This is a genomic window from Sphingobacterium sp. UBA7625, assembly GCF_002484085.1.
GTDB classification, from domain to species: domain Bacteria; phylum Bacteroidota; class Bacteroidia; order Sphingobacteriales; family Sphingobacteriaceae; genus Sphingobacterium; species Sphingobacterium athyrii.
On record NZ_DLJD01000044.1, the window covers coordinates 1 to 57671 of the forward strand.

The following is a 57671-nucleotide window of genomic DNA, read 5'->3' on the forward strand; positions in this document are numbered from 1 at the left end:
TTTAGGTCATATCTCCTTTCCAGAAGATTCTAAAGATCAATGGCGCCGCCACAAAGCCACACAGGGATAAGTCTTCGAACTTGTACTATAAAATACGGTTCTGCCGGATACTGATCTAAAGTACTGTACTATTATGTTTTTTATATATTTCCCAAAGATTGATATAGTGGCGCCGCCAAGACGAAAATGACAGAAGAATGGACGATGGTATAGTGCTTTGTTCCTGAGTAATAATCTATTTGTGGTTTTTATTGAGTAACTTTGCGGCGCAATGGGTACATTATTGGATAACGGAATTAAGCCGTATAATCATTACGGCGCTTATTTAAAGCAAAAATATAACGGACAGAAAGTATTTAAAGTGATTGTCGATGGCAATTTTACTTGTCCAAATAGGGATGGCAGCAAAGGCTATGGTGGGTGTACTTACTGTAATGTAGATTCTTTTACGCCCGATACTGCGCGAAAAATTCCTTCTATACGTGAGCAGGTGGAGTCAGGAATTGAACGCGCTCGTAACAGCTATGGCGCAGAAAAATTTATTATTTATTTCCAACCCAATACCAATACGTACGCACCAACACATCTGCTGAAAATGATGTACGATGAGGCTTTAAGCGTAGATCCCGACAATACACTAGGTCTTTCTGTGGGTACACGTCCAGATTGTTTGGACTTTGAAAAAATTACTTTGTTGGAATCTTATACCGATCGTTATGATGTAGATTTGGAAATGGGGATGGAATCGATTTATAATGACACCTTGGAAAGGATCAACAGAGGTTGCTCACACGATGAATTCATTAAGGCTATGGATATGTTAAAGGATACACCTTTGGAGCTTTGTGTGCATACTATTTTCGGATTTCCATGGGAGACGGAGGAGATGATGTTAAAATACGCTGATGAGATTAATCGGTTTCCACAAATTAAGTTCGTGAAACTGCATCATTTACATATTGTCGAAGGTTCAATTATGGGCGTAAAATATAAGCGTGAACCTTTTGAATTGTTCTCTATAGAAGGTTATACAGACTTCCTTTCAAAATTTATTCCACGTTTGCGTTCTGATTTGATTATCCAACGCGTTTTTGGTATCGCAGACAAAGAGCTATTGATAGCGCCAAATTGGGGATTACCCAAATCGGGTATTCAGACTTATATTGATAAAGGTCTGGAAGCTCGGAAAGTCCTGCAGGGTAGTCTCTGTTAACTTTATGAATAGGACTTCAGATTGAAAAAGATTGTTCATTTCTACAATTCTATAAGACTAATAGAATTGATATAGTATAAATAAATACGGCTTCCTTTTGGAAGCCGTATTTATTTTATGTTGTACTGTAGGTCAAATTATCCTTCGACAATGGTCTTTAGATCTGCTGGAGAATAATTAATCGACTTGAGTGTTTTATTGTCAGCTGTTCTAAAGACTAAAAATTTTCCGTCAACTTCTTTGTAGTGTGATTCTACTCCTTTAAGTTTGTAATGCGCTTGCGTAGCGATAGCTTCTGCTTCGTCTTTACATGCTTTACTCATATTGGAGCGTTGTACTTCATCAAAAAGCGCTGAAAATTTATCTTTTAAACCAAATTCAAGAACAGCTCCAGCGAGGACGTACTGAATGTCACATAAGGCGTCGGCAATTTCCACAAGATCTTTATCCTGGATAGCTTCCTCTAGTTCTTTTAATTCCTCAGCTATCAAAGAAACCCGCAGGGCACATCTTTGTTCAGAAGGAATCGTTGGTGTATCCAAGATCGGATGTTGGAATGTTTTATGGAATTCCGCTACGGATGAAAGTGTTTTTGGATCAGTCATATTCTTTTAATTTTTTGTACTCTCTTTTTATCAGGTGCAAATATAAAAAATAAAGGACGGTTAACTGAATGACCGTCCTTTATTTTATTTTTCAAATGAGATTTGATTAGATCAAGTGTTTCAATTGAACAATCTCTCTTTCTTCTAAATATCTCCAGCGTCCGCGTGGTAAATCTTTTTTCGTCAGGTTAGCATAAACCACACGATCCAACTTCACAATTTCATAACCAAGAGATTCAAAAATACGGCGTACAATACGATTTTTACCGGAGTGGATCTGAATACCTATTTCTCTTTTGGAACCTCCTTGTACATAGCTTAAATCATCAGGTTTGATAACACCATCTTCCAATTCAATACCAAAATTAATTTTGTTAAAATCTCCTTGAGTAAGGCTTTTGTTAAGCTCTACATTGTATATTTTGCTGATGCTGTTACGTGGATGGGAGAGTTTCTCAGCAAGGTTACCATCGTTTGTCATCAAAAGGAGTCCGGTTGTATTTCTATCGAGACGACCAACTGGATAAATTCGTTCTTTAGTAGCTTTAGAGACAAGTTCCATTACTGTATGACGCTCTTGGGGATCATCCGTAGTGGTAATATAATCTTTCGGTTTATTGAGTAAAACATAAACCATTTTCTCACGTTTTAAACGTTCGTTGTTGTAACGGATTTCGTCCGTTGCTGGATCAACTTTAGTCCCTAATTCAGAAACCGGTTCACCGTTTACCCAAATTACTCCTGCAGCGATCAATTCGTCCGCTTTACGTCTCGAACAGATACCGGCATTGGCGATATAACGGTTTAAGCGAATCAAGCCATCATCTTCTGTTGAAGTTTCGGCTTTCTTTTTTGGACGTTTAATATATTGTTTCTCGTCGAAATTTTTGTTTTCATCAAAGTTTCTGCTTCTATCCCCATCGAATTTTCTGTTAGATGGTTTATCAAAGCTTCTGCTGCGATTGTTTGATGAACGGTCATCCTTATCGAAACGCTTGAATGAATCTCTTTTCTCAAAAGAGCCTTCTTTTCTGTCAAAAGATCTTGATGAATCATTTTTGTCGGAGCGTTTGAAACTATCTCTTTTATCAAATGAACCTTCTTTTCTGTCGAAAGATCTTGATGAATCATTTCTGTCAGAGCGTTTTAAACTATCTCTTTTATCAAATGAACCTTCTTTTCTGTCGAAAGATCTTGATGAATCATTTCTGTCAGCACGTTTGAAACTATCTCTTTTATCAAATGAACCTTCTTTTCTGTCGAAAGATCTCGAAGAATCATTTCTATCGGAACGCTTGAAGCTATCTCTTTTATCAAATGAACCCTCTCTTCTGTCAAATGATCTTGATGAATCATTTCTGTCGGAGCGTTTGAAATTGTCTTTCTTGTCAAAAGAACGTTCAGATTTATCAAATTTGTTGAAGGAATCTCTTTTGTCGAAAGATCTTGACGAATCATTTTTATCAAATGAGCGGGCTCCTTTGCTGAAAGGTTTGTCTGAATTATCTTTTGAACGGAAGGAATTACTTTCTCCTCTATAGGAAGGTTTGTCTGCGTATTTATTAGATCCGAATGATCTGTTTTCACGGTTATCATCTTTTCTGAAAGAACCTCTTTCAGATTGATCCTTTGAACCAAAGGACGATTTTTTACCGAAACTATTGTTTTTGTCGCCTCTAGATTTGAAGCTATCTGAGTTGCCCCGTGACTTTCTGGAGTTGTCATCACGACTGTTCCTTTTATTGCTGAATGGCATTGTGTTTTGCTAAAATGTGAACTGCAAAGTTAGGTATAATTTTGGGTTTTGCGAAAAAATCCTTATCTTTTTGTCTTTTCTTGCATTCAGGTGATTTGGACGCGAAAAAATACTCTTTAAAATAGTCAAAACGTAACTATTTGTTTTTTAAATAAATACTCTTTACCTTTGTACCCTTGAATTTGGACCAAGCTATTTTTTGATCGATTTGATTCGTGGATAGGATAGCATTAAGGGAGTGAATGATAAGAAAGAAAGTATTATGTAGTAGTTTGATTTTGTTTGCATTATTGCTGTCAAAATTATACTCAACCCCACACAACAACACTTCTGGCGGCGATAAGATCGTTGCAACGAAGTTAGTCGATACTCCAGCTCATCTTGGAGGCGACGAAGAGAAAAAAGAGAAAAACAATTCTTTTGAATCTTACCTGAGTTCATTGACGTTTGCCGAAGATTCATTACCGATGGATCGTCCATTAGTGGAAAGCAAATTACGCAAGTTCTTCAGTAGATTTTCATTTAAAAAAACAGGGTCCTACGGTATGCACAAAAAGGCAGAAATCTATTTGCCTAAAATTGCTAAGATCCTGAAATCACATGGCATTCCAGAAGATTTTAAGTACATCCCATTGGTTGAAAGTGGCCTAAGTAAGGCTGTCGTTTCATCGAAAGGGGCTGGTGGTTATTGGCAATTTATGCCAGCAACGGCGCGCTTATATGGCCTGCGGGTCAATGGTGCAGTGGATGATCGAAAAGATCTTGTGAAATCCACACATGCAGCAGCACGTTACTTAAAATATCTTTACGCTCAATTCGGTAACTGGACTTTGGTGGCAGCGGCTTACAATGTCGGTGACGGTAGTTTAAAAGGTTCGATGAGAAGGCAAAAGAAGGATGATTACTTTGCTTTGAAATTGAACAATGAGACTGGATCTTATGTGTATAAATTGGTATCCATGAAGGAAATTATTGAACATCCGCAGAAACATGGGTATTCACGTTATGCGGACAAAGAAACCGAAACGTTGGATAGAGAACCCAATATGTTCTAGACAAAAAACAAAAAAAAGGATTTCCCATTGAGAAATCCTTTTTTTGTTAGTCTTATTTGACCGGAGAGTTGATCCATCCTACGGCAGACTTTATCCTTATCTTAGGTCGACAATGTCAAATCCACTGTAATGGCTTTTATTAAAAGTAAAAAAGCTGGATGCAATGGCCTTGTTTCCCTCCTGTGAGTTCAACGTGTAGGTATACCGATTGCCACTCTTATCAAAAATAGTTGTATCGTAGATCAAATTATTCGCTTTATTGATCCGTAATTTGATTTTGGAATAGTTTTTTTTACTATCAATAGGCTTCAGTTCCACAACACTCAAGCTTATTCCTTTTACTTTTTCTGTATTAGCTAAAGTATAGTTAAAGCCTGAGGTATAGAATGTAAAAATATTGGTTGGGTTGATCTCATTTGTTGAGTTGCTCGCCTCCGATATCTCCACTTCTTTCTCTGCTTTCATGATATTCCATTGTGTTTGGGAATCTGAGATTAGAATTTGATTTTTAGTATTGACATGGTATTTGTTATTTGCCTTGTCAAGATATAAAGTGCCTGCATCACTGTGTGAACTTCCGTTTGCTTGTCTGATGTCTAAAGAGAAGCCAGCCTGTATGGTCTTGTATCCATTATATTTTTGACTGACTTTGTTAAGTAACGCCTTTGCGTTATTTTGTGCATAGCTGTATTGACTTGCTATAAGTAGCAAAAAACTGAGCACGAATCCGATTTGTTTTTTCATGTTAATTGTTTCTTAGCGTCTCCAAATACTGTTCTAATGAATATTCATCTGGATAAAGTACTTCACGTGCTTTACTCCCTTCAAATGGGCCGACAATTCCGGCGGCTTCCAATTGATCGATGATTCGTCCAGCTCTATTATAACCCAGTTTCAATTTACGCTGGATTAAAGATGTAGAACCTTGTTGATGCATAACAATCAAACGAGCAGCGTCTTCAAACAATTGATCGCGATCTTTTGGATCAAAATCTACGCTACCTGAACCCTCTCCGTTTTCATCTACATATTCTGGAAGCATAAATGCCGATGGATAACCACGTTGTGCTCCGATATAATCGGAGATCTGTTCAACTTCCGGTGTATCGACAAATGCACACTGAATACGTATCAAATCACTTCCAGTAGCCAGAAGCATATCCCCGCGACCAATTAACTGATCTGCTCCGCCTGTATCTAAGATTGTTCGCGAATCTACCTTTGATAACACACGGAAGGCAAGACGTGCCGGGAAGTTGGCTTTGATTGTACCTGTAATGATATTGACTGAAGGACGTTGGGTCGCAATGACCAGGTGAATTCCTACAGCACGGGCCAGTTGGGCCAACCGCGCAATGGGGGTTTCTACTTCTTTTCCGGCAGTCATCATCAAATCGGCAAACTCATCAACAATAAGAACGATATATGGTAAGAATCGATGACCCTCCTCAGGGTTTAATCTGCGATTGATAAATTTTGCATTATATTCCTTTAAATTACGAACCTGTGCATTTTTTAACAGGTCATAACGCTGATCCATCTCTATACAAAGTGAGTTTAAGGTATTGATTACCTTTTTCGTGTCGGTAATGATTGCTTCTTCTTCGTCGGGTAATTTGGCCAAGAAATGACGTTCAACCTTTTTGAATAGGGAAAGTTCAACTTTTTTAGGATCGACAAGCACAAATTTGAGCTCTGCAGGGTGCTTTTTATATAATAAGGATGTTAAAATCGCATTGATACCAACGGATTTACCCTGACCTGTGGCACCCGCAACCAGAAGGTGGGGCATCTTCGCCAAATCAGCGATATAAACTTCATTAGAAATGGTTTTTCCCAATGCGATGGGTAGATCCATATCTGTTTTTTGGAACTTTTCGGTGGCCAGAACAGATCGCATGGATACCATTTCTGGACTTGAGTTCGGTACTTCAATACCGATAGTTCCTTTACCCGGCATTGGTGCGATAATCCGGATTCCGAGTGCCGCGAGACTTAAGGCAATGTCGTCTTCCAGATTTTTGATTTTTGATATCCGTACGCCGGGTTTCGGTATAATCTCATATAGGGTTACCGTAGGACCGATTGTTGCTTTTATACTTTCAATCTCAATGCTATAATTCCGAAGTGTATCAACAATTTTGTTCTTGTTTGCTTCAAGTTCATGCTGATTGATGGTAATTTTACCACTTCCATAATCTCGTAATAGGTCGAGCGTGGGATGTTGATAGCCCGATAAGTCTAATTTAGGATCATATTGACCAAACTGGGCAACGAGATCACTTGCTGTTATTTCTTTTTCCTCTTTGATGTCTTCGACAACCAATCCTGGGATTACAGCAACTTCAAGTGGAGGTTCTGGCTCCGCTTGTGGAGCAATTGTGATGGTTGGACTTTGGTTTTCCTGTATGCTTGGACGCATTTGTTCTGATTCATCTTCATCCGGTTGATCAATAGTAAAACTAATTGAGGGCGTACTTTCCGTATGCTCTAAGGGGCTATCATCGAAGGTGAGCACAACCTTGTCCTTTGGATCGATATGTACCTCCGGTATGGGATGATGTGTAAATGAAGGACGTTCAAGTTCTTGCTGTAAATCTTTTTCCCGACTGGATTGAAACCTTTCATTTATGGAGGTTGGTCGTTGGAAAGATTCCCTAACGGATTGAATGGAATCGTCCTCTACGTGAACCTTAGTCCTCAAACTATTTGCTGAGTAGGAAGCTTCGTCGTCTTCATCTTCCAGATCCTCCGATAAAGATTTGGATTTTCGATTGTTAAACAATACAAATTTAAAATCTAAGTTGTACAGTAATATCAATGTTGTCAGGTATGCAAAGGCTAAAATACAACCAACGCCGACAACCCCAACTTGTGCCTCCAGTAATTTATTGGTCCAAAAACCAAATTTACCTTCCAGCATGTGCGGTGCATCCGCCATAAAACCATGCAGGAATCCCAATGTGACTGAAATAAAAACAATAGCTACAAAAGAGTAAACTACCGTGCGGTATAATGGGAGCAGTGATTTTTTGAATAATAGCCGATAGCCCAAAATGAACAATACCGGGATAAAGAGGAAAGCGGCAACTCCAAACCATTCATACATAAATTGGTTGGCCAGTAATGCACCAAATTTTCCTAATTTATTGTCAACGACAGGTAGTTCGACAGTCTCATCGTGAATTTCTTCGGAAGAGCTAAAAAGGGTTCCCCAGCCGCCATTTGTTTTGGCGATATAACTTTGGTCATCTTCCCATGTGAAAAGATAGGAAACAAAAGCAGTGGCAAAGGCCAACGAAAGTACAATCAATAAAATCCCTAGAATTTTGACAGTCTTTTGCTGTGCATCTGAATACTCTCCGGGGAAGTTGGTTTTTTGACTTTTTTCTTTTTTAAATGTTGCCGATTCTTTTGATGGGGCACGCTTGCCAGAAACTGAATTTCCTGCCTGCCTAAATGTATTTCCTTTGTTTGACATTGAAAAGTTCACAATTATACTGCTTACAAACTTAGTTATTTTGATAGTATTTTGAAGATCATGAAGACTATTATTTTAAGTTTGTATTTTTTTCATAAACGAATAATTCCAGATAGGCTATTAAATGAATAATAGCAATGTATAACTAGCAAATACTATGCCCTGAGAAGAGATTTGCAATAAAGATTGGAGTAAATCGGAAAGAAGAGGCTGGTTTGTCTGTCTTTTACAGTTAAAGTAAATTATGTAGTTTTACTGATCAAATTAAGGCATTATGAATAAGTTTCAGATACGGAAAGCGGAACAGGCAGATAAAGGAAGGATTTGGGAAATTATACAACAGGCAATAGCACTGCGCAAGGAGCAGGGCAGCAGGCAGTGGCAAGATGGTTATCCGAATGAAGATGTAGTACAGTCGGATATCGATAAAGGATATGGGCATGTGGTGGAGGCTGATGGTAAAATTATCGGTTATGTCGCTATAATTTTCGATATCGAACCTGCTTACAATGCTATCGATGGCAAATGGCTTAGTGATGGCGAATATGTGGGCATTCACCGTTTGGCCTCAGCTCAGGATCCACACGTAAAAGGTCTAGGTACAGCCATTATGCAGGGGGTGGAGGAGATCGCTGTTCTTAAGGGCGTATATAGCATTAAAGTGGATACGAACTTTGACAACGGGGGGATGTTGCATGTATTTGACAAGTTGGGGTATCAATATTGTGGAGAAGTACATTTTCGAGGGGCTTCCCGTCGTGCTTTTGAAAAGCTATTAAAATAAGTGATTATAGTGCCAAGATCATGCAGAAATCAGGTCGTTTTTGGTACCTGTTCAATAAAAAAATCCTTCTGACGGTACCAGAAGGATTTTTTTATTGAATAAAGCCACCTTTAAGCAATAATCAAATAGTAGTTTTTCTTGCCTCTTTGCGCAATGATGTATTTATTATTCACTAAGCTGCTTTCAGTGATCACTTGTTCGATATCCGTTGCTTTTTCACGGTTGATGGATACACCACCGCCCTGAAGCATTTTACGCGCCTCGCCTTTTGAAGGGAAAACTTGTGTACTTACAGCCAAGAGATCGAGGATATTGATTCCCGCTTTTAGATCTTCTCTTGTTATCTGAAATTGCGGAATACCTTCAAACACATCCAATACGGCTTCGTGATCTAAGTTGTTTAAAAATTCCAATGTACCATTGCCAAAGAGAAACTCAGAGGTTTTGATTGCTGTCTCGTAAGCTTCTTCGGAGTGTGTGCGGATGGTGATGTCTTTCGCTAATGCTTTTTGGACAATGCGTAAATGTGGTGCGGCATCATGTTCGGTGATGATCGCCTCGATTTCCGCCTGTGGTTTAAGTGTAAAGATCTTAATCCAGTTTTTGGCATCGTCATCCGAGGTGTTTAACCAAAATTGGTAATATTTATAGGGTGAAGTCTTCTTTGGATCTAACCATACAGCTCCAGATTCTGTTTTTCCGAATTTTTGACCATCTGCTTTTTTAATCAATTGCGTGGTAATGGCGTAAGCAGTTCCCTGATCTTGACGACGGATCATTTCACTTCCAGTGACAATATTCCCCCATTGATCAGATCCGCCCATTTGTATTTTACAATTATGGTGCTTCCACAGGTAGTAAAAGTCATAACCTTGAATCAATTGATAGGTGAATTCCGTAAATGATAGACCATTATCTCCTTCTAAACGTTTTTTTACCGAATCTTTTGCCATCATATAGTTGACAGTAATCATTTTACCGATATCACGAATAAAGTCTAAAAATTTGAAATCTTTGAACCAATCGTAATTATTAACCATCTGGGCATCATTTTCGCCTTCTCCAAATTCAAGAAATTTGCCTAACTGTTTTTTTAGACAAGCAACATTATGCTGTAGAGTTGCTTCGTCAAGTAAGTTACGCTCTGCAGATTTGAAAGAAGGGTCCCCAATCATTCCGGTTGCACCGCCAACCAATGCGACCGGTTTATGCCCCGCATTTTGGAAGTGGATCAATGTCATGATTTGAGTTAAGTGTCCTACGTGTAGAGAGTCTCCTGTGGGATCAAAGCCAATATAGCCAGCGACTTTTTCTTTATTCAGTAAGTCTTCAGTTCCAGGCATAATATCTTGCAACATGCCTCTCCAACGTAATTCTTCTACAAAGCTCATTGTTAAATGGATTTAATTTTTTAATTTACAAGATGCAAAGATAGGAGATTAAGCGTATATTGAGCGAATAATTCCATATAAAAGCACACGCTAATAAGCTAATATGAATTTTTTGTCACATTTTTATTTTGAGCGGTTTGCAACCAATCCCGAGCGAATTGTCGGTGGATTGTTGCCCGATTTATTAAAAAATGCAGATAAAACTTTTGTGCTCAAACCCAGGCAATATGAAAATGAACTGCTGGACAATCCCTTGCTGGAACAACTTTATATCGGTTGGAACCGTCATATAGAAGTTGATCGTCTTTTTCATAATTCAACGTATTTTTTTCATCATACCCATCAGTTAAAGTTGCAGATACAGTCAAGCTTGCAAGGGTTACCTATTCGACCTTCCTTTATGGCGCATATTGCTTTGGAGCTCTTATTGGATCATATTCTGACACAGCAAAGGGCTGTTTCTATTGATAAATTGTATGGTGCAATGTCTCAAGTGAACGAAGATGCTGTGCGAAAATTTCTGAAAATAAATCAATTAAGTGATATTCCTAAATTCGATAGATTTTACCATCAATTTATTGAGTGGAAATATCTCTATGATTATGCGCATATGGAGAAGATTGCAGGTGCACTTTTCAATATCTGTAAACGATTGTGGCAATTTGAAGTTCAAGAGAATCAGCGGCAGTTGTTGACAGAACAATTGGTTTCCTATTTACATCATCATATGGGGGATTACCAAGAAATTTACCAATATATTCATTACGAATTAGTCGACTTTAAATAGTCTGCCAAAAAATACCAATAGCATAAGACTTTGAAAATATTTATTTTCGCATAATTTTACGCATAAAACTAATTTTACATGTCACATAGACTTTTTCGGAAGAAAAGTGTTGATCAGATCCTACTGGATACCCAAAACGAGGGTGGAACTGGCCTCGCGAAGGTTTTGGGGGTAACCGATCTGGTTTCATTGGGTATAGCCGCTATCGTGGGCGCTGGAATTTTTAGCACCATCGGGTTAGCGAGTTATGAAGGTGGACCCGCTGTTTCTCTGCTCTTTATTTTTACCGCTTTTGCCTGCGTGTTTACGGCTCTTGCTTATGCGCAGTTTGCAAGCACCGTCCCTGTCTCTGGGTCGGCCTACACCTATGCTTATGTGGCTTTTGGCGAGTTGTTTGCCTGGATTATAGGCTGGGCACTGGTATTGGAATATGCGGTTTCGAATACGGTCATTGCTATATCTTGGTCACAATATTTTGTTTCCATGCTGGAGGGATTTGGCTTGCATATACCGGCCTGGCTTTCCATGGCTCCGGGTTATGCCTTTGATGCAGTAGATAAAATGAATCAGCATGGCTTAGCAAACCTTACAGCTATTGATCAGCAAGGGCTTGCAGCATTTAACAGTGCGCCGCGAATTGGTGGAATGCCCATTATATTTGATTTGCCAGCTGGGGTAATTACTTTTTTGGTCACCTGGCTTGTCTATATAGGCATCAAGGAATCTCAAAAGGCGAGCATGATTATGGTGATGATTAAAGTGGGAATAATTCTGGCGGTTATTTTTGGGGGGATATTTTATGTAAAGCCTGAAAACTGGACTCCTTTTGCACCAAATGGCCTGGAGGGCGTCCTCGGAAGTGTTGCTGCCGTATTTTTTGCTTTTATCGGATTTGATTCGATCTCCACAACGGCGGAGGAATGTAAAAATCCGCAACGCGATCTACCTAAAGCCATGATTTATTGCTTGCTGATCTGTACGGTCCTATATGTTGCTATTACCATCGTGTTGACTGGAATGGTCAACTATACTGAACTGAACGTAAAAGATCCTTTGGCTTTTGTATTCAAGTATGTTGGATTTGACCATATGGCCGGCATTATATCCGTGACATCGGTTATTGCGATTACAAGTGCACTTCTGGTCTATCAACTGGCACAACCAAGGATCTGGATGACCATGAGCAGGGACGGGTTGTTGTGGAAGAAATTTGCGACGATTCACCCGAAATACAAAACGCCTTCCTTTGCTACAATTGTAACGGGGCTCGTAGTAGCTATTCCTTCGCTGTTCTTCAAGATGGATTTTTTTGTTGACTTGACAAGTGTAGGAACATTCTTTGCATTTATATTGGTCTGTGCAGGTGTGCTCTACATGGATTATTCTGGATTATCGGCCAAATCCAAATTTAAAGTTCCCTACATCAACGGAAAATATCTAGTAGGTGCGGGACTAATTATCGCGATTGTTTGTGTCGCTATTTATGGCCAGAATATATTAGACGAGTGGAAGAAATCTTCACTTTTGGAAATTTTGGAACATAAAATGTTGGTAATCATATTTTGGTTAACATGGTTAGGTTTGAGCATTTATAGCTTTAAAATGAATTTCTCTCTCCTGCCTGTTATCGGGATACTGATTAATCTATATCTAATGACTGAACTCGGTGCTAGTAATTGGATTATTTTTGTGATTTGGTTGGTAATTGGTCTAGGGGTATATTTTATGTATGGTTATAAACACTCCAAGCTAAATAGATCAGCATCTGCTTAGAATTGGTATTATGATGTTTAAAATAACAAAGGAGCTATTATTCGATAGCTCCTTTGTTATTTTAAAATCTCCACAAAAGGATTCGGCTTACTTTGTTGCCTTGTTCCATACGGATAACTTCAGATTCTTTTACATTGATTTTCTTTAGTTTATGCTGCAGAAAGCGAACATCTTCACGGTGAGCAACTAATGAAGAAAACCACTTCACCTGATCTCTATAGAACTGACTTTCAAATATCATACGTGTCAAGAAAGCTTTTTCCCCTCCGTCGCACCAGAGCTCACTTCCTTGTCCTGAAAAGGTTTGGACAACGCTTGTCTCATCTATTTTAGCATCTTTTATACCGGTAGTTTTACGTACAGATTGTTGTAATGCCTCCGTTTGGGAACTAAAGAAAGGTGGATTGCAGATGATCATGTCAAATTTTTCATCAGGAAGGATGATGTCTTTGAAAATTGCTTTTGGATTGTTTTGTAACCGTATTTGGATATTCTTTTTTAAACTCATATTGGTACGGGTAATCTCAATAGCGTTTTTGTATGCTTTTTTTATAACCTCAGAACCAACAAAACTCCAGCCATATTCCTGGTGACCAATAATGGGATAGATACAACTGGCTCCCACACCGATATCCAGCACCCGTACTTTTCCTCCTTTTGGAATTTCACCGTTGTTATCTCTGGCAAGCACATCAGCAACATAATGAATATAATCTGCTCTACCCGGAATAGGAGGACAGAGATTTTCCTTTGGAATGTCCCAATGTTGGATGTGGTAGTATTTTTTAAGAAGTGCTTGATTTAATATTTTAACAGCTTCCGGATTGTTAAAATCAATTGTTTTGAGTTTATAAGCATTTACCGTAACAAAATCTTTTAAGGAAGGTTCGATTTTGCTAAGTTCGTCAAAATTGTAGTTATCGAGATGTCTATTTCGAGGGTGTAATTTCTTTGTTGGATTAGCGTCTGCCATGTTATAATATTTGCAACAAAAGTAATGCAATTCTATTGAATAAAAAAGGTGATGCTTCTGCATCACCTTTAAAGACTTAATCTTTTCGTATGAGATGAACTTCCGATGTCTGCGGAAAATTCAGCGGAACTCGCTCAATGGTGACAAAACTGGAATCTAAACCGAATCCTTTTTCTTCGGATAAACTCATTTTTTTCAGGTATCCATAAATGTCCATAATCACTTTCTCGATCCAGGACATCTGATTCGTTTTGGATAATACCTTCTCCAGCACGACAAATTTGAAATCTCCCGGAATATTATGTTTACGGAGGGTCTCGTATTGGCTTGTAATATCAATTTCGCCTTTTTTAACCATGTCTTCAACGACTTTTCGGAAAAGTAGACTGATACGCTGTTCTTCTCTAAACCCTAATTTAAAGTCAATGCGAATCAGTTTTCCCGGGATAAGTTGATCAATGGAGTATTCTCTTGTATGTGGGTGATCCATCACATCGACGTGGACTAGCCAATAGACGTCGGCACGCTTCGGTTTTTTATTGATGATGGAATAAATAATCTTAGCTTCAATTTCAGATTTGAAATTCGCACTGGTCAGGTATACCAAATGTGAGGCAAAAGGCGGAACGGACTTGTCTTCGCTCAATTCCGAAATAATTGGATAGTATTTATTGATATTGATAAAATTAACAAAACGATTTTTAATCTTACGTGCGGTATACCAACAGTACATTGTGCCAAACAAAGCAATTGCCAATAGTAGCGTTAACCAGCCTCCATGCGCAATTTTTACACCATTACCAACCAAGAAGGTTAATTCTATCACAAAATAAGCGACCAGGAAAATGCCGATGAGCACACGATTTACCTTTTTCATGGCAAGGAAATAGCCCATTAAAACTGTTGTCATCAATACCGTTAGATTGATGGCAAGGCCATAGGCGGCATCCATTTTACTTGATTCTTCAAACACCCAGATAACGATCATACAGCCAATCCAGAGGATTAGGTTGATCGATGGGACATATAATTGCCCCTTATGTTCGCTTGGGTAGCGGATAGCAACCTTGGGCCATATATTTAAACGTACAGCTTCTGAAATCAGCGTGTATGATCCGGATATCATCGCCTGACTGGCAATTACGGCGGCAATGGTCGCAATAGCAATACCGTAACCGACAAACCAATCTGGCATAATGGAGTAAAACGGGTTTTCACCTCCTAACACCCGGCCTTCTTGTGTCAGTAACCATGCTCCCTGACCAAAATAGTTCAATATTAATGTAATTTTGACGTAGATCCAACTGATACGAATATTTGCTTTACCGCAGTGCCCCATATCCGAATACAGCGCTTCTGCACCTGTCGTACAAAGAAATACTGCACCAATTAGGAGTAGCGAGTGCGGATAGGTTATTAAAATATGAAAAGCATAATAGGGATTAATTGCTTTCATTACTTCTGGTGCCAAATGGATATGCGATAAACCGAGGACGCCAATAATGGTGAACCATATTGTCATCAATGGGCCGAATACTTTTCCCACAACCGAAGTTCCAAACCGTTGGATAATAAAAAGTAACGAAATAATTGTTACGACAATCGGCACTGTTGGCAGGCCCGGAAATTTGATATCCAAACCTTCTATCGCAGAAGATATTGTGATGGCTGGTGTAATCATCCCATCAGCTAATAATGTCGCTGCACCTACCATGGCTGGAAAAATTAACCATGGTGCTCGCTTACGAACTAAAGAGTAAAGTGAAAGAATTCCACCTTCACCTTTGTTGTCCGCGCGTAGCGTGATCCAGACATATTTGATGGTCGTTTGCAGTGTCAATGTCCAAAAGACGCAGGAAAGGCCGCCCAAAACCAGGTCTTTTTGAATGGCACCCTGTCCCATGATTGCTTTGAAGACATATAGCGGGGAGGTTCCGATATCTCCAAACACGATTCCTAAACTGATCAATAATCCGGCGAAACTCACCTTATTGATGCTGTTGTGATGACTGTTATCTGTCATTTAAGTATTATTTTATTTCAAAATATAATGCAAAAATATACTTTTTACTTATACTTTAAGCATATGCATTTTCTGCGCCAAATTTTAGCATTTCATTTGACATGTACAATAGCTGTTAAAATTTGTTAAAAGAATCTTTTGATACCTCGTTTCACTAAAAAACTTTTAAACAAAATAGTAACTTTGTTGTTGATAATTCAAATAGTTAGCGTTATATTTGATTAAACCGTAACCAATATTTGAAGTCTAATTTAACACTATGGGGAGAAATCTACTTAAAGCAGCTTATTTAACACTTATTACCGCACTGATTTTGTGCAGCGGGGTAGCTCAGGTGTATGCAAAGTCTCCTGATGGCTATACTTATTTGCAGACTACTGGGAGCCGTAATGAAGAATTTGGTGATAACACAATCAAGGATACGGAGAAACTGATTAATAACGTTAAGGTATTTTATAATCCTATTGCCGAACAGGTCAATCTTTCATTTAAATTGGCCAAATCATCTAGTGTGTCCATTAAAGTTATGGATGCGCTAGGAAACGAGATTCTACAGCTGATGAACGGAAATCTTGATGCTGGTATTCAAAATCTTTCGTTCGAGCATGGGGGCAAATTGACAACTGGATTTTATTTTGTGCGTGTAGTTGCCGGATCAGAGACGGTGGTAAAGAGATTTTCTGTCCGTTAATCCGTGGAAAAAAATTCGATTGATAAATCGACATTATTAAAATAAAAAAACAAGGGGATCATTTGATCCCCTTGTTTTTTTGCTTATTCTTGCACTTCATCAATCCAGCGCCCATCATCTTTAATGATCTTGATCAATTCGTCCAATGCCTGCGCGGAGCTTACGTTCTTCTTGACGACTTGCTGGCCTCTGTACAAAGTCACTTTATCGGGGCCAGCGCCCACGTAACCATAATCTGCATCAGCCATTTCACCGGGGCCGTTCACGATACAGCCCATAATGCCAATTTTCAAGCCTTTGAGGTGATTGGTACGACTCCGAATCATTTGCGTTGTCTCCTGAAGATCGAACAGGGTCCTTCCGCAGCTTGGACACGAAATATATTCTGTTTTTGATATCCTTGAACGGGTCGCCTGTAATATACCAAACGAAAGCGATGCAATATTTTCCAACGGTGTGGCCGGAGAATCAATCCATATGCCCGAACCTAGGCCATCAATTAATAAAGCCCCCATGTCTGTGGCAGCATATAACTGTATTTTTGAGATAGGTTCCTCTGGATTCATAAACTCGCCCACAGGTCCTGAAAAATCCGATTGCCGATACGATCTTTTGATTATGACAGGATTATCAATACCGAATTCCTGTAGATTTCGGAAAAATTGACGTTGATCAGCCATTCCGTGTATGTGATCAGTTTCCAAAACAAATACGACTGTCTTGTCTAGAGGCAATGTCTCAAATAGTGGGCTCGTTAAATCCGTATTACGTATTTTTACCATGTTCAAAACACGGTCCTTATTGTCCGTTTGGATAAATTCTTCCAATGTATAGAGCGGATGGATATTTGTTTTGTCCTGAAGTTTAGACCAGGTCATAAAATTATATACCTGTTTCAGATTTGCAGGCATATTAAAGGAAGGCAATTGATCGCCTAGATAGACAAAATCTACGGATTGCTCCCCCATATGATACTTATCCAAAAGCATATCATAGCGGTAACCAACTTTTGTAAGAATTTGGGCGTCCTTTAGATTCTCATTTGAAATATCTGTCACAATCCGGGGAACCAGCGCCCCCCCCACGAAGGTATTGACCTCTTGACTCTGATAGGGGATAGTCGGGCTATCTGGGGAGATTTGTACGACTTCTTCTTTTGATTGACTGTTTAAGCTGGCTTTTCGTTTGCTATACCTATTAACCAATGCGATTGCTACCGGAGCTTCACGTTCAGGCTCCTCGGTCAAGGAAACCCTTACCGTATCTCCAAGTCCGTCTTCCAATAAGGTACCTATTCCTACTGCGGATTTTACACGGCCATCTTCTCCATCGCCTGCCTCGGTTACACCAAGGTGTAAAGGATAGTTCATGTTTTCAGCAACCATCTTTTCAACCAGCAAACGGTAGGCTTTGACCATCACCTGTGGGTTGGAGGATTTCATTGAAATACAGAGGTTATGGAAACTAAGATCTTCACACATCCGGATAAATTCCATCGCAGATTCGACCATTCCTTCAGGGGTATCTCCATAGTGGCTCATGATCCGATCTGAAAGTGAACCATGATTTGTACCGATGCGCATGGCAGTACCATGCTCTTTGCAGATCTTTACTAAAGGAGCAAACTTTGTATAGATGCGTTCCAGTTCTAACTTATATTCATCCGCAGTATAGGAAAGCTGGTCAAACTTCTTCTTATCCGCATAATTACCGGGATTAATCCGGACTTTCTCTACAATCCGGGCTGCAACTTCAGCCGCATTTGGTGTAAAGTGTATATCTGCCACCAAGGGGACCTGATAACCTCTTTTTCGAAGTTCGTTTTTTATATTTGCTAGATTCTGGGCTTCTTTTATGCTTGGGGCCGTGATACGAACATATTCACAGCCCGCTTCTACCATTCGAATGGTCTGTTCGACTGAACCGATAGTATCCATCGTATCCACAGTAGTCATACTTTGAATACGAATCGGGTTGTCTCCCCCCATAGGGACGTCGCCGATCTGAATTTCCCTGGTCTTCCATTTCGAATATTCTACCTTGGAATTACAATAGATTCCCGGTAAAGTCAACATATTACTTGTGTTCATATATAACACAAAGTTAGCTTTTCTTGACTAAAAATCTGCTGTCAATTAATATCTTCTAATTTTTATTGATGTGATCCCGCCGTTGATGTCAAAATCGAATTTTTGTGTTGCTGTATCGTAATTTGTGGATTTAACCTGCCCTTCACTTTTTAAGAAATCGCCCTCATAATCTGTGGAAGATAACGCATTATCGCTGTTGATGCGGCATGCTGCATTTTTAGGAATTGCGATTTCGATCGAAGATGCACCGGCATCCATAGCTATTTTTGTTGTTGCCAGAGGTTGTCCAAGTTTTAATTTTAGACTTGTCGCTCCGGCATCAATATCCAATAGCTCAATTTTATAAGCTGAAAGATCCAAATTGGCATCAATTGCCCCGATATCAAAGTTCAGCTTCCATACGATAGTTGGATTGAGTGCGATATGCGTATTGTTGTTTTTACTATTAAAATCTTTGTCTTTAAATTTGCCTTTTAAGTTAATATTGATCTTATCTGTAGATTCCCCGCGCGTGGTCATACCTAGAAGATAATCATCAGATGTGTTGTAAGCGGTAAATATTGCAGAAGTTGTCGCGCTATCGTTCTTTAATGATGTTGCTCCGAGATCAATGTCTAGCGATGCACGTTGGATTTTATCGTCCAAAGGAACCTGTAGTTTTTGTGTTGTATATGCGGTCTTATCGTTTGGATCGTCCATATCGATTTGCACGCCTTTATTTTTTAGCAGTTGCGTTAATAAGGGCTCTTTTGGGGTAGATAAACCGATATAAGTAAGGAATCCCAAGATGACTACTGTCGCGCCGATAGCAATAAACTGTCCTATTTGTTGATCTTTTGGGACCAACATACGGATTCCTGCGAGGACAATAAATAAAGGCCAATATCTGAAAATTCCAACCCAATTAAAGGATATGCTATTCAGTTGGGATAATAATAAGACAATCCCTATGAAAAGAATTGTAATTCCAGTTGTTATACGTTGTGTGTTCATGACTAATTCCGTTTGTTATATACCCCAAAAGTAAATCGCTTTATTGGACACTGTATGAAAGATTAGGCTATTATACATAAAAATTCGGTAAATGTGACGAAATGGTCGGTAAGTAATTTCGTTTTTCTCCCACTTTTTAGGTTTTTGCTTGTTTATATATTTGACGGAATTAATTACCTTTAATGGATACGTGGGCCAAACATAAAGTTTGGTGCCTGTAATATACAGAATTTAAATTGATAATATGATTTTTCATCACATTGGTGCTTATCTTATACTGCTCAAGTCGGTCTTTAAAAAACCAGAAAAAGGGCGTATCTATTGGAAGGAGACCATACTGACCATGACCGATATTGGAATAGGATCTTTGGGACTTATTGTGATCATTTCAACTTTTATTGGAGCGGTAATGACCATGCAGATTGCTTTTCAGATGGTTTCCGACCTTATTCCCAATTCGATTATAGGTTCTATTAATAGGGATTCAAATATTTTAGAGTTGGGACCTACGATTTCGGGATTGGTATTGATGGGGAAAATAGGCTCATCAATTTCTTCTCAAATAGGTTCTATGCGCGTAACGGAGCAGATTGATGCCTTGGAGATCATGGGGATCAATGCCCCGGGCTATCTCATATTGCCTAAAATATTGGCCGGTGTGACGATGATTCCCATGTTGGTTATTATCGCCATCGTTTGTGCTTTAGTGGGGGGGCTACTAGGGGGCTCACTATCTGGGGCTGTAACACCTGCAGATTATATTTTAGGCATTCAAGACAATTTTAATGGTTTTACCGTCACTGTAGCGCTCGTAAAAGCTGTTGTGTTCGGTTTTATCATTACGTCAGTATCGGCGTATAAGGGATATAAAGTGAAAGGTGGGGCGCTCGAGGTGGGACAAGCGAGTACCGAAGCTGTTGTGGTCGGCTGTATTACCATTCTGGCAGCAGATTATGTAATTACAGCATTAATGCTTTAAAAAGATCTTATGATTGAAATTGAAAATATTAACAAGTCTTTTGGTGAGAACCATGTTTTAAAAGGAATCAGTGCAAATTTCGAACCCGGAAAAGTGAGTTTGATCATTGGTGGATCCGGTTCAGGAAAAAGTACCTTATTAAAATGTATCGTTGGATTGCATCATCCCGAAAAGGGTAAGGTACTGTTTGACAATAGCGATTTCACCAGGATGAATTTTGAAGAACGCGTACCTATCCGGAAAGAAATCGGGATGTTATTTCAGAATTCAGCCCTGTTTGATTCAATGACGGTGGAGCAAAACATTATGTTCTCCTTGGATATGTTCACAGATATGTCTAAAGCCGAAAAATTAGACCGCGCGAACCATTGTTTGGAACAGGTTAACCTGGAGGGAAGAAACAAATTATTCCCCGCGGAACTATCTGGAGGAATGAAAAAACGTGTTGGTATCGCGCGAGCGATCAGTATGAATCCCAAATATCTTTTTTGCGATGAACCAAATTCAGGTTTGGATCCTGAGACCTCTATTGTAATTGATGAATTGGTGCTTAAAATTACCCAGGAACTGAAGTGCACAACAGTCGTCGTAACCCACGACATGAACTCTGTTATGGGGATCGGTGAGTATATTTTGTTTTTATATCAAGGGCAGAAATTTTGGGAGGGGTCCAATAAAGATATGATGCGATCCGATGTTGAGGAATTAAATAATTTTGTATTTGCAAGCCCATTGATGAAAAGCGCCAAAGCTTCTATGGGGCAATAAGCGGTGAGATAATAAATATATTTACATTTATCATAGATTTTTGGTGATTTGGCCTATCCTGAAGATCCTGGATTACATGTATTTTTCTGCTGTTTTGATGTGAGGAATTTCCATTTCCAAAGAGGATGGGCAGAAGCTAAATTTCAATATAAAAGAAATTTAGCTTAGTTTTGTCGCAAAATTTTGATTTTGGCAACAACGAATATACAATTATTGACCCCACAACATTGGAAAGACTATGAGCTTATTGACTGTGGTGATTTTGAGAAATTAGAACGCTTTGGTGATCTGATATTAATTAGGCCGGAGCCGCAGGCAGTGTGGCCCAAGGCTTTGAGCGATGCAGAATGGAACAAACGCTATCATATCAAATTCAAAGGGCGTTCGGCTACTTCCGGAGAGTGGTTGAAAAAAAATCCAAAAATCCAGGACCGTTGGCATATCCAATATAAAAACGATGATGTCGCGATCAAATTCAGATTGGGATTGACATCGTTTAAGCACGTTGGGATATTCCCCGAACAGGCTGTCAATTGGGATTATATTTCGGAATCTGTTCGTTCCTTCAAAACTGAAAAGCCCAAAGTTTTAAATCTTTTTGCATATACGGGAGGTGCTTCATTAATAGCGAAGGCCGCGGGAGCAGACACAACACATGTCGACTCTATTAAGCAAGTGGTCACTTGGGCCAATGAAAATATGGAAATTTCCAATCTGGATAATATTCGCTGGGTGGTTGAGGATGCATTGAAGTTTGTCAAGCGCGAGCTAAAAAGGGGAAATACGTATAATGGTATTATTTTGGATCCACCAGCATACGGACATGGACCAAAAGGAGAAAAATGGAAGCTCGAAGACCATATTATGGAGATGATGACAGAAGTGGTTCAATTGTTGGATCCCCAAGAGCATTTCCTGATCTTAAATACCTATTCATTGGGTTTTTCTTCGGTCATAGTGGAAAATTTAATAAAAACTGCTTTTCCAAAAGTAGAAAATTTAGAAATTGGCGAGCTTTTTCTGCAAGCTACTGCAGGACCAAAACTTCCACTGGGAGTTTTTGGGAAATTTCGTAAAATTGCACGGTAAATTTTGCCGTTGAATAAACAGGAATATTTATTAATTCAATAAACGCGGCAGGTCCACAGGACTGCCGCGTTTACTTTAGCTCCCAATAGAATGCCTATATGTGAAGATTTTTTAAACGGATGGTTGCAAGCTCCAGCTGTAAGGGTATGGCTTCCAGTGTGCTTTTGGGAAGGTATGAGAGCTGATCCTGTAGTTTATAATAATAATCTATTCCTGCCTGTAATTGTGCTTTGAATTTGGCAACATAATTTATTTTTTTGTCATTGAATTTATCTTTATTGTCGCTGATATATTTTTGGATATGATCGATGTAAAGGTTTAATTCATTGATCAGCACAAATGGCCGATCCGAATGCTCCAGTATTGATACGCGGCCGTAAATATGATCAATCATCTGTTTTAAAGAATATTGTTTTTTGAACCAGTACAGATTTGGCCCCGGACAAATGGAAACAGCTGTCTGCTCCTTTTTTCGTTGGATATTATATTTGAGATAAGCTGGGGTAGCCAGCCCTTCACAGAGGCAGGTCTTTTCGGTGATGGTATCGAATGCTTTGTTATATTCTTCAGTCGTAAGTTGCTGTCTCTGCAATTCCAGGATTTTTTGATGTTGGTAAGCGCGCGAAGCGGTGCAGATCGGTTTTTCTCCAAACTCCTGATTGGCGATCAGATATTCCTTTTTGCAAGGGCTTCCGGGCCTTCCTTTTTGGATACGTTCCAATCGTAACTTTTCGGCGCTGCTGGGTCTAAAATTATTAAACGGTACGCCTAAAGGGGAAGCTCCGCTACAGTAGAAATCTGTTTGTTCTGCTTCTGCCAGTGCTTTCAACGTCTCATTGTCCACAGTAGTAGCTTCCGGAACCATTAAAAATGGAGAGCCCCAGCCCACAGCATCAAATTCATAGTAATTCAATAGAAATTGATGTTCCGTGGCGGTGCCTATACCACCTTGTACGGTATATTTGATCTGGGGCGAATCGGCCAACTGTAAGCCCCGTCCTAGCCAATAGTCCTGATAAATTGTGAAGAGCTCCGCTTGTAAACTTTGTTTTTTCGCCTTGAATTCTTCTAAAATGGGCCCCAATAGAAAACCATCTGTTGCAAAAGCATGTCCACCGCAATTTAATCCAGACTCTACCCGGAACTCAGAAACCCAGACTCCTCTTTTTGCGAGATATTTTGCCTGGATAAGGGATGATCTAAAATCGCTGACTTTTAAAACGACCTTTTTGTCAAAGCTGCTGTCAGCCTTTGGGAAAAATGCCGGTAATTCAGCAAGATAGGCATATAAATGTGGGTTCATTCCTGCGGAGAGAATGACTGAGGAGTGTAATGTGGAATTAGCAAATCCGCGTAACGCGGCTAAGGCATCTGAGTAGTGCTGCGCTAAAGGAATACCATTCTTATAATTTATTTTGTCCACTTTGGACATAATATTAACATTGATGTCTCCGGGTTTCAGATAATTGATCAACAGATCTTGAAGTTCTGTTTTGATCGCGCGATTTGTTTCAATTTCCATCGCGTGATAGATCGGTTTTGAGGGATGAGAATCCGGTAAAAGCTGGAAGTATTTGGTCAGTTCTGAATTTTCGGTAAAGGATTGATGTTTCAGGGAATTTATCTGCCTATTGACCACCTGCTGTACGAGATCGAGATAGGCGGTTATTCTATTTGCACGGAAGTCTTCTTCCGTTATGCAGATTGAATAATAAGGAATTTGATATTGTCCGCAGTAATAGCGGCGCATGCGCTCGATGAGCTCGTCGTCAACAATGGACATTACGGAAGAAATTCCGTATTGTGCAACCTTGATTGCCGAGTCTATTGAAAAAGCTAGCCCCAATACCGGGATATGAAAAGTGTGCGTCATTCTTAAATAGTTCTTTTACGAAATAATCAAGAATAACGCGAAAAAAAAATAATGACTACACGTCTAAAGCGGTGATTGTGATCACTATTCAAACACAATGGTTTTATAGTCGTTGAGCATCACACGGTCTTCGCTTAATAGGCGTATTGCTCTGCTTAAAACTGCTTTTTCAATTTCTTTCCCGGCAGTTACCATATCTTTAACGGTATAAGTATGATTGACGTGGCGTATATCCTGAACGATGATAGGACCTTCATCAAGCTGGTCGGTGACAAAATGTGCGGTAGCGCCAATAATCTTTACGCCTCGGGAATGCGCTTGTTTGTATGGGTTTGCTCCAATGAATGCAGGAAGAAATGAGTGATGGATATTGATCAACCTATTTTCGAATGTAGCCACGAAAAAGGAGGAGAGGATGCGCATAAATTTTGCCAGAATGATATAATCAAAATTGTAATTCTTGATTTGCGCAATCAATTGTGTTTCAAAATCTTCTTTTGATAAGCCTTCATGCGAGATACAATGGAATGGAATATCAAATTTATCTGTAAATGAACGTAAGGTATCATAATTGCCAATGACGGCTTGTACTTCTGCTCCCCAGGTTTCGAAATGTTGCCGAACCAGAATATCTGCCAGACAATGATGTTCTTTAGTGACAAGGACAACAATTTTTTTCCGATTGCTGGGGTTTACCTGGATCTGCGCGGAAGGCGGGAGCACTTCGGCCAGCGAATTGGCAAGCTGTGTCTGGTTGGGGAATAAACCGTTACAGACGACACGGACAAAAAATTTATTTGCTTCTTCATCAACATACTCCCGCATGGTAATGATATTAAGCTGATATTTGGCCAATGTGTTGGAAATATTGGCTACCAATCCAACGGCATCTTGACATTGGATCAGAATTAAGGTTTGATTGTGCATGAAATATAGGTCGTAGGTCGCAAAAAAGCGGGTTAAATTAACCCGCTTTTTTTGTTAGTTCTTCTTCAAGGTCTACTTCTACACGCAGATTCTCGACGATATGTTTTTGTCGGTCCGGTGTGTTTTTGCCCATGTAGTATTCTAATAATTGTTGAATCTTATTGTCTTTTGATAAAATAACAGGGTCAAGACGGATGTCTTTTCCGATGAACAATCCAAACTCGGAAGGTGATATTTCACCTAAACCTTTAAACCGGGTGATCTCAGGTTTGGCTCCTAGTTTCGCAATTGCTTTTTGACGTTCTTCATCGGAGTAACAATAGATCGTTTCCTTTTTGTTCCGAACCCGGAATAATGGTGTTTGGAGGATAGATACATGACCTGCTTTGACCAAATCTGGAAAAAACTGTAAGAAAAATGTCAATAGCAAGAGACGAATGTGCATTCCATCGACGTCGGCATCAGTAGCGATAACAATATTGTTGTACCGTAGTCCATCTAGTCCATCTTCGATATTGAGCGCATGTTGCAAGAGATTGAACTCTTCATTTTCATAAACAATTTTTTTGGACATGCCATAGGAGTTCAATGGTTTCCCTTTTAAACTGAAAACCGCTTGTGTCTGTACATCACGTGATTTGGTAATTGAACCTGATGCGGAATCTCCCTCTGTTATAAAAAGTGTAGTCTCTTGGTTGCGTTCGTTTTTATCGCTGAAGTGGACTTTACAGTCGCGCAATTTGCGGTTGTGTAAAGATGCTTTTTTAGCTCTTTCATTGGCCAGTTTTTTGATCCCTGCAATATCTTTGCGCTCCCTTTCAGATTGAAGAATACGTTTTTGTAGTGCATCCGCCGTACCTGGATTTTTATGAAGATAGTCATCCAATGCTTTTTTGACAAAGTCATTGATGAAGCCTCTTACAGTAGGGCCTTCCGGACCGACACTCTGCGAGCCTAATTTTGTTTTTGTTTGGGATTCGAAAACCGGTTCCTGTACTTTGATGGCAATGGCGCCAATAATCGAGGATCGAATATCTGATGCGTCAAATTCTTTTTTGTAGAATTCGCGTATTGTTCTGACAATTGCTTCACGGAAGGCTGCTTGGTGTGTTCCGCCCTGTGTCGTATGCTGACCGTTTACAAAAGAATAGTATTCTTCTCCATACTGTTGACCGTGGGTCATTGCGATCTCAATATCATCACCACGTAAGTGAATGATTGGATAGCGCATGGATTCGGAATCTATATTCCTTTCTAATAAGTCTTTTAATCCATTTTCAGAAATAAACTTCTGTCCATTAAAATTAATGGTAAGGCCTGAGTTTAGAAAAACATAGTTCCAGATCATATTCTCTACAAATTCCGAACGGTATTTGTAATTTCTGAAAATAGAATCATCTGGATAGAATGTTACCGATGTACCATTGCGTTGTGTGGTATCTTTCTGCTCGTCATTCACCAATTCTCCTTTGGAAAACTGCGCAATACGTGTTATATTTTGGCGGTATGACTGTACCGTAAACTGGCTGGATAAAGCATTGACTGCTTTTGTACCCACGCCATTTAATCCAACAGATTTTTGAAAGGCCTTGCTGTCATATTTACCACCGGTATTGATTTTGGAAACTACATCTACGACAGATCCAATTGGAATTCCCCGGCCATAATCGCGTACTGAAACTTTGTTTTCGTTTACGGTGATATCAATGGTTTTACCGGCGCCCATCACAAACTCATCAATCGAGTTGTCGACAACTTCTTTCAATAAAACATAGATGCCATCATCGTAGGCCGAACCGTCCCCTAACTTTCCTATGTACATTCCCGGACGAAGGCGGATATGCTCTTTCCAATCCAGGGACCTAATACTGTCTTCGTTATATGTACTCATAAATTTATGTAGAACTTAGCTAACAAAAGTATAAAAAATAAACCACGATATGTAGTATAAAAGACTAAATTTTTTAGATATCTATAGTTTCCGATAAGAATGGTAAAATTGGCGGTTTCCAAGGAAATGTTTACATTTAGTGTAAGTAATTGTAAAGAGAAAAATTTATGGGGTTATTTGATAAAATCAGAAATGAATTTATAGATATTATCGAGTGGGTCGATAATAGTACTGATACGATTGTGTGGAAATTTCCGCGGTATCAGAATGAAATTAAGATGGGTGCTCAACTTACCGTACGGGAGGGGCAAGCAGCTGTATTTTTGAATGAGGGCGTTGTGGCTGACGTATTTCAACCCGGCAGATATGAATTGACAACGCAGAACATGCCGATTATGACAACCATCAGCGGATGGAAGTACGGTTTTAACAGTCCGTTTAAGGCTGATGTTTATTTTATCAACCTACGACAGTTTGTCAATCAACGTTGGGGAACAAAAAATCCGATCATGTTACGTGATCCCGAATTTGGGCCGATACGACTTCGGGCCTTTGGAAATTTTTCCTTTCAGGTAAAAGATATCACTGTTTTTATGAAACAGCTGGTTGCGACGACCCCGGTATTCACTGTAGACGATATTACGGAGCAATTGCGCAATATTGCCGTCTCCAGAGGCATGGATGCCATTGCGGAATCAAAAATTCCAGCGCTGGATCTAGCTTCCAACTACGATGAAGTTTCGGTATTGATCCAACAAAAAATAAGTGGAGACTTTGAAGAGATCGGATTGAGCCTGACCAAATTTTTGATCGAAAATATCTCATTTCCAGAGGAGGTCGAAAAAGCACTGGATAAACGAAGCAGTATGGGGGTGGTAGGAAATCTTGGTGCTTATGCACAGTTTCAAGCTGCAAATTCCATAGAAAAAGCGGCGGAAAATCCAAGCAGTGGTGGCATTGTTGGTGCCGGTTTTGGTGCTGGCTTGGGGGCAGGAATGGTTGGGCAGATGGGGAATGTGTTTCAGCAAAATAATTTTGATGGCAACCCTACGGCTGCGGCTGGGGCAGGTGCTGCGACAGGAGCCGTTGTTCCGCCACCGATACCGAAGGCCATTGCTTATTACTTGGCTATAAAGGGAAAGCAAGAAGGACCATTCGATCAGGAACAATTACGTGGACTGCTTGGAGAAGGTACACTCACGGCTTTAACTTTAGTTTGGAAAGAAGGACTTGATAACTGGACAGAAGCTGATAAAATTGTTGAATTGAAGGATTTGTTTTCGCAAACTCCGCCACCAATTCCTGGAGTTTAGAGACCTAAGTGCTATCACAAGTATGAGTTTTGAAGAGAAGACCTCCGAAATAGAGCGGGGGTTAAAATGCCAGGGTTGCGGTGCTGTTTTGACTTATCAACCCGGAACTTCCTACCTGGAATGTTCGTATTGTGGAACTAAAAATGAAATTGCGGACAACATGCCGGAAGGTGAGGAGATCGAAGCAACGGATTATAAAGTTTTTGGAAAAGCGATGGAAGGTGTTGCGGATGAACGATATAGCTATCTGGCGGAAGTTGTTCATTGTAGCAACTGTGGGGCTAATTCGAGGTTGAATCCCCATGTTACAGCAGATGTATGTGCTTTTTGTGCATCGCCGTTGGTTATTGATCATCAGCAAAAACGTATCGTTAAACCCCATGGGCTTGTACCTTTCTCGGTGGACTATAAGCAAGCCTTTGGTTTATTAACGCAATGGGCAGGGAAAGTTTGGTTTGCTCCCAATGATTTCAAGCGGATCTTCAATACGCGGAATGATCGGTTGAAAGGCGTATATATTCCATTTTGGTCATACGATTCGGATGTGCATTCTTCTTATGAAGGATCACGTGGGGAATATTATTATGTAACACGAACACGACGTAATTCTGATGGTGAAACGGAGGAATATGAGGAGCGCCGCACGAGCTGGTATCCTGCTTCGGGAACGATATACAGCCAATTTAGAGATATCGTTATCTCAGGATCGACTTCGCTGCCCGAAAAGTTTTCGGATAAAATTGGTCCCTGGAACTTAAGTTACCTGAAGCCATTTAACGAGCAGTATCTGAGTGGTTTTATTGCAGAAACATTTAGTGTCGACCATGTTGTGGCGGCCCGAACCGCCCGAACTATTATGGATCGCGAAATTGAACGGCAGGTCGAAAATGATATTGGTGGGGATACCCAGGATATTGATCTTATCGATAGTGATTTTAAGTCAATCAAATTGAAATATATACTCTTGCCCGTATGGCTTTCAGCTTATCAGTATAAGGGTAAGAGTTATCAGATCATGGTCAATGCGTTCAATGGTAAGGTGTATGGACAAAGGCCCTATAGCTTTTGGAAAATCGCTTTCTTGGTGCTGTTGATCCTTATTGTGTGTTATCTGTTGAGCTTTATGGGGTAATAATGCTTACAACAGCAAAAAAACGCCTTCATGATTTCGCTGGCATCAACAGCTATGAAAAGTAAACTGAAGGTTTTTTCTGATCGATTGCAACAAATATTTTCAATAAAAAAGAGCTGTGCCTTTTGAAGCACAGCTCTTTTTTATTGTTGTAAAATATAGTTATTTATTTAAAGAAAGCAAGAAGCCAATCGTAAAGTTTGCGTCCCAATCGAATACAAAGGTGTCGCAGTTGGTCGCATCTTTAAGCGCTTTGTAAATGTTGACACCGCTTTTGGTTTTTATTTTATCGGCTTTATAAGAAGTGGGATCATTCAATACCGTGAAACGCTCCTCTCCCTGACGTGTCTGAGATGCTAACTCAAAAGGAACGCCACCGATGATAAAGCAGACTTCTCTTTTTGAAGCCGGTATTTTCTCACCTAATTTTTTTACTTCTGCATAAACAGCGTCATCCTTTAGATCTTTTTCATAATATTTTGCACCGGGTGCTTCCTCAGATTTGGTATCACCATCAATCCAGGAGATCTTGGTGTTTCCCGAACCGATGTCCACAACAAAAGAATTTTCTTCATAAGCTTTAGGAAGAACGCATTTTAGTGCAAGTTTTCCCTCTTGTTCAGCTGTCACTAAATTCACAACGAAGCCCATCTTTCTGAGCTCCGAACTGATGACAGTTGTTTTAGGTTCTTTCTGTGCGCCGGAACTGATCACAAAGTGGATATTTTTGGATTTTACGCCTTTATCAAGCATCATACCAATATAATCCTTTAGACCTTTACGGATATCTTCTGTGGTGGCTAATCCTTCATAGGCGAAGGATTTTCCAAAATCTTTGGAGATAATCTCCCAACGGTTTTCTTTATCCATATTGACGACAAAGGAATTGAATCCCGAAGCACCTACTTCTACAACACCCTTATACTCGCCGTCAACGGGCTTTTCAGGCTGATAGTTGAAAGAGCGGGTGCTTTCCGATCCTGAGGCTGCAGGTCCGGTAGCATTGATATTGGTTGAGTCCGGTTTAACCGCAAGCGTAGTGTCAAACTTGCCAGACTGCATCGCCCAATAACCAATAGCAAGGATAGGTAATGCGATAATAATTGCTTTGATAGGCCATCTTAACCTAGCCCATGTCGATTTCTCTTCCATAATTTTGAATAATATGATATTGTTTTGATTAATTAATCGAGTAATGTAAAGCCTTTATCGACTTTCTCCTCCGGTTTGAGTTCGTAGCTTGCATCGGACATCTGAGTGACGTTGAGCACTTTTAAGTTACGCTCGTCGACCTTGCGGATAAATTCTTCCAGTTCGCCCTGCGAAGGAGCGCCGCCTACAGTGATGTTGTTGTTTTGATCCAAGAAGTCAAGGTTGGAACGAATGGATGCAATATTTTGGCTGATAGCACCTGTAGCCGCATTCATCGCTTCTTGAAAAGCCCAGCCATCTTTAATATTAAACACATCGGCAAGCCCATCTGTCGCGTTTTTCATTTTTTGCGTTGCTTCTAGTTTCTTCGAAATGATGGAGATGCTGCTATCCAATGTACTTACATAAATACGGGCCGCGCTTTCATTGTCTTTGAGGACTTCCAATACTTTCGCAAATTGATTGGCATATTGTACATAACTACGAGCATTTTGTTCTTCTGATTCCCCTTCCTTACCCAGCAGAAAAGCTTTGGTGCGTGTTTCCTTGGCATCTCTTGCGTATGCATTGGCCTTTTCCGCATTATTTCTGCTCGCTTCCTCCTTTGATTTTTCGTCCAGATTAGCAGCTTCTGCTGTAAACCTTTTTGCATAGGTGTACTTTTCTTCGGCAGTTTTTTGTGCCGTTTCACCACTTTGAATCATATCGATGCGCACACCGTCCACATTACTGATCTTTTCCTTCACACGTTTTAGGGTGTCTTTCGCATCACGGGATAATAGTTGTAAGGTCTCTATCGGATTGTTTCTGATAATGGATTTTTCGCCTTTGAAAAGTAATACAGTACCCAAGCGATGTAGTAGGGCAATAATCTTAGGTGCTAAAAGTAATAAGGTGATCAGAATAATGCTGAAGATCACAAATAAAATACTCTTTCCTGCGTACTCGAGCATAACGGGAAGGTATTTAAAAAAAGCAAATGCACCCCCCAGTATCAATGCCCAAAAGAAAATTGCGGACACCGTCTTTTTTGCTTCCGGAGATTTTAATTGAGCAGGCAAATGGTCTCCCAAAACTTGAAATATCGGGAGCTGCGTCTTTATTTCAGCAGGAATATTAATGTATTGGTCTTTTTTTTCCATTGATTTAGAGTTATGTAATTGATTGATTAATCATATGCAGTGCACTGTTGATTTCTGTAATAACCTCACCGACAGCTGCGTTGCCTATGGCTATTTTTTGTTCGATTTCTTTAATTTTTGGTTCGTACTTTTCATTAATTTGTCCCAGTGCGATTTGCTTTTTCTGTAGATCATCCTGCAATTTGTTGATGTTTTCCGTTATGGTTTTAATTTCACTGTTCAAATTGGCGATCTCCATGGTTCGGTCCTGTTCCGTCCTTCTCTTTTCGTTCTGTTTCTGTTCCGATTCTTTGGCAATGGTTTCTTTAAGCTTATTAGCATAATTTGTGCCAGTTGCCACAAGTTTTTCCTTCGATAATGAACTATCGACAAACTTCAGGGAGGTATATGCGGCTTTTAAGGTGTTTTCCTCTACTTTTCCCATTGCAGCAGCAGCATTCCAGACTTCAAAAAAATCAACCCCTTGTTCATTTAGTTTTTCGAGTATGGCGTATACTTTCAGTTTCATTTCTTTGAGATCGGTAGATCCATCGTTGGCTGTTATGGGGATGGGCGGTGGAGTTTTGCCAGTTGCCACAGGGGGCTGTGGCGATGTATATGTAGGTGTGCTTAATTTTTCTTTTGTCGGAGCAGGTTGAACCGGAGCAGGCGATGGGGGAGTGGAACTTGTCTGATCATCCTCGAAAATTAATTTTTTAAGACTGCTTAATATCCCCGAACTTTTTTTGTTTTCATCGTTGCTCATAATTTGACATTTTATTATTACGTATACTAAAATAGTAAAAAATAGGATTGTGACAGCTAAATTTATTGGATGAAATCATCATCAGGTTAATTAATGCTCAAAAAGGATGAATAGACCGTTAGAGGTAATTCCAGTACAGCTATCAAATTGGGAATCATGAGATCAATAAGTTGTGTGAAATAGGGCTCGAATATGCTGCGCAACGGGGGATAGATTGCCTAAAGAGTTAAAATAAAGCGGGGAAACAAAGATTCCCAATCCAGGATTGGGAATCTTTGTAAAAAGTAGCTGAGGGAGCTTCCTATCTTCCGAAATCGTCTTGAACGCGCACAATATCGTCTTCATCAGAAGGGTTATTCGCATCCGTATGTTGCCAGATTTCAGCCAAAATACCGAAGCCATCCAAGCCGATTAAACGGTGACGTTGTCCCTGACGTAATCTGATCGTTTCGCCTTCTTTCAAGGTAGAGACAACAGATTCTTCATCTGTATCCGAAACCATGACACCTACATTGCCTTGAATGACACGCCAGATTTCGGCACGACGGTGGTGATACTGCCAAGAAAGTCTCTTGTCTGGCGCAACGATCAGAATTTTTGGACTTAATTTTCCGGAAATTCGTAATTCCTGAACATCCAATCCTCCAAAATACTCATTGGCAAACTCTTGTGCCTGTGACTCGTCGATAACAAAAAAGCCACCCCAAGGGCGTGCTGCATCCGATTTCTCAATGTTGAACCCTTTGGATGTCAACATTTCCTGCACTTTCTCAAATAATGCGGTTTTATCTATAGCCATGTTATAAAATTTCTAAAAATTTATTGATCCTTAATTCAGCAGCTAAATATAGAAAAAAATCATTAATGTTTTTAGTTAACCGTTTTAGCTTTGATAAAATCATCAGTAAAACGCGTTTTTTTATAAAATATACAATCCAGGGGTAGGATATGTTTTCAAAATGAAATCCTTAGTTTTGTGATCAATCTAATTTCAGGATATGTCAAATTTTCAAGTCGATCGGGAAAACACAGCATTCATGCAGGCTGTTGCATTTGTTAACCAAACCAATCAGAATGTATTTATTACGGGAAAGGCGGGTACAGGTAAAACGACTTTCCTGAAGTATATCCGTGAGCACAGCTATAAAAAGATGGCGATTACTGCACCGACAGGAGTAGCAGCCATGAACGCAGGCGGTACAACTTTACACTCCCTGTTTTGGCTTCCTTTTGGAACTTTTGTGGAGGACTATGAGTTGCGTTGGGATGAGCAGGACAGTCATATCTATAATAAGTCCCGCTTGTTCAGCACAATAAAACTGACGAAACAACGACGGGCGATTTTGCAGGAACTGGAGCTATTGGTTATTGATGAGGTCTCGATGGTCAGGGCAGATACATTAGATGCAATCAATGTGATATTACAGTCGGTTCGTCGCGATATGCGGCCTTTCGGTGGTTTACAGGTATTGTTTATTGGAGATTTATATCAATTACCGCCCGTGGTCAAAGATGCGGAATGGAATATCCTCCGCGATCATTATTCTTCGGTGTTTTTCTTCAATGCAAAAATCTTACGGGATAGCCCTTTGGTCATGCTGGAACTCAATAAAATCTATCGTCAGCAGGACGAGGGCTTTATTTCGATTTTAAATGCGATACGGAATAATCAATGTACCAGTGAGATGCTGGCTACCTTAAATGGCTACTATCAGCAAGATTTCGTCCCAAAAGAGGAAGAACAATATATCACATTGACATCCCATAATCGAAATGCCGACGAGATCAATAGTGCAAAGTTGGCGTCATTGTCCGGGAAAATGCTCAACTTAAAAGCCGTCGTGAAAGATGACTTCGCTCAAGGGTCTTATCCTGCTGAGGAAACGCTATCATTAAAAATAGGTGCACAGGTGATGTTTATCCGAAATGATTCCGGTGAGGAGCGAAAGTATTACAATGGTAAAATTGGTACCGTAAAGGATATAGATACAGCACATGGTACTGTATCGGTTACTTTCCCAGATGGTTCCGAAGAGGTGACGGTAAAAAGGGAAACCTGGGAAAATATCCGTTACAACTATGATAAAGGACAGGATCAGATCAAAGAAGAAATTCTAGGGACATTTTCTCAATTTCCGCTGCGATTAGCTTGGGCAATCACCATTCATAAAAGTCAGGGATTGACCTTCCAGAAGGCAATTATAGATGCGGGTACTTCCTTTGCTGCGGGACAGGTTTACGTTGCCTTAAGCCGTCTGACAAGTCTGGATGGACTGGTGCTTAAATCTATTATTCCATCTTATGCCATTCGTACGGATTATCAGGTGGTTGAATTTGCGCAACGGGCACATTCCCAGTCTAATATCAATGAAATATTGGAACAGTGCCAACGAAATTATCTTGGGCAGATTCTAATGAATGGTTTTCGGTGGGATGGACTCTTGGTGGAGACTTCGGAACTGCTTAAATCAATGGAAGAACGCAATATCGATGGGAAGGAAAAGGCTATTCAGTTCTTTCAGGAGGTGGTTAAACAGCTCCAGACACAGGAGAAGGTAGCACATAAATTTATTGTTGTCCTTTATGATCTTCTTCGGGATAAAGATGCGATTGATTATGATCTGATCTGTGAACGTTCCACTGCAGCTGTAAATTGGTTTTTGCCCCGAATGGATAAGGACCTTATCGAGGCGTTGACAAAGCACATTGAAGAATACCAGATTCGTAAGCGGACAAAGAAATATATTGATGAGCTAAAGGCCATATTGCTGGATTACAAAAGGAAACGCGAACAGTTACAACATTGTCTAATTATTGCTGAAACGCTGTCTAAAAGAGAGGATTTCCAAACAGCCATGCTTGATGTAGCCGCTCAGGTTAAAACGAAAGAAAAGGAGGTGCTGGCAGCTCAAAGTGCTGATGAGGAAGGCGCGAAGAAATTGGATACAAAAGATATTTCATTGGAAATGTTTAAAGAAGGGATGAGTATCGCTGATATAGCAGGTAAGCGCGGGATGGTAGCCGGTACGATTTACGGACATTTGATTAATTTTGTAGGGACGGAGGTCGAAGCAACAGAATTAATTGATCAAGAGAGGCTCGATCGTATCCTGGATGTCATTCGTGCAAATCCAGAAAAATCATCTTCGGAGCTTAAGATGATTTTGGGTGCAGATATAGACTATCCGGATATTAAAATTGGACAAAAAGTTTTAGGATTGTAGTCAGTAAGGATTTATGATGTATATTTGTCAACCTTTTATTTAAGCTAATTGAAAGAGGAAAAAACCAATAAGAAAATTAACAAATGGATTGTTTTTACTTCCATGCCGATTCAGATGGGTGTGACAATATATTTATTTTACTGGGTCGGAAGTTGGTTAGACAATAAATATGCGATTGCGGGTGAATGGGGGATGAAGGGATTGACACTGTTAGGAGTGGTTGTATCTTTGTATCAGTTCATCAGGCAAGCAAATCAAATTAATAAAAATGAATAGTTATTTGAAAAGTGTCCTTGTGCTGCTGATCGTCTTTGTGGCAAGTTTTGCTGCACATTATTTAGTGATATCCGGTATGAATGTGGGGCAGTACTGGTCAAAGGCCACTTACAGCCTCGTTGGTATGTATGCATTTGGATGCTGTTCTTCGTTGCTGGTTGCGGTGCTGGTCTTTTTTGCAAACTGGTCCATGCCTGAGAAATTAGGTGTCATATTTTTGGGGCTGGTGCTCCTGAAGGCTGTTGCAGGGTATATTTATATTAAAGACGGGTTAAAGACCGTTGAAAACAACTTTATCGAATATAACTTTTTGGTTGTATTTTTCATCGCTTTGTTTGTCGATGTATATGTCGCTTTTAGCGCTTTAAATCAAGCAGATAAAAAGGTTTAAACTATTTTTGGAAAAAGTTTAAACAAATGGTGATTTATGCCAAATAAAATTGTATTTTTGCGCAAAATTTTTTATTATTCAATAGTAATCTGAAATGGTGAATCTTAAGAGAGCACTTTTATTATTTGCAGTAATTTTTCTTGCTGTCAATCCTTTTACCTTAAAAGCAGCTGAAGAAGCGCATGGGGATGCGCCTAAAACCCAAGCTGAGGAAATCAAAGCGTATAGTCAACATCACTTACAAGATGATCATTATTTTTCTTTGTTTTCCGATCAAAAAGCAGGAAAACATTATGGTTTTCCATTGCCAGTAATTCTTATTGATAATGGATTGGTTGTTTTTTCTTCTGGCGAGTTTCATCATGGCGAGTCTGTTGTGGAAAAAAACGATCAATACTACAAACTTTACCACGGTAAGATCTATAAAACAGATGCTACAGGTACCCTAAACTTTGATGAAGCACATCATCCTACGAATGCAAAACCGCTCGATTTCTCGATTACAAAGAATGTAGTAGGTCTATTATTGGCGGCGTTTTTATTATTCTGGGGTTTTATCTGTCTAGCTAAAACTTATAAGAAGGGTGTTAATAACCTCCCCAAAGGTGTTGGTCGTGTCTTGGAGCCCTTGGTTTTATATGTACGCGACGAAATGGCTGTTCCTAATATCGGTCATCGCTATAAAGAATTTATGCCTTACCTGTTATCTGTATTTTTCTTGATCTTTGTTTTGAACTTGTTGGGTATGACTCCGCTAGGTTTTAACGTAACGGGAAATATTACGGTAACTTTATGTTTGGCTTTATTCACTTTCTTTATTACCAACTTTAAAGCGAATAAAGATTATTGGAAACACATTTTCTGGATGCCGGGCGTTCCAGTTCCTTTTAAATTTATTTTAGCGCCAATTGAGGTGTTGGGTATGTTTACTAAACCTTTCTCCTTAATGTTGCGTTTGTTTGCGAATATCACTGCGGGGCACTCTGTTGTGATGGGTTTGATCGCAATCGTTTATTTATTTCAACAACAATTGACAGTCGGTGGTAGTATCGGGGTGTCTATGTTATTGACCTTAGTGTTGTTTTTCTTGGAGCTACTGGTTGCATTTTTGCAAGCCTTTATCTTTACAATGTTGTCATCCTTGTTTATTGGGATGGCAGTTGAGGAACACGCTCATCATTAATCGAATTTTTTTGTTAAATTTTATAAAATAATTATTATGTACAACTTAATTGGAGCAGGTTTAATCGTAATCGGTGCAGGTTTAGGTTTAGGTAAAATCGGTGGTTCAGCTATGGAAGCTATCGCTCGTCAACCAGAAGCAGCATCTAAAATTCAAACTGCGATGATCATCATTGGTGCCTTAGTTGAAGGTTTAGCATTCGGTGCTTTAATCTTAGGTAAATAATCCAAGCTGATTAAAAGTTTACTAAATACAATCTGCAACGGTTGGTTGCAGATTGTATTTAAACAAAAAAATACAAAACAAAAGAAAATTATAATTTACAATTGTATATAAATGGAAGCATTAATTAATCAGTTCTCGTACGGTTTGTTCTTTTGGCAACTAATCATCTTATTGGTTGTGATCTTTTTATTGGGCAAGTTTGCCTGGAAACCTATCGTCAATGCTTTGGATGAGCGTGAGCAAGGAATTGCGAATGCATTGGAAGCTGCTGAGAAAGCTAAATTAGAAATGGCTCGTTTGACAAATGAAAACGAACAATTGCTTAAAGAGGCTCGTGCGGAACGTGATGTTATCCTTAAAGAAGCAAAAGAGCTAAAAGAAAAAATCGTTGCTGAAGCAAGAACACAAGCGCAATATGAAGGCGCTAAAATGATTGCTCAAGCGAAAGAGGAGATCGACGAACAAAAGAATAAAGCTTTGGCTGAGGTAAAATCACAAGTTTCTTCTTTGTCTTTGGATATCGCCCGTAAAGTGTTAAACAAGGAATTTGAGGACCAAGGTAAGCAAGAAGCTTTAGTAGCAGATTTGCTTAAAGATGTTAAATTGAACTAATCCGGCCACTCAAATTACGAAATAGAATATGTCAGTATTTAAAGTAGCATCGAGATATGCAAAGTCATTAATTGACTTGGCTAGCGAGCAGGGCTCACTGGAAACCATCAAAACAGATATGGATTCGTTCATCGCTGTTTTAAAATCCAGTTCAGAATTGCAAGCTGTTTTGGCCAATCCTATTGTTCCTTTGGACAAGAAGAAAAACATATTGGATGCTTTATTTAAAGATAAGATCAACCCAAATATCTTGGCATTCTTTAAGATCATGATCAACAAAGGTCGTGGGATGATCGTATATGCTACTGCTCAGGAATTTATCCGCGAGTATAACGAGGTTAAAGGTATTGTGAAAGCTACAGTTACTTCTGCAGCACCACTTTCTGAAGCTAATTTGGCAGCGATGAAAGATGTACTTGCAAAAGAAACCAACGCTCAGGTGATATTGATCAATAAAGTCGATAACAAGCTGATCGGTGGCTTTGTCGTCAATATTGGTGACCGCCAGATTGATGCAAGTATTGCTGGTAAGTTGAATAAATTAGAAAGATATTTGAATCAGGGTAACTAAGTTATTCTGGTATTTAAAGTAAAATAAATCAAAAAACCCCTTATAATAATTAAAATGATAGAGGTAAGACCAGATGAAGTTTCGGCAATTCTAAGAGAGCAATTGTCGGGCTTTAAATCAGAAGCCGAACTAGAGGAAGTGGGTACCGTACTTGCTGTAGGTGACGGTATTGCTCGTATTTACGGCTTAACTAAAGTTCAGTCCGGTGAGTTGGTTGAATTTGATAACGGATTACAAGGTATTGTATTAAACTTAGAAGAAGACAACGTCGGTGTTGTACTTTTAGGCCCTTCTGACGAAATTAAAGAAGGAGATACGATTAAACGTACCAACCGTATTGCATCCATCAAAGTTGGAGAAGGTTTGTTGGGACGTGTAGTGAATACATTGGGTCAACCAATTGATGGTAAAGGACCTATCCAAGGTGAATTGTACGAAATGCCTATCGAACGTAAAGCTCCGGGTGTTATCTACCGCCAACCAGTAACAGAGCCATTACAAACAGGTATCAAGGCAATCGATGCGATGATTCCAGTAGGTCGTGGTCAACGTGAGTTGGTTATTGGTGACCGTCAAACAGGTAAAACTGCGGTGTGTATCGATACGATCTTGAACCAAAAGGAATTTTATGATGCAGGTCAACCTGTATTCTGTATCTACGTTGCCGTAGGTCAAAAGAATTCTACAGTAGCGAATATCGTTCGTACATTGGAGGAAAGAGGTGCAATGGCTTATACTGTTGTTGTAGCTGCTTCTGCTGCTGACCCTGCTCCACTTCAATTCTACGCGCCAATGGCAGGTGCTGCTATCGGTGAGTTCTTCCGTGATACAGGCCGTCCAGCATTGATCGTTTATGATGATTTATCTAAACAAGCTGTGGCTTACCGTGAGGTTTCTTTGTTGTTACGTCGTCCTCCGGGCCGTGAAGCATATCCAGGTGACGTATTCTACCTACACAGCCGTTTGTTGGAGCGTGCAGCGAAAATCAACTCTTCAGATGATATCGCCCGTAACATGAATGACCTTCCTGAATCTATCAAGCATTTGGTTAAAGGTGGTGGTTCATTGACAGCACTTCCGATCATCGAAACACAGGCAGGAGACGTTTCAGCATATATCCCTACCAACGTAATCTCTATTACAGATGGTCAGATTTTCTTGGAGTCTAACTTATTCAACGCGGGTATCCGTCCAGCGATCAACGTAGGTATTTCGGTATCTCGTGTGGGTGGTAATGCGCAGATCAAGCCGATGAAAAAAGTATCGGGTACATTAAAGTTAGATCAAGCGCAGTACCGTGAATTGGAAGCTTTTGCGAAATTTGGTTCTGATCTGGATGCTGCTACTAAAGCCGTTTTGGATAAAGGTGTTCGTAACGTTGAGATCTTGAAACAAGGTCAATATTCTCCAGTTTCTGTAGAAAAACAAGTTGCGATCATTTACATCGGAACAAAAGGCTTATTGCGTAATGTACCAGTAAACAAAGTAAGAGAATTTGAAGAAGAGTTCTTGACACAATTGGAACAACGCCATCCAGAAGTTTTAGCAGCGTTTAAAGCTGGTAAATTTTCAGATGAGTTGACTGCAGTATTAGAAACAGTAGCTAAGGATTTAGCATCAAAATATTAAATAGATGTGAGATGATAGATTTGAGATTTGAGATGTCTTTAAAAGATTTCTTGAATCTCACATCTCAGATCTCCTATCTCCAATCTCAGATATGGCAAATTTAAAAGAAGTAAGAAACCGGATTACCTCGGTATCATCAACACAGCAGATCACGAAAGCCATGAAAATGGTATCGGCTGCTAAATTGAAGCGCGCTACTAACGCTATCTTACAATTGCGCCCATATGCGAATAAACTAAGAGATATTTTGGCTGATGTTTCTGCAAGTGTGGAGGGAAGTAATTCTCCTTTTACGGTAGATCGTGAGCCAAATAAGGTGTTGATCGTGGTTGTTTCTTCTAATAGAGGTTTGGCTGGGGCATTCAATGCGAATGCGATCAAGATGACTAATAACTTGATCGCTAACAAATATGCCGAGCAGCATGCAAAAGGCAATTTGAGTATCATTGCTATTGGTAAAAAGGGTTACGATTTCTTCTCGAAGCGTAATTTCGATGTGATAGCTAACCATTCAGACTTGTTTTCTGATTTAAATTTTGGATCTGTTTCTGTAGTGACGGAATTTATCATGGAACAATTTAAGGAAGGTAATTTTGATCGTGTAGAAGTGGTTTATAACCAATTCAAAAATGCTGCGGTTCAAGAATTGACAGCAGAGCAGATTTTGCCTTTATTACCACCTGCAGAGGGAAACACACAACATACGCATAAAGCAAAAATAGAAGCTGAAGTGGATTATATCATCGAGCCTTCCAAAGAGAAGATTATCGAGGAATTAATTCCTAAAGCCATCAAGATTCAATTATACAAAGCTGTTTTGGATTCCAATGCTTCCGAGCATGGAGCACGTATGACAGCCATGGATAAAGCGACTGAAAATGCTGGTGATCTTTTAAAATCACTTAAGTTATCTTACAACCAGGCACGTCAAGCAGCAATTACAACAGAATTGACGGAGATTGTCTCTGGAGCAGCAGCTTTGTCAAACGGATAATTCGTTATTCAGGAAAGCATAAAAAAGGCGATAATCGAAAGATTGTCGCCTTTTTTATGCGTAGTACGCTTTGCTACCACCGGATTAAGGCGGATCCCCAAGTGAAGCCTGCGCCAAAGGCAGCTAAACAAATAAGATCACCTTCTTTTATTTTTCCGGCTTCCCAAGCCTCGCATAGTGCGATCGGTATGGAGGCCGCTGTGGTATTTCCATATTTTTGGATATTATTGAAGACCTGATCCTCATTTAATCCTAATGATTTCTGTACAAATTGTGAGATCCGAAGATTCGCTTGATGGGGTATCAATAAATCTATATCGGAAGTTTTTAAATTGTTCTTGGTCAAAGCCTCATGAATTACTTCGGGAAATTTTACAACGGCCTTTTTGAACACAGCCTGTCCGTCCATATTTGGGAACGCAGTTCCATCTTCAAGCATTTCTTTGGTCATAAGTAATCCGCCCAATTCCTGTTCAGGCCAGTCTGGCATTTTATCTAACCAGATTCCACTGGATGCCCCCGGATAGTACATAGCGAGCTTTTCTGCCTCAGCCCCATCTGAATGTAAATGTGTACTCAAAATGCCTCTACCGGTTTCTGTTGTTGGCTGCACAACCACAGCTCCAGCACCATCACCGAAAATAACGGATACAGCACGTCCTCTAGTGGAAAAGTCGAGGGCAAACGAATGTTTTTCTGAACCTACTACAAGCACATTTTTATACATTCCGGTTTTGACAAATTGATCTGCTATGGACAGGGCATAGATGAAGCCCGAACATTGGTTTCTAATATCTAATGCGCCCACTTCGTTCATTTCCATTTCCCGTTGCAGTAATACCGCACAACCGGGAAAATAATAGTCGGGTGACAAGGTTGCGAAGATAATGAAATCGACATCTTCCTTACTGATATTGGCGCGTTCTATGGCTATCTTCGCGGCTTCAACACCCATTGTGGTTGTTGTTTCCCCGATACGGTCGGCATAGCGACGCTCTTTGATCCCCGTTCTTTCCTGAATCCATTCATCGCTGGTATCCATGAAACGTGTTAAGTCATTGTTGGTATATACGTTTTTCGGAACGTAATAGCCAATTCCTGCGATTTTCGACTGAAACATAATAAATTCCTCTAATTGATTGTTTCTTCCCTTTTATATTGTCGTTAATTTAGAAAAAAATATTCTATTTTTGCAGCATGGGTACCCAAACTGCTGAAGAAACCTTTACGTTAGAAGAGATATTAGCGTCTGTTAAGGACTCTAATCGCCTGATTTTGTGGAATGACGAAACGAATACGTTCGACCATGTGATCCATTGCCTCATGTATCACCTCCAATATACAGAGAAACAAGCTGAAAAAATTGCCTGGAAAGTACATACTGAAGGAAAGTGCGCCGTTTTGGAAGGCACTTTCACTGAAATGGAAATCTACCGCAAAATTTTGAAAGCTGAGGGATTGACGGTCTCTGTCGAATAGATTTACTATCCTTTTTGTTACGGTAATAATATAGTTACGCTTTAAGTTTGTCTCTAAGTTTTAGTTTTATTTGCAATAAACTATAAACTAAGCTGAAGCTCTCATGTCATTTAACGCTAAATCGTTTAAATTTTTATTATTATTTGTATTCTTTCTACCGGTTGTAGTTTTTGCACAAACCGGTCAAATCAAAGCTATCCTGATCGATAGCAAAACATCCAAACCTATTTCGTCTGCCAGTGCTGCGCTTTTAGACGCGAGCAATAATAGTTACGTTAAAGGCGCGCAGTCAGTAGATCAGGGATTTCTTTTATTTACAGATATCAAACCCGGTAAATATAATGTCCGTATCAGTTATGTAGGCTACGAAACGCAGACCATTGAGGGGGTGGATGTGGTCGCATCGAAAAGCAAGGACCTCGGACGGGTTGGCTTAAATTCAACGGGTGAACTGCTGGATGAAGTTGTTGTTGAGGGGAAAGTTCCCGCGATGCAGATTGGTATTGACCGCAAAACCTTTAACGTGGGCGAGAGCTTGGTCAGTGCGGGTGGAACAGCAACAGATGTGTTAGCCAATGTACCGACGCTTCAGGTGGATCAAGATGGATCGGTGAGCCTGCGCGGATCCAGCAGTGTCAAAATTCTAATAGATGGCCGCGAGTCAGCACTCGCTGGAAACGATGTCACATCTTTGCTTCAGAGTCTTCCAGCTAATTCCATAGAAAAGGTTGAGGTCATCACCAATCCATCCTCCAAATATGATGCGGAAGGACAAACGGGGATAATCAATATTGTCCTAAAGAAGAATATTCGGACAGGGCTCAATGGATCAGTTAACACATCTGCTGGCTCCTATGATAACTATATGGCCGGTCTTACCCTGAATTATCGAGATCGAAAATTCAATTACTTTGGTTCCTATAACTTCAACAAGCGTCATATGGTTGGGAGTGGGAAGACCGACAATATCTTTTTGCTTGATACGACACGTAATTATAGCGAATCTGAATCGTCCAGGAAGGGAAATAGCCACACAGTAAAAGCCGGATTTGATTATAATATGTCTGATCGTACTTCATTGAGCTTTTCGGGTAATTTGAGCGTTCGAGATAATAAACGTATAGAGGATTTAGATTATCGGTTTTATAAATTATCTCAGGAGACTGGAACGAGCGTACGTAATTCCACTCAATTTGAAGACGATTTAGGCTACGAATTCAATGCGGATTTTAGGCATCAATTTAAGCGACAGGGGGAGGAATTGACGGCAAACGCAAGTTACGGTAGAGACAAGGAGGATGGCACGAATGATTTTCGTCAAAACTATACTGACGGTCGGAAAGAAACCGCACGAACAAATACGACCTCTGAAGATGGCAAGAATATCAATCTTCAGCTGGATTATGTGCTGCCATTTTCTGAGGTAAGCAAATTTGAGGCCGGCTACCGTTCTCAAATTAGGAAGTCTTTTGATACCCAATTTTCTTTATCACTTGATTCGGTAGGCGATTATGTACCGGATTATAGGATCAGTAATGATTTTGATTTTACCAGTGCTGTTCATGCGATCTATGCCAATTATCAAAATAAGCTGACGGATAAAATTGGCTATCAAATTGGATTACGGGGCGAACAATTTGAACTCAAATCCACTTATTTTTCCAAGGATCCCGATGCTGTGGAAAAAGAATCCAATGCAAAGCAGAACTTTTTTAGACTGTACCCGACCTTGTTTTTAACCTATGATGTAGACGATAATGGTGACAAAGTTCAGTTTAGTTATTCGCGTCGTGTGCAACGTGCCCGAGGTTGGCAGGTCAATCCGTTTCTAAATGTATCCGATGATTTGAATTACCGTCAGGGAAATCCAAACCTGAAACCAGAAGATGTACATAGTTTTGAAATGAGCTTCGCCAAAACTTTTGGAAAGGTCAATTTAATATCTTCGGCTTACTTCAATCATGCCAGTGAGGTTATACAGCCTTTTGTCTACAAAATAGAAGATGGAAGGACCTATAGTCGATGGGAAAACATGACGAGCCGTAATCTTTCAGGCTTTGAATTTATCTCAAAAGTCAATGCGACGAAGGATTTTGATTTTACATTTAATCTTAATTTGATTCACATTAAATATAATGCAAATCCGGACTACGATATAAAAGAGAGAAAGGATTTCGCTTATAATGCAAACTTAACTGCGAATTATCGCTTTACACCTACTTTCTCGGCTCAAATGAGAGGTGAGTATAATTCTTCACGCGTGATGGCTCAAGGGCAGATGAATGCAATGAAAGGAGTGGATGTCGCATTGAAAAAGGATGTATTTAAGAAAAAAGCATCAATTATGTTGAATGTCAGAGATGTATTTAATTCACGGAAAATGAATGGTGTGACAGAGACATCGCAACTTATATCAAATTTTGAACACCGTTGGATGAAGCGAATGGTCACTTTATCACTTTCTTATCGCTTTGGTAGTCAGGATTTAACCAGGTCTAAGAAGAAAGAAGCACAGACAAATGAAATAAACGGTGGCGGTGAGGAATATTAAAAAATATTCCTCTTTTTAAGCCCAAATACGTAATTTTAATTTTGAAACAAACCTAAAACTAAAAAGAATGAAGTTATTAAAAACAGTTCTTGCGGTATCGGTGATGGCATTTTCAGCGCATCTACATACTGCTGTAGCACAAGCAAAAAAAGAAGTACCTGCTTACAAAATTCTGGATTTGCCACGTGTGGATATCAAGAAATTCAAAAAGAATAAAGCCGGAGCATATGTTATTTTCGATGGTACGTCGATGGAAGGTTGGAGAGGATATGATAAAACTGTCGTGCCTAAGAGATGGGTTATCAATGAAGGCGCAATTAAGTTTGATAGCCAGGCGAATGTTGGTAAAGATGAAGGCGGAGATCTGATTTTTGCTCATGATTTCAAAAATTTCGAATTGGAAATGGAGTGGAAGGTTGCAAAGGGAGCAAATTCGGGAATTTTCTTCCTGGCGAAAGAAGTCGAAGGCCAGCCCATCTATATTTCTTCACCGGAATGCCAGGTGCTTGACAACGAAAACCACCCAGATGCTAAAATGGGCGTCGATGGGAATCGTAAGTCTACATCATTGTATGATATGATTCCTGCGAAACCACAAAATGGCAAACCTTATGGCGAATGGAACAAGGTGAAGATCCGCGTGAACAATGGTAAAGTTGAGCATTTCCAAAATGGTGTGAAAGTCGTTGAATATACCCTATGGGATAAATCTTGGGTTGACCTATTACAAAAAAGTAAATTCAGTCAAGAAAAATGGCCTTTGGCTTTTGAGTTGCTGAGCCATGTAGGTGGAGACAGCAAATCAGGAGTGATTGGTCTTCAAGATCATGGAAATGATGTTTGGTTTAAGAACATAACCGTTAAAGTTTTAAAATAGAAACCCGCAGGCTTTCGTAAATCTAAAAGCTCCGGAAGCCTATTGGAGGTTATTTCTGCCGAATAAAAACAGAACTTTATAACAAAAAAGCAGCTTTTAAAGCTGCTTTTTTGTTATAATATTGCTTGCAATTCTTTCAGATCGACGATCATGTATGGTACATCTTCAGGTTTTTCCGTACTGTTCGGATTAAAGAAGATCGCATCCATTCCGACATTCATTGCCCCACGTACATCCGCATCCAGATTATCTCCAATCATCAATGATTGTTGTACGTGTGCCCCCGTGGTTTCCAGTGCAAATTGAAAGATCCTTGGATCAGGTTTGTTCACTCCGACGACTTCAGAAATAAAGATATTTTTGAAATATTTATTCAAATTGCTTTTTTTCATTTTGGTCTCACAAGCTTCTTTAAAACCATTGGAGATTAGATGTAGGTTGTATTTTTCATCCAAGTAGGCTAAGGTTTCATGGGCATGGGGAAATAAATTCGTCTTTTGGGGACAAATAGCTAGGTATTCCAGTTCAAATTCTTCCGGAAATAATTCAGGATCTACGCCCAATGCTGTAAAGGTATCGGCGAACCTTGCCTTTCTTAATTCGGGTTTTGAAATTTTTCCATGATGGTATAATCCCCAAAGTCGATGATTGTTGACCGTATAAGTTTCAATGAAACGGGTGGGGGATTCCTTGTCAAACAAGCTGTCAAACTTGTATTTAAAATACAAGTTGTGGAGACTTTCTTCAGCATTCTTGTCAAAATCCCAGATGGTATGATCTAGATCAAAGAAAATATCCTTTTTCTCACGATTAAACATATGCAAATATACGACCTCCGGGGAGATTTTATCTTATTGTGAATCGGCTAATTTTCTTCTTTGTGTCATAATCGTTGGGATATTTCCGAATGCCTTGGTGAATAGCTATTTTTGTTACATGAAGAAAGCGCTTTTACTCTTTTATTTCCTTTTGTTTTATGCGATCATGCAGTTGATCTGGTGGGGGGTGATGTTCATCCGGTTTGACCCAAGCAAAAAGAATATGATTATAGGCGAGGGTATTTTCTTTTTGATCATTTTTTTATGGGGTGCATGGCGGTTAAAGCGTCTTGTAGAGCGCGAGCAGAAACTGCTGCAACAGCAGCAAAATTTCCTTTTGGCTATTACGCATGAGTTGAAATCTCCTTTGGCTTCAGTCAAACTCTATATTCAGACCATTTTGCGACGGGATCTGGACAAGGAACAGCAACAGACTTTTTTAAGAAATTCATTAAAAGATATTGAACGATTGGACGATCTGGTGGAGAATGTATTGATGACAACGAAGTTGGACAGCCGCAATTACAGCATGCCCAAAGAAGATTTTAATTTTACTTCTCTAGTGGAGCAAATTGTCGATCGGCTTCAAAAAAATTCGTGCAGCTCGCAGGTATTGAAACCTTATCTGGAATCGGATATTATTATCCATGGTGACAAATTTGCGATAAGTAATGTTGTGACAAACCTCATAGAGAACGCTATTAAATATTCACCGGCTTGCGCTATGGTGGATGTAAAATTATACACAGAGAGCAATAAAATAATTTTTTCTGTTGCTGACCACGGTATTGGTATCAGTGATGAAGAGAAAAAACTTATCTTTAATAAGTTTTATCGCGTGGGAAGTGAAGCAACACGGAAAACCAAAGGTACTGGTTTGGGGTTATATATCGTGAAAACCGTGTTGCAGAAGCACGACGCGACCATTAAAGTTAAAGATAACACTCCTAAAGGGAGTATTTTTGAAGTAACATTTGAAAGAAATGCAAAGTAAACAAAGAATATTACTTGTCGAAGATGAAGAACACTTGTTAGAAGCTATCAAGTTGAATCTCGAAATGGAAGGTTACCGTGTCACTACGGCTACTGACGGAAAAAAAGCATTGAAAGTTTTTAAGGAAGAACGTTTCAATCTCGTAGTTCTGGACGTTATGATTCCTGAAATAGACGGATTTCAAGTTGCTGAAACAATTCGACTACAGAATACCGAGGTTCCGATCATGTTTTTGACTGCCAAGAACAGTAGCGAAGACCGGATCACGGGGCTCAAAAAAGGGGCTGATGATTATCTGGTAAAACCTTTTAACCTGGAAGAGTTGATTCTTCGTGTTGGAAATTTGGTCCGTCGTGGAATGAAACCGGATGATTTAAAAGAATTGAATTCTTATCAAATCGGTGATAAAACCATCTATTTTAATTCTTATGAATTGCATCACGCAGATGGAACGATTACCTCTCTGACGAAAAAAGAAACAATGCTATTAAAGCTGTTGATCGAACGTCGTAATGAAGCGGTTTCCCGTGAGCAGATTTTAGAAACTGTATGGAATTATGACGTCTATCCTTCGACGCGTACCATTGACAATTTCATTTTGACATTCCGGAAATATTTTGAGCCTGATCAGAAACACCCGATCTATTTCCATTCTATCCGAGGAGTTGGTTATAAGTTTACCGACAATAACGCATAGCAAATAAAAGATGATGACAATTAAGGCTAGAATAGCCGTTATTTTTATTGCTGCGTTACTTTTGGGCTATGGTTTATACCAGGGGCATTATCAGACAGCTGTCTTGCTGGCTGGTGGAATTGGTTATCTAATTTGGAGCCATTTCCGGGAGGGGTCAGTTTTCTTGGCAACACAAGCTTTTCATAGACAGGACTATGAAAAGACAAAAAGCTTGCTGTCCCAAATAAAAAATCCAGATACCCTTCGTAAAGGGCGGCGTAATTTCTATGAATTTATGATGGGAAATATTGCCTTAAAAGAAGAACGTATCGATGAGGCTGAATATCATTTTCAGCTCGCTTCCCGTCTACCCTGGAAAAAAGATAATGAAAAAGGTATGGTAATGATCAATCTGGCCAATATTGCACTGCGTAAGACAGATTATGAAAGAGCAAGGGCATATACAGATGTGGCCAACAAATTGCATTTAACTGCAAGACAGGTCAGTATTATTACAAAAATAGAAAACGAAATTTCAAAACATTTATAGTGATTAGTACTTTACAAAACGATTTATTGATTAGAGCTGCATTCTCGCAGCAAACGGAGAGACCTCCGGTGTGGATGATGCGTCAGGCTGGACGCTTTATGAAAGAATACTGGGATATCAAAAACAAGTATTCTTTTCTCGAAATGTGCAAAACACCAGAGATTGCAGCGGATGTAACGATGTTGCCTGTGGATTTGTTGGGAATAGATGCAGCAATCTTGTTTTCGGATATTTTGGTTACAGCAGAAGCAATGGGTGGAGATCTGTCATTTGAACAAGGTGTAGGTCCTCGTTTTTCTAATCCAATTCGTTCTGTCAAAGAGGCAGAAGCATTATCAGTTGACTGTTTGGATAAACTGCAATATGTAGCTGATGCCATAAAAGTAATTCAGCAACGTCTTGATAATCGTATCCCATTGATCGGTTTTGCGGGAGCACCTTTTACCATTTTAAGTTATTTGGTGGAAGGCGGTTCGTCAAAAGACTTTAAATTGACGAAGTTGATGTTAAACAATCAACCTGAGTTGGCGCATACGATCCTTCAAAAGATTGCCGATGTGACTGTAGCCTATCTTAACATGCAGATCGAGGCAGGTGTAAATGCAATCCAATTGTTTGATAGCTGGGCATTGGCCTTGTCCTGGAATGATTACCGTGATTTTTCACATTATTACAACAAACAGATTATCTCCAAGCTGAACCGCAAGGATATTCCGGTAATCTCTTTCTGTAAGGGATCATCTGTCTTTGCTCCGATGATGGTAGAGGCGCAGCCAGATGTGGTTTCTATCGATTGGAATGCGGATCTAAAAAATATAAAGCAGTCTTTGCCTCAAGGGATAGCAGTTCAAGGAAATTTAGATCCTTTTGTCTTATATGCTGAAAAACCTGTGATCAAAAAGAAAATTATAGAATTATTTGAACGTATGCGCGGAGAGCATGGTTTTATATTCAATTTGGGACATGGTATTATGCCTGATATTCCTTTTGACAATGTAAAATACGCAATCGAGGTTGTGAAAGAATTTCGCTATTAAATCTTCAGTTGCGATTATCCGGAGAACGGATTTTATCCATACCGATAAAAAACAAAAGAAGACTTGCCCTAACTGGCAGGTCTTTTTTTTGAACAGGAGATGACAGCTGCAAGTAGTTAAAAGTAAGATTTTTATTATTTTATAATGCATTGAAATGCGGCTTACAGCAGGTATGGTGAAAATTCGTGCAAAATATGTTAAGATGAGCACACTTACTTTTTTTGTAAATGTTGTTTTATTTTATAGCTTAGTCGCAAAACCTAATAAATGAGTAAAAATACCTTGATGGATGGATTGCTGATTAATGAAGAAGCGCTGGAGGAAGTGTTTCATCATTATTTTGACGAGCTTTGCCGCTTCTTGGGGTATTATACACGTGATGTGCAGTTAGTGGAGGACTGTTTACAGGATGTGTTTGTTAAACTATGGGAAGATCGGGATCAAATCCATATTTTTCATGTCAAGACCTATCTTTATCGGGCAGCCCGTAACCGTGTGCTCAATGCTTTACGCAATGAAAGTGCACGTACTGCTCATTTGGAACGTTGGTTTAGGGAGGAAATGACCCGCCAGGAAGCAGAGGAGTGTATCAATATGGAGGAGTTTTCCCTTGTTTATCAGGAAGCTATAGGCAAATTGCCTGAAAAATGTAAAATCGTCTATCAATACTGTAAGGAAGAACAGAAGACCTATCAGCAGGCAGCTCAGGAACTGCAAATATCCATCAAGACAGTCGAAAATCAGATGTCCATTGCGTCTAAAAAAATACGGGCACATATACTTGAACGCTATCAAATACTTTATCCAGATTCGATTCTACTGGTTTTAGCGATGTGTGGTACAGGTCTTTCCACACTCGTTTAAATATTTTTTAAAAAAAATACAAAATCTTTTAGGGGTTTTCTCCGCTCTAGGTGTCTATTTGTCGTAAACCCAAAATAATGAATAGCAGTTATAAGCCGTCACTGGAGCAATTAGTTCGATATCTAAGAAAAGAGAGTGATGTAAAGGAAAATGCAGCGATTGTAGCTTGGCTTGATTCAGGTGAACAAAATCGTCATTATCTTTTGCAGCTGGAAAACGAATGGATACATCTCAAAGAACCACCTTTGGTCATAGATAGGGCAGATCGTCCGGGGATATGGAACAAAATCCAAGATCGTATCCAACCGGTGGTTAAAACCGTTGTCTTTGACCGCAATCGTTTTTGGTGGCTGGTCAGTGCTGCGGCAATTCTTATTTTTCTGTCCGGTACATTGGGAACGTATTTTATTCAGCGTAATATTTTAATGAATAAATCTTCCCAGGAGCATACAGTTGTTTATACGGCGTTGGGACAAAAGTCACAAGTTGTATTGCCAGACGGTTCAAAAGCTTGGTTAAATGCGGGAACAAAGATAACCTATTCGCATGCTTTTAATCAATATGATCGCAAGATTACACTCGATGGTGAGGCATTTTTTGATGTGGTGAAAAAAGAAAATATGCCGTTTACCGTGCAGACTTCCCATTTGGATGTTGTGGTTAAAGGAACTGCTTTTGATATTTCGGCCTATGCGGATGATGCCAAGACAGAGGTGTCCTTACTACGTGGCAAAGTAGTGATAAAAGATAAAAATGGAAAACTGATCGGGGAGTTAAAACCTAATGATTGGATCCAATTGGATAAACGGAGTGGTCGGTATACGCAGATACGGCAATTGGATGCGGTACAATACAGCACCTGGAAATCTGAAGAACTTGTTTTTGAGAACGAACCTTTGGATAGCGTGCTCAAGAAATTGGAACGTTGGTATGGTGTGCAAATTAACTGGAGTGGAGCTAAAGCCGATAGACGTTACACCTTCAAAGTGAAAACTGAAAGTCTACGTGAAATTTTGGAACTGATCAATGTCATTACACCACTCCGTTATACAATAGCAGGCAAATCTGTAGCTATAGTTTCAAAAAAACGATAACCAAAAATTGATGATATAAACTACTTAAAACAAAATATACCATAAATTATGAAAAAGAAACCTATTCTGATGAGTCTTTTACTCCTCAGCCAGACCTTCTTTGCGGTAAACGCACAGCAGGTATCGGGCAAAAAGGAGTCTTCAGATCTTAAATCACTCATTGAGATTGTCGAAAAGAAGTTTGGCTATTCATTTATGTTCAGTAATTCAGATGTAGATGTCAAAACACCACTTTTCTATGATGCTCAGGCAAGCAGCTTGGAAGCACTGCTGAAAGATGCATTGCAGGAGAGCTCGATCACATACGATATTTCGGGAAAACGGATTTTATTAAAACGCAAGGTTGCGAATAAACAGCAGACCGGACAAGTAAAAGGAATCGTCGTAAACGAGAAAGGGGAGCCGTTGGCGGGAGTGGGTATACATGCCGTGAGTAGCGGAAAGACAGTCGCAACAGATGCATCAGGTACTTTCTCTTTAGAAGTCAATATGAAAGATCTTCTGCAGGTGAGCTATGTCGGGTATCAAAACCAGCAAATTAATGTTCAGCCTGGAAAAGAGATCAACATCTCTTTAAACAGTGGAAACAGAGAGCTTGATGAAGTTGTTGTGATCGGATATGGTACGTTAAAGAAATCGGACGTTACGGGTGCAATAGCGAGTATCAATACAAAAGATCTGGCAAAACGCGCGACGACAAACCCTGCTGAGGCGTTACAAGGGGTGGCTGCCGGTGTCAATGTGCAGAAAAATAGCGGTATCGCCGGAGCGGGAGTACAAGTCAAGATCCGCGGGGTCAATACCTTCGGTAGTAATGAACCATTGTATATCATAGATGGTTTTCCCGGGGCAATCAGCAATGTCAACCCCAATGATATCGAAAGTATGGAAGTGCTTAAGGATGGAGCGGCCGCAGCTATTTATGGTTCCGTTGCGGCCAATGGTGTTGTTATTGTCACAACCAAAGCTGGTAAAGTCGGGAAAATTCTTGTGGACATCAATAGCTTTACAAATGTAACAGAAACGTCTAATCGACTAAAAGTGCTCGATGCCGATGGATATATTAAGGTGCATCGTCAAATGTATGATGAATACAATAAATATGCTACGACAGCAGTCAAACTTCCTGACTATATCAATAAGCCAGGAGCGCATAATACCGATTGGCAAGAGGAGGTGTTCCGTACCGGACTTTCTACAGCGAATAGTGTCGCCATCAGGGGTGGACAAGATAATACACGCTATTCCCTGTCCGCGAATTTAAGTAATGACAAAGGTGTCGTTATCGCGAACGATTTCAAAAAGGAAAATGTCCGTATGAAATTGGGAACCAAGAAAAATATCTTTACCGTGGAAGGGAATATGGCCTACACGAATTCGAAATATCATGGCCCCAACTTTAGTCTAAAAGAAGCCTATATGATTTCGCCTTTGGTACCCGTTTATGATACTGCGGAAAAAGGTGGTTTTGGTTTGACAAATTGGGGTGGAATTCCCAATAATGTCAATGTGGTTGCCGACGAGCATTATAAAACGAGTTGGACAAAAAAACAGGATTTCGCCGGAAATGCTTTTGTTAGTGTAGATATTATGAAAGGTTTAACCTTTAAAACAAGTTATGCCTTTAACGCGATTAATACACAGAACTATTTCCATTATCCACCATTTGCTTCTGATGAAAAGAATCCTTATGAATTTCCTTTTTATTCCGAAGGGCGTAGCTATTGGCAGGAGCAGGTCTTTGATAATCTCCTGAACTATAAAACAGAATTTGGAAAACATAGCTTAAACGCGCTTTTGGGTAGTTCGTTGAATATGCAGGAATCCAATTGGAATAATGTAGGGGTAGAAGGCAAAAAGATTGTCTATTCTGTTGAAAATGGAGGACTAGTGACTAAAGAAAGCGCAGAAGGGTTTCTAGATCCAAATTTTATGACGATCAGTTCGGGACAAGGTGGAACATTCTCCGCAGATGGTTCTAAATATGACTATAATCGTATGTCTATCTTTGGACGGGTCAATTACTCGTATGCTGATCGTTACCTTGTACAGTTAACCTTACGTCGTGATGGCTCATCTAAATTTGGAAAGGATAGTCGATATGGAAGTTTTCCTTCAATTGCATTGGGCTGGAAGATCGATGAGGAATCATTCTTCCCGAAAGAATCTTTTGTGTCTAATCTGAAATTAAGGGGAAGCTGGGGAAAACTCGGAAATGAGGTCGCTTTGGGGTACTACGATCACCAGGCGCTGATCAGTACTTACAATAATTTGTACATGGGATATGTGCGTGGAAGTGGAAATCCTTGGCCCGGTAGTACTGCAATGGGACTTGAGAACCGCCTGTTGAGTTGGGAGACAACGGAATCTAAAAACATAGGTGCTGACTTTGGTCTATTCAATAATGTATTAAAAGGTTCGGTAAATTACTTTATTAAGACCACCAATGATCTTTTGATCACTAAGAAAGTAGCTCCTTCTGCAGGTTTGGAAGATCCGACATTAAATGTCGGAAAGATCCGAAATTCAGGTTTTGAGCTTGAACTCAAATATGCAAATCGGAAGAATGCGTTTCAATATGATATTGGATTAAACTTGTCAACTTTAAAAAATAAAGTGGTGAGCCTCGCTAATGAAGACCAGATTCTTTTGGGAAATGGCCTAAAATTCGATACCGAACATTTTCCGAATCAGACACGTGTGGGATATCCGATCGGAGGATTCTTCCTTTACCAAACCGATGGTATCTTTCAGAGCATGGAAGAGGTAAACAAACATGTCAACAAGGATGGGAAATTACTACAAGAGAATGCCAAGCCGGGCGATATCCGTTTTGTCGATGTTGATGGCAATGGTGTAATTGATGATGAAGACAAAAAATATAGTGGCACGGGGATTCCCAAGTTGGAGGTGGGGCTGAACCTTGGAACCTCTTATAAGGGATTTGATTTTTCGGCACTGATCGGAAGCGGTTGGGGACATAAACTCTATAACGGGAATAGGTACTTTTTTGAAGCCATGAGTTCTGGATCAAACTTTTTGAGCAGTACATTAAATGCATGGACAGAAAACAACCGTAATACGGATGTTCCGCGTGCTGTATTACAAGATCCAAATGGAAACAGCCGTGAGTCCACACGCTTTTTGGAATCGGGTAACTTTATTAGACTACGTCAGCTGCAGATTGGGTATACTTTGCCTAAAAATCTGTTACATGCGATCCGTTCAGAAAATCTACGGTTTTATATTAGTGGACAGAATATGTATACCTGGACAAAATACAAAGGAATTGATCCTGAGTTTGCACCATCTGGAGTTAACAATAAATCCAGCGTGTTAAATACAGGGGTAGACCGTTATATTTTTCCATTTACCAAGTCCTATTCCTTTGGAGTTCAATTTACATTTTAAGACTTGGGTATTTATTGTATCATAATTAAAGAAACTAGAAGATGAAAAAGAATAGAACAAATTATAAATGGATTCTTTGTATCGCTTGTGCACTAAGCACGACATTGTCCTGCAGCGATAAATTGGATTTAACATCACCGGACAAACTTACTTCAGATAACTTCTGGCGTAATGCCGAGGATGCAGAGTCTGGACTTTCTGCTGCCTATTCGCAGTTGGAAGCCGCAACTGATGTCTGGGAATTTGCAGAGGTAAAATTCCCGGTGGAGGCCTACCGTGAGGACGCTTGCGAAATCGGTAGTGATGCATTGAACTACCAAACTTGGGTAGAACTCTATAATTTTACCTATACCAATGGTAACAGTCAGTTTACGGCCTATTGGAGCAAAGCCTATCGCGGTATTTCTTATGCAAATCAAGTTATCGAGAAGACCGCGCCGATTGAAATGGACGCAAATAAGAAAAATCAGATTATTGCTGAAGCAAAGTTCTTGCGCGCCTATTATCATTTAAAACTCTTGCTCAACTGGGAGAAGATTGTCGTCCGCGATCAATATATCACCAGTGAAGGAAAGATTAACAAGGCTTTGTCTACACGTGATGAGGCGTGGGCTTTTATTATCGGGGATCTGGAGGCTGCGGTCGGCAATTTGCCTGTGAAACAGGAGGCAGCCAATGTTGGTCGAGCTACCCGAGGGGCGGCGAATGCTTACCTTGGCTACAGTTATTTAACCTCAGCATATGAAAATACAGCCAAAAAGGACGAGCTTCTCGGGAAAGCCGAACAGGCCTTTAAAGCAGTATCTGGATATAGCCTAGAAAAGGATTTTCTGTCGATGTTTGACGGTACCAATAAAAATAGTGCTGAATCTATTTTTGAACTTCAATTCACCGATAATACCGCTAACGGCGCAAGTTACCGTACTGCTCTGCATAAGTGGATCGCTGTAGGGGAGCTGGGCGGTTGGGATGAAATCTTACCGAGCAAGATGCTCTTAAACGAATTTAAAAAGGAGGGTAAGATCGCTACAACAGGACGTTATGACTCACGTATGTACCAGACGGTGTTCTGTAATGATCCTTACTTTAATGATTTAAAGAATGGGGGAGTTTATGGCTTTACCTACGATGAAATATTTGGGGCTGGATCTGACCGGGCAAGTTTCAGAAAGTATTTGCCACGAACAGCAGCGGATTTAGATAAGTCCCGCACAGCAGTCAATCTTCCGTTGATGCGCTATGCTGATGTTTTATTATTATTGGCTGAAACCTTAAATGAACGTAACCGTCCTGCAGATGCTATTCCTTTGATCAATCAGGTACGCCAGCGGGCCGATATGCCAGCACTCCCTTTGAATTTGCCTGTTACCGAAGTTAAAAAACGCATTGAACATGAGCGTATCGTGGAGTTTGCCTTGGAAAATACCCGATTCTATGATATGAGAAGATGGGGAAAAGCGAAAGAAGCATTACAAGCTATCGGGCGAAATAGTTTCGATCCGGCTAAGCACAACTTTTATCCTGTCCCATTATTGGAGATCAAGTCAAATGATAAAATTAATTAAGGAGCATGTTTACCGTTTTTTTTA

The 57671-nt window shown here is 39.8% G+C and carries 50 protein-coding genes (1 of these 50 running past the window's edge); 32 read left to right on the plus strand and 18 right to left on the minus strand.

The genetic code is table 11. The features are described 5' to 3' along the window. Nucleotides 1-271: 271 nt before the first annotated feature. A complete protein-coding gene (locus B4G94_RS18235; RefSeq protein ID WP_286860725.1) occupies nt 272-1213 on the plus strand; it encodes a TIGR01212 family radical SAM protein in 942 nt (313 codons plus the stop codon). 137 nt (nt 1214-1350) lie between these two features. On the opposite strand, the gene B4G94_RS18240 is transcribed toward B4G94_RS18235, so the two are convergent. Together B4G94_RS18240 and B4G94_RS18245 are read right to left on the minus strand one after the other, a co-directional pair. Then, nucleotides 1351-1818 carry a nucleoside triphosphate pyrophosphohydrolase family protein gene (locus B4G94_RS18240; RefSeq protein ID WP_108636676.1) on the minus strand — a complete coding sequence of 156 codons (468 nt, stop codon included), beginning with the start codon at nt 1816-1818 and terminating at the stop codon, nt 1351-1353. A gap of 106 nt (nt 1819-1924) precedes the next feature. Beyond that, complete coding sequence (locus B4G94_RS18245) at nt 1925-3574, minus strand: pseudouridine synthase (protein ID WP_286860728.1); 1650 nt, start codon at nt 3572-3574, stop codon at nt 1925-1927. A 242-nt stretch (nt 3575-3816) separates the two neighbouring features. Between B4G94_RS18245 and B4G94_RS18250 the strand changes: the two genes are divergently transcribed. Then, nucleotides 3817-4629: a lytic transglycosylase domain-containing protein gene (locus B4G94_RS18250; RefSeq protein ID WP_286860730.1), complete on the plus strand. Its 813-nt coding sequence runs from the start codon at nt 3817-3819 to the stop codon at nt 4627-4629. Between the two features lie 96 nt (nt 4630-4725). Here B4G94_RS18250 and B4G94_RS18255 read toward each other — a convergent pair whose 3' ends face one another. Together B4G94_RS18255 and B4G94_RS18260 are read right to left on the minus strand one after the other, a co-directional pair. Beyond that, on the minus strand, nt 4726-5373 hold the full coding sequence (locus B4G94_RS18255) for a LolA family protein (protein WP_286860733.1): 648 nt from the start codon (nt 5371-5373) through the stop codon (nt 4726-4728). A gap of 1 nt (nt 5374) precedes the next feature. Then, the gene (locus tag B4G94_RS18260; RefSeq protein WP_286860735.1) at nt 5375-8110 is read right to left on the minus strand and encodes an FtsK/SpoIIIE family DNA translocase; all 2736 of its coding nucleotides are present in this window, start codon (nt 8108-8110) and stop codon (nt 5375-5377) included. A gap of 274 nt (nt 8111-8384) precedes the next feature. Here B4G94_RS18260 and B4G94_RS18265 point away from each other — a divergent pair, with 274 nt between their 5' ends. Continuing rightward, complete coding sequence (locus tag B4G94_RS18265) at nt 8385-8894, plus strand: GNAT family N-acetyltransferase (protein ID WP_165309100.1); 510 nt, start codon at nt 8385-8387, stop codon at nt 8892-8894. Nucleotides 8895-9004: 110 nt separating this feature from the next. Here B4G94_RS18265 and tyrS read toward each other — a convergent pair whose 3' ends face one another. Then, nucleotides 9005-10285 carry a tyrosine--tRNA ligase gene (gene tyrS / locus B4G94_RS18270; protein WP_108636682.1) on the minus strand — a complete coding sequence of 427 codons (1281 nt, stop codon included), beginning with the start codon at nt 10283-10285 and terminating at the stop codon, nt 9005-9007. Nucleotides 10286-10388: 103 nt separating this feature from the next. Between tyrS and B4G94_RS18275 the strand changes: the two genes are divergently transcribed. Both B4G94_RS18275 and B4G94_RS18280 read left to right on the plus strand, forming a co-directional pair. Beyond that, on the plus strand, nt 10389-11072 hold the full coding sequence (locus B4G94_RS18275; RefSeq protein WP_108636683.1) for an ACP phosphodiesterase: 684 nt from the start codon (nt 10389-10391) through the stop codon (nt 11070-11072). Between the two features lie 78 nt (nt 11073-11150). Beyond that, on the plus strand, nt 11151-12845 hold the full coding sequence (locus B4G94_RS18280; RefSeq protein ID WP_108636684.1) for an amino acid permease: 1695 nt from the start codon (nt 11151-11153) through the stop codon (nt 12843-12845). A gap of 61 nt (nt 12846-12906) precedes the next feature. Here B4G94_RS18280 and rlmF read toward each other — a convergent pair whose 3' ends face one another. Further along, nucleotides 12907-13818 carry a 23S rRNA (adenine(1618)-N(6))-methyltransferase RlmF gene (gene rlmF, locus B4G94_RS18285; protein WP_286860741.1) on the minus strand — a complete coding sequence of 304 codons (912 nt, stop codon included), beginning with the start codon at nt 13816-13818 and terminating at the stop codon, nt 12907-12909. Between the two features lie 76 nt (nt 13819-13894). Then, the gene (locus B4G94_RS18290; protein ID WP_108636686.1) at nt 13895-15841 is read right to left on the minus strand and encodes a KUP/HAK/KT family potassium transporter; all 1947 of its coding nucleotides are present in this window, start codon (nt 15839-15841) and stop codon (nt 13895-13897) included. A gap of 259 nt (nt 15842-16100) precedes the next feature. Between B4G94_RS18290 and B4G94_RS18295 the strand changes: the two genes are divergently transcribed. Further along, a complete protein-coding gene (locus B4G94_RS18295) occupies nt 16101-16532 on the plus strand; it encodes a T9SS type A sorting domain-containing protein (protein WP_108636687.1) in 432 nt (143 codons plus the stop codon). Nucleotides 16533-16615: 83 nt separating this feature from the next. Here B4G94_RS18295 and ispG read toward each other — a convergent pair whose 3' ends face one another. Both ispG and B4G94_RS18305 read right to left on the minus strand, forming a co-directional pair. Further along, nucleotides 16616-18622 carry a (E)-4-hydroxy-3-methylbut-2-enyl-diphosphate synthase gene (gene ispG / locus B4G94_RS18300; RefSeq protein ID WP_286860746.1) on the minus strand — a complete coding sequence of 669 codons (2007 nt, stop codon included), beginning with the start codon at nt 18620-18622 and terminating at the stop codon, nt 16616-16618. A 45-nt stretch (nt 18623-18667) separates the two neighbouring features. After that, nucleotides 18668-19615, minus strand: a complete 948-nt coding sequence (locus B4G94_RS18305; protein ID WP_108636689.1) for a LiaI-LiaF-like domain-containing protein — start codon at nt 19613-19615, stop codon at nt 18668-18670. Nucleotides 19616-19859: 244 nt separating this feature from the next. Between B4G94_RS18305 and B4G94_RS18310 the strand changes: the two genes are divergently transcribed. From B4G94_RS18310 to B4G94_RS18320, 3 genes are all read left to right on the plus strand, one after another. Then, a complete protein-coding gene (locus tag B4G94_RS18310) occupies nt 19860-20594 on the plus strand; it encodes an MlaE family ABC transporter permease (RefSeq protein WP_108636690.1) in 735 nt (244 codons plus the stop codon). Between the two features lie 9 nt (nt 20595-20603). Further along, complete coding sequence (locus B4G94_RS18315) at nt 20604-21362, plus strand: ABC transporter ATP-binding protein (RefSeq protein WP_108636691.1); 759 nt, start codon at nt 20604-20606, stop codon at nt 21360-21362. 183 nt (nt 21363-21545) lie between these two features. Continuing rightward, complete coding sequence (locus B4G94_RS18320; RefSeq protein ID WP_165309097.1) at nt 21546-22451, plus strand: class I SAM-dependent methyltransferase; 906 nt, start codon at nt 21546-21548, stop codon at nt 22449-22451. A gap of 94 nt (nt 22452-22545) precedes the next feature. Here the strand turns inward: B4G94_RS18320 and B4G94_RS18325 are convergent, their stop codons facing one another. The 3 genes from B4G94_RS18325 to B4G94_RS18335 form a co-directional block, all read right to left on the minus strand. Further along, the gene (locus B4G94_RS18325; RefSeq protein WP_286860755.1) at nt 22546-24324 is read right to left on the minus strand and encodes a hypothetical protein; all 1779 of its coding nucleotides are present in this window, start codon (nt 24322-24324) and stop codon (nt 22546-22548) included. Between the two features lie 84 nt (nt 24325-24408). Next, nucleotides 24409-25251, minus strand: a complete 843-nt coding sequence (purU, locus tag B4G94_RS18330; protein WP_108636694.1) for a formyltetrahydrofolate deformylase — start codon at nt 25249-25251, stop codon at nt 24409-24411. A 37-nt stretch (nt 25252-25288) separates the two neighbouring features. After that, entirely contained in the window at nt 25289-27142 is a 1854-nt protein-coding gene (locus B4G94_RS18335; protein WP_108636695.1) for a DNA topoisomerase IV subunit B, read from the minus strand. Between the two features lie 167 nt (nt 27143-27309). On the opposite strand from B4G94_RS18335, the gene B4G94_RS18340 reads away from it, so the two are divergent. Both B4G94_RS18340 and B4G94_RS18345 read left to right on the plus strand, forming a co-directional pair. Next, complete coding sequence (locus tag B4G94_RS18340; RefSeq protein WP_286860759.1) at nt 27310-28455, plus strand: SPFH domain-containing protein; 1146 nt, start codon at nt 27310-27312, stop codon at nt 28453-28455. A 22-nt stretch (nt 28456-28477) separates the two neighbouring features. Further along, nucleotides 28478-29587 (plus strand): zinc finger domain-containing protein, encoded by a 1110-nt coding sequence (locus B4G94_RS18345; RefSeq protein WP_286860762.1) that lies wholly within the window; start codon nt 28478-28480, stop codon nt 29585-29587. Between the two features lie 162 nt (nt 29588-29749). Here B4G94_RS18345 and B4G94_RS18350 read toward each other — a convergent pair whose 3' ends face one another. The 4 genes from B4G94_RS18350 to B4G94_RS18365 all read right to left on the minus strand — a co-directional run bounded on the left by B4G94_RS18350 (nt 29750) and on the right by B4G94_RS18365 (nt 33425). Beyond that, the gene (locus tag B4G94_RS18350) at nt 29750-30739 is read right to left on the minus strand and encodes a hypothetical protein (protein ID WP_286860764.1); all 990 of its coding nucleotides are present in this window, start codon (nt 30737-30739) and stop codon (nt 29750-29752) included. A 32-nt stretch (nt 30740-30771) separates the two neighbouring features. Then, complete coding sequence (locus B4G94_RS18355; RefSeq protein WP_108636699.1) at nt 30772-31881, minus strand: hypothetical protein; 1110 nt, start codon at nt 31879-31881, stop codon at nt 30772-30774. A gap of 10 nt (nt 31882-31891) precedes the next feature. Next, nucleotides 31892-32626, minus strand: a complete 735-nt coding sequence (locus B4G94_RS18360; protein ID WP_286860767.1) for a hypothetical protein — start codon at nt 32624-32626, stop codon at nt 31892-31894. Between the two features lie 301 nt (nt 32627-32927). Continuing rightward, nucleotides 32928-33425, minus strand: a complete 498-nt coding sequence (locus B4G94_RS18365; protein ID WP_104385737.1) for a cupin domain-containing protein — start codon at nt 33423-33425, stop codon at nt 32928-32930. A gap of 199 nt (nt 33426-33624) precedes the next feature. Here B4G94_RS18365 and B4G94_RS18370 point away from each other — a divergent pair, with 199 nt between their 5' ends. The 9 genes from B4G94_RS18370 to atpG all read left to right on the plus strand — a co-directional run bounded on the left by B4G94_RS18370 (nt 33625) and on the right by atpG (nt 41731). Further along, entirely contained in the window at nt 33625-35850 is a 2226-nt protein-coding gene (locus B4G94_RS18370) for a helix-turn-helix domain-containing protein (RefSeq protein ID WP_286860769.1), read from the plus strand. 48 nt (nt 35851-35898) lie between these two features. Next, nucleotides 35899-36126, plus strand: a complete 228-nt coding sequence (locus tag B4G94_RS18375) for an AtpZ/AtpI family protein (protein WP_233789610.1) — start codon at nt 35899-35901, stop codon at nt 36124-36126. Continuing rightward, nucleotides 36119-36517, plus strand: coding sequence for a hypothetical protein (locus tag B4G94_RS18380; protein WP_108636702.1), 399 nt, complete (start codon nt 36119-36121; stop codon nt 36515-36517). The genes B4G94_RS18375 and B4G94_RS18380 overlap by 8 nt, the downstream gene beginning before the upstream one ends. A gap of 94 nt (nt 36518-36611) precedes the next feature. Continuing rightward, on the plus strand, nt 36612-37700 hold the full coding sequence (gene atpB, locus B4G94_RS18385) for a F0F1 ATP synthase subunit A (RefSeq protein ID WP_286860775.1): 1089 nt from the start codon (nt 36612-36614) through the stop codon (nt 37698-37700). A gap of 36 nt (nt 37701-37736) precedes the next feature. Beyond that, nucleotides 37737-37925, plus strand: a complete 189-nt coding sequence (gene atpE, locus B4G94_RS18390) for an ATP synthase F0 subunit C (RefSeq protein ID WP_028070619.1) — start codon at nt 37737-37739, stop codon at nt 37923-37925. A gap of 111 nt (nt 37926-38036) precedes the next feature. Further along, a complete protein-coding gene (locus tag B4G94_RS18395) occupies nt 38037-38537 on the plus strand; it encodes a F0F1 ATP synthase subunit B (protein ID WP_104385733.1) in 501 nt (166 codons plus the stop codon). Nucleotides 38538-38565: 28 nt separating this feature from the next. Then, nucleotides 38566-39108 carry an ATP synthase F1 subunit delta gene (gene atpH, locus B4G94_RS18400; protein WP_108636705.1) on the plus strand — a complete coding sequence of 181 codons (543 nt, stop codon included), beginning with the start codon at nt 38566-38568 and terminating at the stop codon, nt 39106-39108. 54 nt (nt 39109-39162) lie between these two features. Then, nucleotides 39163-40737 carry a F0F1 ATP synthase subunit alpha gene (atpA, locus tag B4G94_RS18405; protein ID WP_286860787.1) on the plus strand — a complete coding sequence of 525 codons (1575 nt, stop codon included), beginning with the start codon at nt 39163-39165 and terminating at the stop codon, nt 40735-40737. 91 nt (nt 40738-40828) lie between these two features. Continuing rightward, nucleotides 40829-41731 carry an ATP synthase F1 subunit gamma gene (gene atpG, locus B4G94_RS18410; protein ID WP_108636707.1) on the plus strand — a complete coding sequence of 301 codons (903 nt, stop codon included), beginning with the start codon at nt 40829-40831 and terminating at the stop codon, nt 41729-41731. A gap of 73 nt (nt 41732-41804) precedes the next feature. On the opposite strand, the gene B4G94_RS18415 is transcribed toward atpG, so the two are convergent. Next, nucleotides 41805-42851 carry a 3-oxoacyl-ACP synthase III family protein gene (locus B4G94_RS18415; protein ID WP_286860792.1) on the minus strand — a complete coding sequence of 349 codons (1047 nt, stop codon included), beginning with the start codon at nt 42849-42851 and terminating at the stop codon, nt 41805-41807. A gap of 77 nt (nt 42852-42928) precedes the next feature. Here B4G94_RS18415 and B4G94_RS18420 point away from each other — a divergent pair, with 77 nt between their 5' ends. From B4G94_RS18420 to B4G94_RS18430, 3 genes are all read left to right on the plus strand, one after another. Continuing rightward, nucleotides 42929-43210: an ATP-dependent Clp protease adaptor ClpS gene (locus B4G94_RS18420; protein ID WP_077437687.1), complete on the plus strand. Its 282-nt coding sequence runs from the start codon at nt 42929-42931 to the stop codon at nt 43208-43210. Between the two features lie 103 nt (nt 43211-43313). Continuing rightward, the gene (locus tag B4G94_RS18425) at nt 43314-45761 is read left to right on the plus strand and encodes a TonB-dependent receptor domain-containing protein (RefSeq protein WP_286860794.1); all 2448 of its coding nucleotides are present in this window, start codon (nt 43314-43316) and stop codon (nt 45759-45761) included. 67 nt (nt 45762-45828) lie between these two features. Beyond that, nucleotides 45829-46638: a 3-keto-disaccharide hydrolase gene (locus tag B4G94_RS18430; RefSeq protein ID WP_286860797.1), complete on the plus strand. Its 810-nt coding sequence runs from the start codon at nt 45829-45831 to the stop codon at nt 46636-46638. A gap of 113 nt (nt 46639-46751) precedes the next feature. On the opposite strand, the gene B4G94_RS18435 is transcribed toward B4G94_RS18430, so the two are convergent. Then, on the minus strand, nt 46752-47456 hold the full coding sequence (locus B4G94_RS18435; RefSeq protein WP_286860800.1) for a YjjG family noncanonical pyrimidine nucleotidase: 705 nt from the start codon (nt 47454-47456) through the stop codon (nt 46752-46754). A gap of 118 nt (nt 47457-47574) precedes the next feature. On the opposite strand from B4G94_RS18435, the gene B4G94_RS18440 reads away from it, so the two are divergent. From B4G94_RS18440 to B4G94_RS18480, 9 genes are all read left to right on the plus strand, one after another. Next, nucleotides 47575-48450, plus strand: coding sequence for a sensor histidine kinase (locus tag B4G94_RS18440; RefSeq protein ID WP_104385725.1), 876 nt, complete (start codon nt 47575-47577; stop codon nt 48448-48450). Continuing rightward, the gene (locus tag B4G94_RS18445) at nt 48440-49147 is read left to right on the plus strand and encodes a response regulator transcription factor (protein WP_070563139.1); all 708 of its coding nucleotides are present in this window, start codon (nt 48440-48442) and stop codon (nt 49145-49147) included. Before B4G94_RS18440 ends, B4G94_RS18445 begins: the two co-directional genes overlap by 11 nt. Before the next feature lie 10 nt (nt 49148-49157). Then, complete coding sequence (locus tag B4G94_RS18450) at nt 49158-49676, plus strand: hypothetical protein (protein ID WP_241254845.1); 519 nt, start codon at nt 49158-49160, stop codon at nt 49674-49676. After that, entirely contained in the window at nt 49676-50713 is a 1038-nt protein-coding gene (hemE, locus tag B4G94_RS18455; RefSeq protein ID WP_108636712.1) for a uroporphyrinogen decarboxylase, read from the plus strand. The genes B4G94_RS18450 and hemE overlap by 1 nt, the downstream gene beginning before the upstream one ends. Nucleotides 50714-50980: 267 nt before the next feature. After that, nucleotides 50981-51577, plus strand: coding sequence for an RNA polymerase sigma-70 factor (locus tag B4G94_RS18460; RefSeq protein ID WP_286860803.1), 597 nt, complete (start codon nt 50981-50983; stop codon nt 51575-51577). A 77-nt stretch (nt 51578-51654) separates the two neighbouring features. After that, the gene (locus B4G94_RS18465; RefSeq protein WP_286860804.1) at nt 51655-52671 is read left to right on the plus strand and encodes a FecR domain-containing protein; all 1017 of its coding nucleotides are present in this window, start codon (nt 51655-51657) and stop codon (nt 52669-52671) included. Between the two features lie 48 nt (nt 52672-52719). After that, a complete protein-coding gene (locus B4G94_RS18470) occupies nt 52720-56082 on the plus strand; it encodes a SusC/RagA family TonB-linked outer membrane protein (protein ID WP_286860806.1) in 3363 nt (1120 codons plus the stop codon). Nucleotides 56083-56123: 41 nt separating this feature from the next. Further along, nucleotides 56124-57647 carry a RagB/SusD family nutrient uptake outer membrane protein gene (locus B4G94_RS18475; protein ID WP_286860808.1) on the plus strand — a complete coding sequence of 508 codons (1524 nt, stop codon included), beginning with the start codon at nt 56124-56126 and terminating at the stop codon, nt 57645-57647. A gap of 5 nt (nt 57648-57652) precedes the next feature. Continuing rightward, nucleotides 57653-57671, plus strand: the 5' end (the start) of a protein-coding gene (locus tag B4G94_RS18480) for a LysO family transporter (protein ID WP_282252399.1). The gene runs 257 nt beyond the window's last position; the window shows 19 of its 276 coding nt (coding positions 1-19); its start codon is at nt 57653-57655; its stop codon lies off the right edge, out of view.

Excerpts from the sequence above, each read along its gene's own strand:
- B4G94_RS18345 (WP_286860762.1), top strand. The coding sequence starts at position 28,478 with ATGAGTTTTGAAGAGAAGACCTCCGAAATAGAGCGGGGGTTAAAATGC.
- B4G94_RS18425 (WP_286860794.1), top strand. The coding sequence starts at position 43,314 with ATGTCATTTAACGCTAAATCGTTTAAATTTTTATTATTATTTGTATTC.
- B4G94_RS18460 (WP_286860803.1), top strand. The coding sequence starts at position 50,981 with ATGAGTAAAAATACCTTGATGGATGGATTGCTGATTAATGAAGAAGCG.
- atpE (WP_028070619.1), top strand. The coding sequence starts at position 37,737 with ATGTACAACTTAATTGGAGCAGGTTTAATCGTAATCGGTGCAGGTTTA.
- B4G94_RS18315 (WP_108636691.1), top strand. The coding sequence starts at position 20,604 with ATGATTGAAATTGAAAATATTAACAAGTCTTTTGGTGAGAACCATGTT.
- B4G94_RS18290 (WP_108636686.1), bottom strand. The coding sequence starts at position 15,841 with ATGACAGATAACAGTCATCACAACAGCATCAATAAGGTGAGTTTCGCC.
- tyrS (WP_108636682.1), bottom strand. The coding sequence starts at position 10,285 with ATGAGCTTTGTAGAAGAATTACGTTGGAGAGGCATGTTGCAAGATATT.
- B4G94_RS18245 (WP_286860728.1), bottom strand. The coding sequence starts at position 3,574 with ATGCCATTCAGCAATAAAAGGAACAGTCGTGATGACAACTCCAGAAAG.
- B4G94_RS18335 (WP_108636695.1), bottom strand. The coding sequence starts at position 27,142 with ATGAGTACATATAACGAAGACAGTATTAGGTCCCTGGATTGGAAAGAG.
- atpG (WP_108636707.1), top strand. The coding sequence starts at position 40,829 with ATGGCAAATTTAAAAGAAGTAAGAAACCGGATTACCTCGGTATCATCA.
- B4G94_RS18250 (WP_286860730.1), top strand. The coding sequence starts at position 3,817 with ATGATAAGAAAGAAAGTATTATGTAGTAGTTTGATTTTGTTTGCATTA.
- B4G94_RS18415 (WP_286860792.1), bottom strand. The coding sequence starts at position 42,851 with ATGTTTCAGTCGAAAATCGCAGGAATTGGCTATTACGTTCCGAAAAAC.
- B4G94_RS18365 (WP_104385737.1), bottom strand. The coding sequence starts at position 33,425 with ATGGCTATAGATAAAACCGCATTATTTGAGAAAGTGCAGGAAATGTTG.
- B4G94_RS18235 (WP_286860725.1), top strand. The coding sequence starts at position 272 with ATGGGTACATTATTGGATAACGGAATTAAGCCGTATAATCATTACGGC.
- B4G94_RS18360 (WP_286860767.1), bottom strand. The coding sequence starts at position 32,626 with ATGAGCAACGATGAAAACAAAAAAAGTTCGGGGATATTAAGCAGTCTT.
- rlmF (WP_286860741.1), bottom strand. The coding sequence starts at position 13,818 with ATGGCAGACGCTAATCCAACAAAGAAATTACACCCTCGAAATAGACAT.
- B4G94_RS18470 (WP_286860806.1), top strand. The coding sequence starts at position 52,720 with ATGAAAAAGAAACCTATTCTGATGAGTCTTTTACTCCTCAGCCAGACC.
- B4G94_RS18395 (WP_104385733.1), top strand. The coding sequence starts at position 38,037 with ATGGAAGCATTAATTAATCAGTTCTCGTACGGTTTGTTCTTTTGGCAA.
- B4G94_RS18435 (WP_286860800.1), bottom strand. The coding sequence starts at position 47,456 with ATGTTTAATCGTGAGAAAAAGGATATTTTCTTTGATCTAGATCATACC.
- ispG (WP_286860746.1), bottom strand. The coding sequence starts at position 18,622 with ATGAACACAAGTAATATGTTGACTTTACCGGGAATCTATTGTAATTCC.
- B4G94_RS18255 (WP_286860733.1), bottom strand. The coding sequence starts at position 5,373 with ATGAAAAAACAAATCGGATTCGTGCTCAGTTTTTTGCTACTTATAGCA.
- B4G94_RS18370 (WP_286860769.1), top strand. The coding sequence starts at position 33,625 with ATGTCAAATTTTCAAGTCGATCGGGAAAACACAGCATTCATGCAGGCT.
- B4G94_RS18380 (WP_108636702.1), top strand. The coding sequence starts at position 36,119 with ATGAATAGTTATTTGAAAAGTGTCCTTGTGCTGCTGATCGTCTTTGTG.
- atpA (WP_286860787.1), top strand. The coding sequence starts at position 39,163 with ATGATAGAGGTAAGACCAGATGAAGTTTCGGCAATTCTAAGAGAGCAA.
- B4G94_RS18240 (WP_108636676.1), bottom strand. The coding sequence starts at position 1,818 with ATGACTGATCCAAAAACACTTTCATCCGTAGCGGAATTCCATAAAACA.
- B4G94_RS18445 (WP_070563139.1), top strand. The coding sequence starts at position 48,440 with ATGCAAAGTAAACAAAGAATATTACTTGTCGAAGATGAAGAACACTTG.
- B4G94_RS18275 (WP_108636683.1), top strand. The coding sequence starts at position 10,389 with ATGAATTTTTTGTCACATTTTTATTTTGAGCGGTTTGCAACCAATCCC.
- purU (WP_108636694.1), bottom strand. The coding sequence starts at position 25,251 with ATGCACAATCAAACCTTAATTCTGATCCAATGTCAAGATGCCGTTGGA.
- B4G94_RS18475 (WP_286860808.1), top strand. The coding sequence starts at position 56,124 with ATGAAAAAGAATAGAACAAATTATAAATGGATTCTTTGTATCGCTTGT.
- B4G94_RS18295 (WP_108636687.1), top strand. The coding sequence starts at position 16,101 with ATGGGGAGAAATCTACTTAAAGCAGCTTATTTAACACTTATTACCGCA.
- B4G94_RS18450 (WP_241254845.1), top strand. The coding sequence starts at position 49,158 with ATGATGACAATTAAGGCTAGAATAGCCGTTATTTTTATTGCTGCGTTA.
- B4G94_RS18280 (WP_108636684.1), top strand. The coding sequence starts at position 11,151 with ATGTCACATAGACTTTTTCGGAAGAAAAGTGTTGATCAGATCCTACTG.
- B4G94_RS18265 (WP_165309100.1), top strand. The coding sequence starts at position 8,385 with ATGAATAAGTTTCAGATACGGAAAGCGGAACAGGCAGATAAAGGAAGG.
- B4G94_RS18305 (WP_108636689.1), bottom strand. The coding sequence starts at position 19,615 with ATGAACACACAACGTATAACAACTGGAATTACAATTCTTTTCATAGGG.
- B4G94_RS18355 (WP_108636699.1), bottom strand. The coding sequence starts at position 31,881 with ATGGAAAAAAAAGACCAATACATTAATATTCCTGCTGAAATAAAGACG.
- B4G94_RS18350 (WP_286860764.1), bottom strand. The coding sequence starts at position 30,739 with ATGGAAGAGAAATCGACATGGGCTAGGTTAAGATGGCCTATCAAAGCA.
- atpH (WP_108636705.1), top strand. The coding sequence starts at position 38,566 with ATGTCAGTATTTAAAGTAGCATCGAGATATGCAAAGTCATTAATTGAC.
- B4G94_RS18340 (WP_286860759.1), top strand. The coding sequence starts at position 27,310 with ATGGGGTTATTTGATAAAATCAGAAATGAATTTATAGATATTATCGAG.
- B4G94_RS18465 (WP_286860804.1), top strand. The coding sequence starts at position 51,655 with ATGAATAGCAGTTATAAGCCGTCACTGGAGCAATTAGTTCGATATCTA.
- B4G94_RS18430 (WP_286860797.1), top strand. The coding sequence starts at position 45,829 with ATGAAGTTATTAAAAACAGTTCTTGCGGTATCGGTGATGGCATTTTCA.
- B4G94_RS18310 (WP_108636690.1), top strand. The coding sequence starts at position 19,860 with ATGATTTTTCATCACATTGGTGCTTATCTTATACTGCTCAAGTCGGTC.
- B4G94_RS18325 (WP_286860755.1), bottom strand. The coding sequence starts at position 24,324 with ATGACGCACACTTTTCATATCCCGGTATTGGGGCTAGCTTTTTCAATA.
- B4G94_RS18420 (WP_077437687.1), top strand. The coding sequence starts at position 42,929 with ATGGGTACCCAAACTGCTGAAGAAACCTTTACGTTAGAAGAGATATTA.
- B4G94_RS18260 (WP_286860735.1), bottom strand. The coding sequence starts at position 8,110 with ATGTCAAACAAAGGAAATACATTTAGGCAGGCAGGAAATTCAGTTTCT.
- atpB (WP_286860775.1), top strand. The coding sequence starts at position 36,612 with ATGGTGAATCTTAAGAGAGCACTTTTATTATTTGCAGTAATTTTTCTT.
- B4G94_RS18440 (WP_104385725.1), top strand. The coding sequence starts at position 47,575 with ATGAAGAAAGCGCTTTTACTCTTTTATTTCCTTTTGTTTTATGCGATC.